Source organism: Xanthomonas hortorum (assembly GCF_011305375.1).
Classification (GTDB): Bacteria; Pseudomonadota; Gammaproteobacteria; order Xanthomonadales; family Xanthomonadaceae; genus Xanthomonas; species Xanthomonas hortorum_E.
Genome location: NZ_VCME01000024.1, coordinates 1 through 57,671 on the forward strand (window position 1 = coordinate 1; position 57,671 = coordinate 57,671).

Genomic DNA, 57,671 nt, shown 5'->3' on the forward strand with positions numbered 1-57,671 from the left:
CACCGCATTGGTGGCCACCGCCGCAATCTGCGTGTTGGCGCCCACCGCCGTGCTGCCATCAGCATTGACGCGCGCATTGCTGCCGATGGCAGTGTCGTTGGGGCCATGCGCATATGCGCTGCCGCCGATTGCAGTACCGGTCACATGGTTGGCCACTGCCGCCGTGCCGACGGCGGTGGACGTGGCGGCCGGCGTGATGCTGCCGACCACTGCTGCGGTCGGCGTGCCTTGTACGCCATCGCTTGCGGCAAGCCCGCTTGCCGTTGCAGTCGCTAAAGACAGCGCGCTGTCGGTCGTCCGGTCGGCAGCCATCAGCGTCGACTGCACGCCATCGTCTGTCGCCGCATCTGCAAGACTGCTGGCGGCTGCCGGGGTTTGCGCAACTGGTGCAACCGTCGTCGCCGTTGCTGTCGCCCGTGCGACGCGCGCAGCGGAGGAACGTGCCGCAACGCCCGTTGACGCCGTCGCGTTACGCGCATCCAGCTCGCTGACCTTGCTGTCCAACGCCGTCAATGCCGCACCGACGTTGCTGTAACTGCTGCCCTGGATCACATAGGTCGGCGCAACGAACACGCCTTGCGCACCGATCGCCGCACCGCCACCAAGAAAGCTGGCGGCGTTACTTAAGGCACCGAACAACTGCCCACCGTTGATCGCATCGCTGCTGCCAGTGGCGATTGCACCAGCACCCACATTGACGATGCGACGCGTGGCCGGACCACCGCGGCCATTGCCGTTACCCACCGACACCACGTTGGCCTCGTAGGTGCGCGAGCCGGCGCCCAAGGCCACCGAATCGGCACCGCTGGCACCGGCATTGGCACCGAGTGCGACCGCGTTGCTGCCGCTTTGCCGGGTAAAGGCGTTGTAGCCCATCGCCACACTGTTGTTGCCCAGCGCCGTCGATTGCACGCCCAAGGCCATTGCGGCGCTGCCCGTATCGCCGATGAACACGCCCACGCTGGCATCGCGCCCGATCGCAATCGCGTCGGGCGCCTCGGCCCTGGCATTGGTTCCCAACGCGATATTGTCGCCAGAAAAGATCGACGTCGTGGCACCGCTGCCGATCGCGATACTTCTCCTGGAGACGGCACGCGCGTCGTAGCCGACCGCAATCGCCTCGGCGCCCTCGGAAGACGACAGCGTTCCCAACGACACGGTGCGCGGCGCAAACGAGGCAGCGCTATGGCCGATCGCCACCGCGTCGGTATTGGTGTCGTTGGAAAAGACGTTGGCGTTGTAGCCCAGCGCGATGGCGTAATCGCCGTCGCTGCGCGCACCTGCGCCGATAGCAACGCCACCGACGCCGAGGGCGCCTGCAGGCCGCAAGTTGGAGCTGATCAGCGACATGCCGCCGACAGTCACACTGCGCTCGCCGGCGGCAACCGCCAGGCTGCCCACGGCCACGCTGCTCTCGCCGATGCTGGAGGCATTGAAGCCTACCGCGGTGGTCAGACTCGCATTGGCCAGCGCACCGAAACCGAAGGCCGACGCCGCCGAACCGCGCGCTGTCGAGAACGCGCCCACAGCGGTGGCAACATCGTCCTGCGCCCGTGCGCTGAACCCCGCCGCCATCGACTGCTCGCCACTGGCCACTGCCCCCGTGCCGACCGCGGTGGCGGAAGTGCGCGCGGCAACCGCCCCGCTCCCCAGCGCCACGGCACCGCGCGCCTGTGCCAGGGTGGCCTGTTCCTGCGCGCCCACGATCGAGTCAGAAGCATCGAATACCGGCACAGAGGCAACACCGCCCACCGCCACCGCCGATGCATCGGCCGCGCTGGCGTTGTGCCCGACAGCGACCGTATCGCGCCCCAGCGCCAGACTGCCCGAGCCCAGCGCATTGGAGCCATCGCCGATCGCGTTGCTTGCGCTCCCCAACGCGATCGCATTCAGGCCGTCCACGTAGGCAGCGGTTTCATCCCCATCGGTTTTGCCAATCGCCAGCGTGCTGTCGAGACGGTCGGCCACGGCACGCACGCTGTCGAGCTGGGCGAGATTGACCGCATCGTTGGCCTCGGTGCCTGCCGCAACGCTGGTAATCTGACGCGTCAGCCCCGCCTGCACATCGCCAACCGAGACCGTGTTGCTGCGGTATGCGTAGGAACGCGCACCCAACGCCACGGCGCTGGATGCCGAACGATTCCACGCATCGTCGACCCAGTCACCCACACGTGCGCCATAACCAATCGCCACCGCATCGGTGCCATTGGTCTGCGCGTCCGCACCGATCGCGGTGTTGTTGCCGTTGAACCACGAGGTGCTGGCACGCGCGCCCAGCGCGATGCTGTTCTCGGCATAGGCCACGCTATCGTGCCCCACGGCCACCGAACCATCGCCGCTCGCCAACGAAAACCCACCCAGAGATACCGTGCCCGGCGCAAACGAACCAGCGCTGTGCCCGATGGCCACCGAATCGGTGTTGCCTGGCTGATTGGGGAAGATGTTGGAATCGTAGCCAATGGCAATCGCATAATCGGACTGGCTCTGCGCCCCTGCACCCAGCGCGATGCCGCCTGTTCCGGTGGCGGCGGTGATCGAACCGAAGTTACTGATGCCACCGATCACCACGCTCTGCACGCCGCTGGCCAATGCGGTATCGCCGACCGCGATACTGCTGCTACCTTCGCTGCGCGCTCTATAACCGAAAGCGGTGGATGCATCTCCACTGGCACGCGACAAATAGCCGCCTGCGCTGGAGAGGAATCCACTGGCCGTGGACAAACCGCCGATCGCAGTGGCCCCATCGTCGAACGTCTGGGCGCGGTACCCCAGTGCCGTGCTCTGCACACCGTCAGCACCAGCACCACTGCCCAACGCCGTGGAAAACGGATCGCTGGCCAGTGCACCACCACCGATGGCGGTAGAGCCCACACCGGATGCCTGCGCGGCTTGTTCGCGTTGCCCGATGACAAAACCGGACGCGTCATAATCGTAGACCGTTGCAACGCCGCCAATGGCGGTAGCCGATTCTCCTGCAGCCGAGGCGTTATGCCCGATCGCCGTCGCATCGCGCTCCAGTGCCAGGCTTCCGCCGCCGAGTGCGCTGGTTCCATCGCCCAGGGCATTGCTTGCGTTGCCCAGCGCCAGGGCGTCCTGACCATCTGCGAACGCCGGCACATCCGTGTCGGCGTTCGGTATGGCCGAGGTCTGCGTGGTCGCGGCTGCGGGATCTGCGTTACCGGCCGCTTTTGCAGTCCCGGTGTCGCAATGTTGCTGACCGTTGGCCACCGTGCAGCGCGTGATCGCGGTCGCTTGCGGGGATGCGGCCTCGGCAACTCCGGCCATGCCGACGAGTACCAGCATCATCGCCGCCGCCAGCCCGCTCGCTTGCAGATGCACTCGACTGAAGGGTGGGTTTATCAAATCGCAGACACGTCGCGCCGTTCGGCGATGAGCACACTGCTCACCACCGGCATTCAATTGAATTCGCTTCATTAACGCCTTACTCCCCATTGGCCTGGTATGTAGAAACCGACCACCGCACGACTGCGTCGCACGGTCCCCCTGAGGTTTATCGAAAACGCACTCGCTTACCTCCTGCATCGGGAAAATCCCGGGCAAAAGAATCAGCGATAGAGACGTGAATTTGCAGCGGAAACCGTGCGAATCAGAGATTCATAACGTTGGATGAATTTATTGAAAAACCAAAAATTCAGATGAGATTAACGTCACACAAGCGACATCATCGAACGCACCGACTAAATACCTAGTATTTTTTATAGTTACTTAAAGTAAACCACGTATCGACATTCAAAAAATGTAGTAGCAACGTACCCGACCGCGACGGAATCACGCGCAACTGCAGCTGCACTGCGCAGGAGTTATCAATAGCGAAAGGTCATGCCTCGGCTGCAACGCCCACCGGACATGCGCAGTCCCGATGCACAGGCGCTCGATAGAATGAGGAAACCTTGCATGCGCCTGCCGCAGACAAGCCGGCTTGCATCGCTTGAAAGCGGGTCTGACCATGCGCGGCTCGATCGGCGTTCGATGCGCTCTTCTGGACAACGCGCATCGCGGGCAGGATCAAGCAACCCGCGAAAACCGCGTGCAGATGCATGCACGCAGCAGCAGAAACGACGACGGCCGTGTGCATCGCTGCACACGGCCGTCGAATGAAGCGGTTGCTTCGGGCGCTCTAACTCACACCGCAGAGCTGCACAGCATCAACCACACCACACGCGCGCATTGCGGAACATCCGCAGCCACGGCGAGTCCTCGCCCCAGTCGGCCGGGTGCCAACTCAGGTTTGCCGTGCGCGGGGTGCGCTCGGGGTGCGGCATCAGGATGGTGGCACGGCCGTCGGTGCTGGTCAGGCCGGTGATGCCGTCCGGCGAGCCGTTCGGATTGAGCGGGTACTGCGATGCCACCGCGCCGTCGCCATCGATGAAACGCAGGGCCACACGTACGGCTGCCTGATCCACCACGGTGTCGAACTCGGCGCGGCCTTCGCCATGCGCCACCGCCACCGGAATCCGCGAGCCGGCCATGCCGCGCAGGAACAGCGACGGCGACTCCACCACTTCCAGCAATGCCGTGCGCGCTTCGAACTGCTCACTACGATTGCGCAGAAAGCGCGGCCAATGCTCGGCACCGGGAATGATGTCCTTGAGCTGGCTGAGCATCTGGCAGCCGTTGCACACGCCCAGCGCGAAGGTATCGCTGCGCGCGAAGAAGTCGGCAAACGCATCGCGCAAGGCCGAACGCTCCAGGATCGAGGTGGCCCAACCGCGCCCGGCACCCAGCACGTCGCCGTAACTGAAACCGCCGCAGGCCGCGAAACCGGAGAACTGCGCCAAGTCCACGCGGCCTTCGATCAGATCGCTCATATGCACGTCGAACGCACGGAAACCGGCGCGCTCGAAGTTGTAGGCCATCTCGATCTGCCCGTTGACGCCCTGCTCGCGCAGGATCGCCACCTTGGGCCGCGCACCGGTCGCCACGAATGGCGCGGCCACGTCTTCAGACGGATCGAACACCAGCTTCGGACGCAATCCCGGTGCCTTGAAGTCGCGTGCCAGCGCGCGCTCTTCGTCGGCACTGTCCGGGTTGTCGCGCAGTTTCTGCATGGCGTGCGTCACCGACCACCAGGCATCGAACAATTCTTCCCAACGCCACTCGGCCAGCACCCGGCCCTGCCCGCTCACGCGGATACGCGGCGCACCGGTGGGGCGTGCAATGCGCTGCGCGCATTCGGTCAAGGCATGCCGCTCGACCAGATCGGCGAACGCGGCGCGATCCTCGCTGGCGATCTGCACCACCGCACCCAGTTCTTCGTTGAACAGACTGCGGAACGCATCGTCACCCCACGCATCGAGCGTGATATCTAGACCCTGCCGAGAGGCGAACGCCATTTCGCACAGCGCCGCAAACGCACCGCCATCGCTGCGGTCGTGGTACGCCAGCAGCAAGCCGCTCTCGCGCGCCGCACGGATCAGTTCGAAGAAACTGCGCAGCCGCTGCGCATCGTCCAGATCCGGCACCTCGCCACCGAAGGCCGGCAGCGCCGCATCGTCGGCATACACCTGCGCCAACACCGACCCGCCCAGGCGCTGCTTGCCGCCACCCAGCCCGATCAACCACAGCTCGCTCTCTTCGTCGCTGCGCAACAACGGCGTCAGTTGCGTGCGCACATCACCCACCGGTGCGAACGCACTGATGATCAGCGAGACAGGTGAAACGCTTTTCAGCGTTTCACCGGGAATGGGGAGTCGGGAATCGGGAATGGCAAGAGCGGAGGGCTGTGGCGTTTCACCATTCCCGATTCCCGATTCCCGATTCCCGGCAGGCCACTGCGCCTGCATCGACAGCGAGTCCTTGCCCACCGGCACGCTCAATTCGAGTGCCGGGCACAGTTCCATGCCGATCGCACGCACCGCGTCGTACAACAAGGCGTCTTCGCCGGAGTGACCGGCGGCGGCCATCCAGTTGGCCGAGAGCTTGATGCTGTCCAGCGTCTGCACTGGTGCGGCGCACAGGTTGGTGATCGCCTCGCCCACCGCCATGCGCGCCGACGCCGCAGCGTTCAACAACGCCAGCGGGGTGCGCTCGCCGATCGACATCGCTTCGCCAGCAAACGTCTCGAATCCAGCCATCGTGATCGCGCAATCGGCCAGCGGCAGCTGCCACGGCCCGATCATCTGCTCGCGCGCGGTCAGCCCGCCCACGCTGCGGTCGCCGATGGTGACCAAAAAGCTCTTGGACGCCACCGTGGGATGCGCCAAGACGCGCAAGCCGGCCTGCTGCAGATCCAGGCTGGCGGTCTGCAGCACCGGCCACTGCGGCGCGGCCGGATGCACCGCATCGCGATGCATCTTCGGCGCTTTGCCGAACAGCACGTCCATCGGCAAATCAATCGGGAGCCGGGATTGGGGATTCGGGATTGGGGATTGGTTGAAAGCAACGGCGGACCCGGCAACTGACGAATCGCTTTTGCGAATCTCCAATCCCGAATCCCCAATCCCGTCCCCAAACACGCCATACCCAACGACCAGCCGCTCCTCGGCCGTGGCGACGCCGACGGCGGCGAACGGGCAGCGCTCGCGGGCGCAGATGTCGGCAAATTCCTGCAGACGCGCCTGCGGCACGCCCAGCACGTAGCGTTCCTGCGATTCGTTGCACCACAGTTCCAGCGGCGACAACGAGGGGTCGTCGCTGAGCACGCGGCCCAGGTCGATGACGCCGCCCACGCCGGAGTCGTGCAGCAACTCGGGGATGGCGTTGGACAGGCCGCCCGCGCCCACGTCGTGGAACCAGCGGATCGGGTTGTCCGTGCCCAGCGCCACGCAGCGATCGATGACCTCCTGGCAGCGGCGTTCCATCTCCGGGTTTTCGCGCTGCACGCTGGCGAAATCCAGCGCCTCGGCGCTGTCGCCGGCCGCCACCGAACTGGCGGCGCCGCCGCCCAGGCCGATCAGCATCGCCGGCCCGCCGAGCACGATCACCGCATCGCCCGGCTGCAGGCGCAGCTTCTCGACCTGAGTGCGATCGATCGCCCCCAGGCCGCCGGCCAGCATGATCGGCTTGTCGTAGGCGCGGGTCAGACCCTCACCTTCGGCCAGCTCGAAACTGCGGAAATAGCCGAGCAGATTCGGTCGACCGAATTCGTTGTTGAACGCGGCGCCGCCGAGCGGGCCCTCGAGCATGATGTCCAGCGCCGGGGCCATGCGCGGGTTCAGCGCGCGCGGCGCCTCCCACGGCTGCGGCAGGGTCGGGATGCGCAGATGCGACACCGTAAAGCCGGTCAGACCGGCCTTGGGCTTGCCGCCGCGGCCGGTGGCGCCTTCGTCGCGGATCTCGCCGCCCGCACCGGTCGCCGCACCAGGAAACGGCGCGATCGCGGTCGGGTGGTTATGCGTTTCCACCTTGATCGCAAATGCCGACGGCACTACCGCCTCGCTACGGTATTCGCCGCTGGCCGGATCCGGGCGATAACGCGCGGCCGGCACGCCTTCCACCACCGCGGCGTTGTCGCTATAGGCCGACAAGGTGTGCTGCGGGGTCTGCTGGTGGGTGTGCTTGATCATGCGGAACAGCGAGCGTTCCTGCGGCTTGCCGTCGATGCTCCAGCTGGCGTTGAAGATCTTGTGCCGGCAATGCTCGGAGTTGGCCTGGGCGAACATCATCAGCTCGACGTCGGTCGGGTCGCGGCCCAGCGCGGCGAAGCGTTCGCGCAGGTAGTCGATCTCGTCCTGCGCCAGGGCCAGGCCCAGCGCGCGGTTGGCCTGTTCGAGCGCATCCAGCGCCACGTGCTGCAACTGGCCACGATCGGGCTCGTTGAACAGCGCCTCGGCGGCGGCCGCCGAACCGAGCAGCGATTGGGTCATCGGGTCGTGCAGCAGCTTGGCCACGGCGGCCTGGTCGGCATCGTTGTCCGGCCAGCCGGCCAGATCGATGCGGGTACCGCGCTCCACACGCTGGATCGGCTGCCCGGCCCCGCGCACCAGTTCGGTGGCCTTGCTCGACCACGGCGATAGCGTGCCCAGACGCGGCACCACATAGCGCGAAGACGCATCCTCGGCGCGCGGCGCGGGCGCCGCTTCGGCCTGCAGGATCCGCTGCAAGGTGGCCTGGTCGGGCGCTTGCCCGGCCTCGACGCGGATGAAATACACGTGCCAGGCGCCAGTGATGCGCAGCGCGGGAACGAGAGTTTGCAGGCGGGTTTCGAGCCGAGCGCGGCGGAACGGCGAAAGGGCGGAAGCGCCCTCGAGGACCATCATGTCCGGGGAACCGTGTCAGAAACGGGGCTGCAGATTGTAACGGAGGTTGAGGGGCTCAGCGCCCGGCCGAGCGTGGGCCGGCTGGCGATCGGCTGGGTAACACCCGCCCTGCAACGCAAAAGGCCGGAATGCGTGCGCATCCCGGCCTTTCTGGCAATCACGCTGGCGGTCGAAGCCACCAGCGCCGAAGCGGCATCACAACGCCGCTTGCAGAGACATCAGCGGCTTCCGCCCGCCGTGGTGACGGCGCGCTTTTCCAGCGCCTCACGCAGCTGCGCCGGCGGCAGGTAGCCACCGAGCTGGGTGCCGTCCGGCGCAAAGATCGCCGGAGTGCCGTTGACGCCCAGGCGCTGGCCCAGCGTGTACTCCATCGACACCGGGTTCTTGCAGTCCTTGGAACTCACCGACTGACCGGACTTGGCATTGGTCAGCGCCTGCTTGCGGTCGGCCGAGCACCACACCGCCACCATGTCCTTGTAGTCCTGGCTGCCCAGGCCCATGCGCGGGAAAGCGACGTATTCCACCGCGATGCCCTGCTTGTTCAGCTCGGCGATCTCGCTGTGCAGCTTGCGGCAGTAGCCGCACTCCACATCGGTGAACACGGTGACCGCGTACTTCGGATTCGCCGGCGCAAACACAATGCGGTCGGCCTTGGGGATGGTTTCCAGCTGCTTGCGGCGATAGGCCAGCAGACCGGCGCTGGCGGCAAACTGTTTGTTCTGGATGTCGAACGGCTGCGCCTGCATCAGATAGCGGCCGTCGTCGCTGACGTACAGCACCTGCCCGCCCACCACCACTTCGCGGAAACCGGGAAACGGCGCGGCGCCGATGTAATCGGGCTTGAAGTCCGGGTCCAGCGCCTTGAGCGCCGTGCTCACACGCTGATCCACATTGCCGGTGGCGGCAGGCGCGGCGGCTGGCTTGGCGCCGGCATTGCTCGCCGCAGGCTGCGACGATTGTGCGCAGGCGGTAAGACTGATCGCGCCCAGCAGCGCGGCGATGGCAAGACGATACATTCACGCATCCAGTGGAATGGGGTACCTGGATTCTCGCACAGCGCAGATGAAGCAAGGCAACGCCCGGCTCAGTTTTATTGGCGCCCCGGAGCGCCGGTTCGTTGCAGGGATCGGCGCGCGCGTCGTGGCGATTGCGCATTGACCGGCTCGCTGGCAGCCCCTTACCTGGCGAGATGCATCACCACCGGCCTGCCGTGGTACCCGTTTATCCGCGCGGATGATGCTTGGCGTGCAGCTTTTGCAGGTGCTGGCGCGCCACCAGCGTGTAGATCTGGGTGGTCGACAACGAGCTATGGCCGAGCAGCATCTGCAGCGCGCGCAGGTCTGCGCCGTGGTTGAGCAGATGGGTGGCGAAGCTGTGGCGCAAACCGTGCGGGCTGACCGTGTCTGGGTCGATCCCGGCCACCGCCGCATAGCGTTTGACCAGCGCCCAGAACTGCTGGCGGCTGGGCGGCTGACGTGCGGCGTCGATGAACAGCGGCACCTGCCCATCGACCGGCGCCACCGGCTTGTGGCTGGCCAGCAGCGGGCGCGCCTCGTGCAGATAGCGCTCCAGCCAATGCTGGGATTCCTCGCCCAGCGGCACCAGCCGATCCTTGCTGCCCTTGCCGGTCACCCGCAGCACGCCTTGTCGCAGATTGACCCCCACCGCCGGCAGGTTGACCAGCTCGCTGACGCGCAGGCCGGCGGCATACATCAGCTCCAGCATGGCGCGATCGCGCAGGCCCAGCGGGCTGTCGATGTCGGGAGCGGCCAGCAGTGCTTCGATCTGACTTTCGGTCAGCGCCTTGGGCAAGCTGCGCGGCAAGTGGGGCGGATCGATCAGCGCGGTCGGGTCGTCGCTGCGCAGGCCCTCGCGCAGACACAGGCCGTAGAACGCCCGCAGCGTCGACAACAGCCGCGCCATGCTGCGTGGCGAATAGCGCGCCTCGGAGCGCCAGCGTAGATAGTCGAACACCGCAGCCCGATCGACGCCCAGCAGCCCGCCGCCGGCCCCGTCGCGCCAACGCGCCAGCCCTTCCAGATCGCGCCGATAGCTGTCCAGGGTCTGCCGCGCCACCCCGTTCTCGGCCCAGAAACGATCCAGGAAGCGCTCGATGGCGGCAGCATCGGCTGCCTGCAAGGGTGGCAGCTGTTGGGCGAGTTGGCGACGTTCGGCAGGACTGCTGGCAGACATCGCAACAGCATAGAGCCTGTCGCGCAGGATCCGATGCAATGCGTTGGCGATGATTGAAGTGTTGGCAGCGCGCTCCTTGGCGTAACGGGCCGTCGTTGCTGCACGCCCTCACTTTTTGCGCAGTCGCTTTGCCGGTTGCCGGCAGCACCTAGCGACTTGGCCGCTCTTATCTTCAGCACGGCGCTGCCGCAACGCGGCGTTGCTCGATCGCCCGTGCCGGCTATGCTCGGGGCATGACCTCGATTCCCTCGCCTCGCACTGCACGCGCCCCTGCCTTGGTCGGTTGGCGGCTGCTGGCCATGTGTTACGACGCCTGGCCGGTGCTGGCGCTATGGATGCTGATTTCCGCCGCTTTCACCCTGGGCTTCACGCTTGCCGGGCATCCCGCACGCGAAAACATCGCCCCTTTCAGCGGCTGGCAATGGCTGTTGTGGCTGTGCTGCTGGATCGCCGCCGGCATCTACGCCACGGTGAGCTGGCGGCGCGGCGGCCAGACCCTGGGCATGCGGCCGTGGCGGCTGTCGCTGATCGGCCCGCAGGCCTCCTGGCGCGCGCTATGGATCCGCTATGCGGTGGGCACGTTGTCGCTGGCCCTGGGCGGACTCGGATTCTGGTGGGCGTGGGTGGATCGTGATGGACTGGCGTGGCACGACCGTGCCAGTGGCACGCGACTGCAACGCACACCAAAACGTTGAAATGATCAGGCACGCGGCCTGCTTAGCTGCATGGCAGGGCGGCATTGGCGTGCGGCCGTCATGCTCAGCGCATACCAGGTTCTCGCCCGCATAGCGCGCAATTCAACTGCTGTGAATCGATGCAGCCTTCGGCTTACTTACCGCCTGCCGAAGGGCGCTCGATCAGCCACTGCACGGCATAGCCAAACAGATACAACACCGCCAGAAATGGCGGCACCAGCAATGAATAACCGGTCACCCACGGCATATTGGTCAACCAGGCATCAGCACCCAGCGCGTCCAGTACCGCCAACTGCGCTGTCAGCGGCAGCTGCAGCAGAACGAAATGGCCTTTGGGATCGCCACCCGCATCGCTGGCAGCCAACACGCAAAACGCCGTCACGGCCACATACAGCAAGCAAAGCACGGTACCGAAGACGCTGAATCGACGCATCCGCGTCAGCTACTGCGCCGCCGGAACAACCATGCCGACACCCCCAGCATCACCATCGGCGGCAGTGCATAGGCGATGCGGTAATCCAGCTTGAGTGCACCGGCCATGCGGCCGAAGAACAGTTGCAGCAGCCAGAAGCCCAGCGCGAACAGGATGCCCAGGAACAGCCGCTTGCCCAGACCGCCGCTACGCAGCGAACCGAACGAGAACGGAATCGCCGCCAGGCACAGCGCCAATACATTGAGCGGATAGAACCAGCGGCTCCAGTACTGATCTTCGTAGTCGCGCGCGTCCAGGCCATTGCGGCGGCGGTACTCGATGCTCTGTTCCAGATCGCGCGCGGACAGGTTGCGCGGCTTGGCCAGCCCCGCCGCCAGCGCCGCCGGGCTGAGCTGCGATTGCCACGGCAGCTCGGGGAAGGTTTCGCGCTGCACCGAACGCTCCTGGAAGGTATCGCGGCGCACCTGGCGCAGCGTCCAGACGCCATTGCGATTTTCTGCCAATGCCGCATAGGTCAGCTGCTGCAGGCGGCCGCTGGCATCGAGGTGATACAGCCGCACATCGTGCAGATCCAGCGCGGTACCGCCGCCGTCGAGCAACTTCTCTTCGCCGCTCAGCGCATTGAGGAAGGTGTCGCCTTCGCGCGCCCACAGGCCCGAATAGCGCGCCATTGCCATATCGCTGTTGTAGCGGGCGCTGGTCTTGAGGGTATCGGCCTGATTCTGCGCCCACGGTCCCACCGTCTCGCCGCTGATCACCATGCCGGCGGTCAGCAACGCCATCGCCGCCACCACCGAGGCCGACATCCGCTTGCGCGACACGCCCAGCGCACGCAAGGCGGTCAGCTCGGAGGTGGCCGCCAACTGGCCCAGTCCCATCAAGGCACCGATCACTGCCGCAGTGGGGAACAAGGTGTAGGCCCGCCGCGGCACCGTGTACGCCACATAAGCGAACGCATGGCCAAAGGTATAGCTCCCTTGGCCAATGTTTTTGGCCTCGCTGGCAAACGCGTTGACCAGATCCAGCCCCAGCAGCACGGCCCAGGTCAGCAGCACGGTGAACAACACCGCGCGCCCGACGTACCAATCGTGTACCCGTGGCATCAGCCTCATGCGCGCACCCTCGGCCGACGCACGCGGCCATCGCGTGCATACGCCCAGATCGCCACTGCCAGCAGCGGCAGCGTCAGCCACCACAGACCGAGCGCGGCCGGTGTCTTGCCGTTGGCGATCCACTGGGTGCCGACGATCATCAGGTTGGTGCCCACCATGTATGCCAGGAACGCCAGCATGATCCGGCCGTAACGCTGCTGCCGCGGCGCACTGCGCGATAGCGGCAGGGTCAGCAGCGCGAACGCCAGCGCTAGCAGCGGCGGCGCCAGACGCTCATGCAGCTGCGCGCGCGCGGCCGGGCGTTCGTCCGACAGCAGCTGCGTGGTCCACATCACTTCCGGGTCGTTAGCATCGTGCACCTGGCTGCGGTCGGGCAGGGCCACGTCGTTGCTGGCGAACTTCATCAAGCGGTAGTCCAGGGTGTTGCCGGCGGCCGGGCCTTCGATGCGGTAACCGTCCTCCAGGCGCAGGTAGCGGTTGGCCTTGCCTTCGAAGAACATCGCGCCACGCTCGGCGGTGACCACATCGATGCGGTCGTCCTTCTGGCGCTGCATGAACACCTTGCCCAGGCCCTTGCCGTCGGCCGAGATCGTGGTGAGATAGACCACCCCACCGCCGGACAGCGGCGTGAACTTGCCCGACTCCAGGCCGGCCATCAGCACGCTGCGGTTGGCGTCTTCCAGCATGGTCTCGGCGGTGCGGCTGGCCCACGGGCCCAACCACAGCGAGCACAGCCCGATCAGCACCACCACCGGCACCACCAGCATCAGGATCGGGCGCAACATGCGCCGCGGGCCGACGCCAATGGCAGTGATCACGGCCATTTCTGAATCGCGGTACAGCCTCGCCAGTGCCAACAGCAGGCCGAGCATGAGCGCCAGCGGCAGGATGATCGGCAGGTAGGCCACAAATTGCAGGCCCACCTGAGACAGCAACAAGCGAGCGGGGATGCGGCCGTCGGCGATATTGCCGAGGATATCCACCAGTACACCGCCCACGCTGACGACCAGCAGCACGATCAAGGTGGCCAGGAAGCTCTGGGTGAAATCGCTAAGCAGGTATCGATCGAGCTTCGGCATGGGGTGGGCTTGTTTTAAACTCTCGGATTCGTTCGCGGCATCGCCAGCCTAGTCAGGTTGGCGTAAACAGTCCGCGATTGTACGGATTTGCCTACGGAATCTGATCAATGGCCCTGCAATTCACCCTGAACCAAGACGCGCCGGCAAGCGCCCACGTCGACTGCATCGTGGTTGGCGTGTTCGCCGACAAGACCCTTTCGCCCGCCGCCCAGGCGCTGGACAGCGCCAGCCAGGGCCGTTTGACGGCACTGGTCGCACGCGGCGATGTGGCCTCCAAAACCGGCAGCACCAGCCTGCTGCACGACCTGCCCGGCGTGGCCGCCCCGCGTGTACTGGTGGTCGGGCTGGGCGATGCCGGCAAGTTCGGCGTGGCGCCTTACCTCAAGGCGATCGGCGATGCGACCCGCGCGCTGAAGACCGGCCCGGTCGGCACCGCCCTGCTCACCCTGACCGAATTGCCGATCAAGGCGCGCGATAGCGCCTGGAACATCCGCCAGGCGATCGTCGTCAGCGACCACGCCGCTTACCGCTACACCGCCACGCTGGGCAAGAAGAAGGTCGACGAGACCGGCCTGACCACGCTTGCGATCGCCGGCGACGACGCCCGCGCACTGGCGGTTGGCGTGGCCACCGCCGAGGGCGTGGAGTTCGCCCGCGAGCTGGGCAACCTGCCGCCGAACTACTGCACCCCGGCCTACCTGGCCGAGACCGCCGCCGCGTTCGCCGGCAAGTTTCCCGGCGCCGAAGCCGAGATTTTGGACGAAACACAGATGGAAGCGCTCGGCATGGGCTCGCTGCTGTCGGTGGCGCGCGGCTCGGCCAACCGCCCGCACCTGATCGTGCTGAAGTGGAACGGCGGCGGCGACGCGCGTCCCTACGTACTGGTCGGCAAGGGCATCACCTTCGACACCGGCGGCGTCAATCTCAAGACGCAGGGCGGCATCGAGGAAATGAAGTACGACATGTGCGGCGGCGCCAACGTCATCGGCACGTTCGTCGCCACGGTCAAGGCCGAGCTGCCGATCAATCTGGTGGTGGTGGTGCCGGCGGTGGAAAACGCCATCGACGGCAATGCGTATCGCCCCTCCGATGTGATCACCAGCATGTCCGGCAAGACCATCGAGGTCGGCAATACCGACGCCGAAGGCCGCCTGATCCTGTGCGATGCGCTGACCTACGCCGAGCGCTTCAACCCTGAAGCACTGGTGGACGTGGCTACGCTGACCGGCGCCTGCATGGTGGCGCTCGGCCACCAGACCGCCGGCCTGATGAGCAAGCACGACGACCTGGCCAACGAACTGCTGGCCGCTGGCGAGCACGTGTTCGACCGCGCCTGGCGCCTGCCGCTGTGGGACGAATACCAGGGCCTGCTGGATTCCAGCTTCGCCGACGTCTACAACATCGGCGGCCGCTGGGGCGGCGCGATCACTGCCGGCTGCTTCCTGTCGCGCTTCACCGAAAACCAGCGCTGGGCGCATCTGGATATCGCCGGCGTGGCCAGCGACGAAGGCAAGCGCGGCATGGCCACCGGTCGCCCGGTGGGACTGTTGACGCAGTGGTTGCTCGACCGCGCAGCCTGATGTCGCCACGCGCTGCACTGGCCCTGATCGCTGGCTTCGTGCTGGTGGACGGGGCCGCCAGCGCGTTACCCGGCTGGTGGAACGGCGATGCCGCCGACCTGGTGCGGTTTGCGCTGCTGCTGGTGCTGATCTTCGTCTGGCTGGCGGCCGACAGCCGCCAGCACGGCTATCGCCGCCCGATGTGGCTCAACATCGGGATGGTGCTGGCCTGGCTGGTGTTCATCCTCATCTATCTGTATCGCTCGCGGCCTGCCGGCCGACGCCTGCGCGCCACAGGCGGGTTTCTGCTGGCGATACTGGCGTCCGGCCTGCTGTTCACGCTCGGCTGCGTCGTTGCCGAATCTGTTTTCCCTTCCGTTTCGTGACCTGACCATGCCCCGTGCCGACTTTTATCTGATCGCCAAACCGCGCTTCCTCAACGAACCGCTGCGGCTGGTCTGCGAGCTGGCGCGCAAGGCCTACGACGCCAATCTCTCCACACTGATCCTGGCGCGCGATGCCGAACAGGCCGAGGCGCTGGACGACCTGCTTTGGGCGTTCGACGACGAGGCCTATATCCCGCATCAGATCGCCGGCACCGACGAAGAGGACGAACTCGCCCCGGTGCTGATTGCCGCCCCCGAGTTCACCGCGCCCTCGCGCCCGCTGGTGATCAACCTGCGCGACGATCCTTACCTGGGCGCCTGCGACCGGGTGCTGGAAGTGGTGCCCGCCGATCCCGCCGCCCGCGAACCGCTGCGTGAACGCTGGAAGCAGTACAAGGCCCTGGGCCTGGAACTGACCAAGTACGACATGTGAATCGGGAATCGGGAATCGAAAATCGGCTCCCTCCCATTAGACCATCACCGATCAGCGCACCCGCTTTACCCATTCCCTATTCCCGACTCTCCATTCCCCGCCTTATGACCACCCTAGCCTCCAGCTACGACCCCTCTTCCTTCGAATCGCGCCTGTACGCGCAGTGGGAGGCCGCCGGTTATTTCGTGCCGTCCGGTAAGGGAGAGCCGTATACGGTGTTGCTGCCGCCGCCGAACGTGACCGGCACGCTGCACATGGGCCATGCGTTTCAGCAGACGCTGATGGATGCGCTGGTGCGCTATCACCGCATGCGCGGCTTCGATACGTTGTGGCAGGTGGGCACCGACCACGCCGGCATCGCGACCGAGATGGTGGTGTCGCGCAATCTGGCGCTGGAAGGCAACGGCGAAACCCGCGACTCGCTCGGGCGCGAGGGCTTCATCGCCAAGGTGTGGGAGTGGAAGGCCGAATCCGGCGACACCATCGAGCGCCAGATGCGTCGCCTGGGCACCTCCAGCGACTGGTCGCGCAGCACCTTCACGATGGACCCGCAACCCTCGGCCGCGGTCAACGAAGCATTCGTGCGCTGGTACGAACAGGGCCTGATCTATCGCGGCCAGCGCCTGGTCAACTGGGACCCAGTACTGAAAACCGCCATCTCCGATCTGGAAGTGGAAAACATCGAAGAAGACGGCTTTTTGTGGTCGATCCGCTATCCGCTAGCGGACGGCGTGACCTATGAGCACGTCGAGCACGATGCCGACGGCGTCGAGACGCTGCGCGAAATCCGCGATTATCTGGTGGTGGCCACCACGCGCCCGGAAACCATGCTCGGCGACACCGCCGTGATGGTGCACCCGGACGATGCGCGCTACGCCACGCTGCACAACGCCCGCATCGTGCTGCCGCTGACCGGCCGGCAAGTGCCGGTGATCACCGACGATTACGTCGACCGTGCCTTCGGCACCGGCGTGGTCAAGGTCACGCCTGCGCATGATTTCAACGATTACGCGGTGGGCGTGCGGCATGACTTGCCGTTGATCAATCTGTTCACCGTCACTGCAACGATCAACGACAACGCACCGGAGCGTTACCGCGGCCTGGATCGCTATGACGCACGCAAGCTGGTGCTGTCCGAACTGGAAGACCTGGGCGTATTGGTCGAAACCAAGCCGCACAAACTGCAGGTGCCGCGCGGCGACCGTACCGGCCAGGTGATCGAGCCCTATCTCACCGACCAGTGGTTCGTGAAAATGGACGCACTGGCCAAACGTGGCCTGGAGCTGGTCGAAAGCGGCCAGATCAAATTCGTGCCGCCGAACTGGATCAACACCTATCGCCACTGGATGGAGAATATCCAGGATTGGTGCATCAGCCGTCAGCTGTGGTGGGGGCATCGCATCCCGGCGTGGTTCGACGATGCGGGCCGTTGCTACGTCGGGCATGACGAAGCCGAGGTGCGTGCGAAACACGGCCTGGGTGCCGACGTCGCGCTGCATCAGGACAGCGACGTGCTGGAAACCTGGTTTTCCTCGCAGCTGTGGCCGTTCTCCACACTGGGCTGGCCGGATGCGAACGCGATGGCCGAGCGCGGCTTCGAGCGCTATCTGCCGTCGTCGGTGCTGGTCACCGGTTTCGACATCATCTTCTTCTGGGTGGCGCGCATGATCATGGCCACCGACAGCTTCACCGGCCAGGTGCCATTCCGCGATGTCTACATCACCGGCCTGATTCGCGATGCGCAGGGCCAGAAGATGTCCAAGTCCAAGGGCAACGTGCTCGATCCGCTCGACATCATCGACGGCATCAGCATCGAGGCCTTGGTCGCCAAGCGCACCACCGGCCTGATGAAGCCCAAGGATGCGCCCAAGATCGAAAAAGCCACGCGCAAGGAATTCCCGGACGGCATCATCGCGCACGGCGCCGACGCGCTGCGCTTCACCATCGCCGCGCTCGCCACGCATGGCCGCGACATCAAGTTCGACCTGGGTCGCGCCGAAGGCTACAAGAACTTCTGCAACAAGCTGTGGAATGCCACGCGCTTTGTGCTGATGAATACCGAAGGCGCACGTTTCAGCGGCGTGCCGCAGCCGCGCACCGAAGCGGAGCAGTGGATCCTGGCGCGTCTGGACAAGGTCACCGCAGAAACCCACGCGCACTACGCCAACTACCGGTTCGATCTGCTCACCCAATCGCTGTACGAATTTGCCTGGAATGCGTTCTGCGATTGGTTCGTGGAACTGGCCAAGCCCGCACTCAACGGCGCGGTGCAGGACAGCACGCTGGCCGCTGCAGGCAGCACGCCGGAAGCGATTGAGCACGCAGAAGATGCCGCCAGCACGCGTCACACCCTGCTCTATGTGCTCGAAGCCTTGCTGCGTCTGCTGCACCCGCTCACACCGTTCGTCACCGAAGAACTGTGGCAGCAAGTCGCACCGCGCCTGGGCACCACCGCCGCGACGATCTCGTTGCAGGCGTTCCCGCAGGCCGGCGATATCGACACCCATGGCTATACCAGTGCGGAGGCCGATGTCGAATGGCTGAAGTCGATGGTGTCGGCGCTGCGCCGCGTGCGCAGCGAGTTGAACGTGCCGCCCTCCAAGCAGGTACGCCTGCTGTTGCAGGCCGGCACGCAGGACGATCGCAGCCGCGTGGCCCGCTTCGCCTCGCAGCTGTCGTTCCTGCTCAAGCTCGAAACGATTGACTGGCTGGACGCCGGCCAGGAGGCACCGCCATCGGCCGCCGCCATCGTCGGCGAGCTCACACTGCTGGTGCCGCTGGAAGGCCTGGTCGACATGGATGCCGAACGCACGCGTCTGGACAAGGAAATCAAGCGCGTGGAAGGCGAAATCGGCAAGTGCAACGGCAAGCTCGGCAACGCCACGTTCGTGGAAAACGCGCCGGCCGTGGTGGTCGAACAGGAACGCGCGCGCTTGAACGATTGGACCACGCAGTTGACCGGTTTGCGCGAGCAACGCGCCAAGATCTAACGCAGTCGACGTCGATCAGCCGACTGCATCGCCACCAGGCGACCGCAGTCGGTATTCGAAGAAACGACCAATCAGATGGTCGAGCGCGCGGTGCCCTCGCCGCTCGCAGGACACGCCGCAAGTACGTCCATGTAGGCTCGGTGGCAGCATCTATGCCGCCACACGGTCCCGCAATCGACGAGGGCACCGTACCAGAGAGTTTGTCGGTAGCTGGATGAAAGCCGGTCATCTCGCGACTTGCGTTGGCTTGCGGGCATGGTTCGCAGAACACGATAGCTGGCGAATTAGAAGCACGTCATGCACTGCTTGCAACCGTGCACATCGACCATCTTGATTGGTCCTTGCCCGCCCACCGTCGCGGGACCTTACGCGGCATGGATGCCGCACTTGCGGCGTGTCCCGCGACGGTGGGCGGGCAAGGGCCCTGCAGCCAAGCCGCAGATCAGCCGCTTTACAAGTGATCTATCCACACTGCTCAATCAGTCCGATACAACCGGGATTCCGGTCGTGACGGCGTTATAAATGCAGTTGGAGCTCAGGTCGAAAGCTTGGTTAGTCGAGGGTACGGTGACCTCACCGCTCGCGGGACACGCCGTGAATCCATCCCTGGAGGCTCGGTGGCGGCATCCATGCCGCCACACGGTCCCGCAACCGGTAAGGCCACCGCACCAGAGAGTTAGTCGGTTGGTTTCTTAAAAGCTTGTTGATTGCTCGGCTTTTCGTTGAAAAGCAAACCGAAACAACGGTGATCGAACAACATGCATCGTGCATTGCTTGCACCATGCACACCAACCATCTCGATTGGTCCTTGCCCGCCCACCGGCGCGGGACCTTATGCGGCGTGGATGCCGCATAAGAGCCTACACGGACGTACTTGCGGCGTGTCCTGCGATGGTGGGCGGGCAAGGGCCCTGCTACGAAGTCACAGCCTTTTCGCTCTGCAATCGATGCACCCACATCTCACAATCGACAGCCAAGCCATCGAACTCCGAATTCCAGTTACCAAGCTTGCCATCGGTCGAATCCCAAAAAGGTTCCGGGATCCCAGGGATTTTCGATATTGAGGTTACAGATGATGACATCGCTGCCCTTCAACAGCAGATAACCTTCGATGATCCGGGCGTCCGCGCCCACACCGATGTAGCTAGGCAATGCCCCGCACACTCATTGCGTTGCAGACACAGCCGATGTCGCGGAACATCGAGAATCAATGAGGACATCGCGCAAACGCACAACGCCCGCATCGCTGCGAGCGTTGTAGGAGCTCATGCAATGCTGCAGTCATCGCAGCATTGCCTAGCGCAGACGCCTTACAGCTTGCCTGCGCCGGCCTTTGCCTTCACGTCTGCAGCCACCTTGTTGGCAGCCAGCAGGTTGTAGGTATACGGCGGCTTCCAGCCGATGTTGCTGTTCCACGAACAGGTCAACGCCTTGCCATTGATCAACGACCCCTGGTCGCGATACACGCTGCCCTTGTAATCGCCGGCAATCTTGTCGCAACTGCTCACGCCGCTGATATCGAACGCATTGTTCTCCGAGAAGATCTTCGACTCCTTGCCCACGCCATGCGCGTGCGAGAACGGGTACACCTTATTGCCGGTGCTACCGACGTGGTAGTTGTTGTACAGATGCACCTGGCCGAAACGCACCCGCGGCGCGCGTGCCGAGATGTTCTCGAACAAGGTGTTGTGGATGGTCACCTTGAGCTTGCCGCTGTCGGTGCTGGAGGCGCTGTCGCTGGAGCCGATCAGGCTATTCTTCTCGTGCGACTTGAACGCCGAGTACGAGATGGTGACGAAGTTGGCGCCCTTCTTGACGTCCATCGCACCATCGTGATGCTGCTTCGGGCGCCCGTTGGCGGTGCCGTTCTGATCGTCGGTGCGGCGACCATCGGTAAAGGTGACATGGTCCACCCACACGTTGGTGGCCGCTTCCACGGTCAGGCCGTCGTATTCGGAATTCCAGTTGCCGTTGTCGCCGTCGTCGGCATCCCACTTCGGCTCCGGATCCCACGGATTTTCGATGGTGAGATTGCGCACGATGACGTCGTTGGCCTTGACGTAGAAATAGCCCTCGCGGATTTCCGCGTTGGTGCCAACGCCGATCAGCGTGGTCTTGGTCGGGATGTCCAGGCGCGCACGGGTCTTCATGTCCGCAGTCTTGGTGTAGGCCTTGCCTTCGCTGATGTCGATGACACCCTTGACCTTGATGATGCGGCCATTGCTGCCGGCCTTGGCTTTCAACGCAGCCTTCAACTGCGCTGCCGTGCTGACGGTGTAGATGTCTGCAGCTGCAGCCTTGGAGCCGCCTTTGGTGCCGCCGTTCTGGGTCGCCCAGCCGGTGGTGGCCACTTCCAAGGAGGGATCTGCAGCATGCGCTGCGGGGGACAACAACGCGGCGCCCAGAACGACGCCCACAACGGTACGACCAACGACTGTCGATGCTTTCGACATGGTGATGAATTCTCTTGAATGAGTGACGCATAGCGCGCCGCATGAGACGACGCGCTCCCCGATGCGATCGCCCAGGCCATCAAGGCCAGTCCCCTAGCGATCGCAACTCGATCCTAATGCTTATGAAAACTATTGAATAGTCTATTTTTGAAAATTATTTTTTATTCTTGCGTGTACTTCGCATACATCGCACACACGCAAATGCAGCACCCGTTTTGCAGGCGCTGCATTCAATGTTGCGTTGGTACCGCTTACAGCTTTCCGGCGCCAGCCTTTGCCTTGACGTCTGCAGCGACCTTGTCAGCCGACAGCAGGTTGTAGGTGTACGGCGGCGTCCAACCGATGTTGGTATTCCACGTGCAGGTCAGCGCCTTGCCATTGAGCAGCGAGCCCTGATCGCGATACACGCTACCGCCGTAATCGGCTGCGATCTTGTCGCAACCGCTGACACCGCTGATGTCGAACGCATTGCGCTCGGAGAAGATCTTCGATTCCTTGCCCACACCATGCGCGTGCGAGAACTTGTAGACCGGATGAGTGGTGCTGCCAACGTGGTAGTTGTTGTACAGATGCACCTGGCCGAAGCGCACCCGCGGCGCACGTGCGGAGATGTTTTCGAACAAGGTGTTATGGATGGTCACCTTGAGCTTGCCGCTGTCGGTACTGGAGGCGCTATCGCTGGAACCGATCAGATCGTTCTTCTCGTGCGACTTGAAGGCCGAGTAGGAAATCGTCACGAAGTTGGCGCCCTTCTTGACGTCCATCGCGCCATCGTGATGCTGCTTGGGGCGGCCATTGGCGGTGCCGTTCTGATCGTCGGTGCGGCGACCATCGGTGAAGGTGACATGGTCCACCCACACGTTGGTGGCACCTTCCACCGTCAAGCCGTCGTACTCGGCATTCCAGTTGCCGGCGCTGCCATCGTCCGGATCCCAGACCGGTTCCGGATCCCACGGATTTTCGATGGTGAGATTGCGAATGATGACGTCGTTGGCCTTGACGTAGAAATAGCCTTCGCGAATTTCCGCGTTGCTGGTGACGCCGATCAGCGTGGTCTTGGTCGGCACGTCCAGACGCGCGCGTGCCTTCATATCCGAGGTCTTGGTGTAGGGCTTGCCTTCACTGACATCGATGATGCCGCTGATCTTGATGATGCGTCCGTTACTGCCCACGCTGGCCTTCAGCGCGTTCTTCAGCTCGGCGGCATTCTTGACCGTGTAGATGTTGGCAGCGGCCGCTTTGGAGCCGCCTTTGGTCCCACCGTTCTGTGTTGCCCAACCAGTGGTTGCAACTTCCAGTGCAGGATCGGCGCAGGCAACGCCAACGACCAGCAACGACCCGACAAACAGCGACGCGGCGGCCGCCGTTGAAAATTTCGGCTTCATCTTGATGTCTCCCTCGGATAGGTTCGATGCGCCGCGCGGCGGCACACCCCTCGTCTAACAGGCGCGGAACATACTTTTCATCTATGTAATGTTCAGTTCCGCGAAACCGATACTAGGAGCATCGCAATCGCTTGTATCTAGCCGATGTATCGATGTGGATGCGCAGTCACGCAAACGGTTGCGAGACACCCAAGAGAAGACAAAACGCTGCACTCAAGACACGCAGAGACAGCGACAAGGACACTGCAGCGCAGCATGATTCGAGTCGCAATACAGATGGACGCAGGTTCAGTACGGTGTACCGCTGCGATCACGTGCCGCGTGTTTTCTTCGACGTCCATGCGTGTTGCGATGCGACGTATCGACAACGCAACGCACGCACTGTGATCGGGCTTATGCGATCAGCGCAACCAAAAAAGAATTGGAATACGGCGAAAATATCGCCATCGATCAGCGCGGCGCGCCACGCTGCATAGGGGACGATGCGCACGACGGGCAATCAATCGGATGCAACAATTGCACACATCGCAATGCCATCGATTGCAACCACGCGACAGCCTGAGTCAGAGCGACGGCAAGCGATTGAGTGCGGACGGCGACATCGTCGGTGGTGGCATGCGGTTAACGGCATCCGATCGCAGGCGCAGCCTGTTGCTGCGATGGACATTGCGCACGCGAGCTGCAGCGCAACAGCAATGGATGCACGCAGGCATCAGCACGCATCACATCAACCGTCACCAACGCAGCCCATCGACGAACGCGGTCAGCAACTGCCAATGGCGCTCAGGAGAACCCTTCGAAGAACAACTCGATCGCCATCACCAACGCATCCTCGCGCCCGGTGTTGGAGGGGTAGTAGCGTGGGCGCCGTCCGATTTCGTTGAAGCCTTCGGAGTGATACAGCGCGATCGCCGAGGGATTGGACGGGCGTACTTCCAGAAACGCACGCCGCGCGCCGCGATCGCAGGCGCCCTTGATCAACGCGCGCAACAGCACGCGGCCATGGCCTTGCGATTGGGCTTCTGGTGCGATGCAGACGTTGAGCACGTGCGCCTCGTCGGCGGCAATGCTGATCACGCCGTAGCCGATGACCTGGCCACCCTGCTCCATCACCCAGCCGGGGTAGCCGGCCTGCAGGCAGTCGCGAAAGATGTTGCGCGTCCACGGAAACGGATAGGCGCGATGCTCGATCTCCATCACCACGTCCAGATCGCTCTCGCGCATCGCGCGCAGCGCTGTGGGCAGGGGTGCGTTCAATGCGCTCACGCCGGGTCCTGGCGCCGCCGTAGCGCACGCAGCTGCGGCCACAGCGCGCGCTTGGCGGCCGGGTTGCCACGCAACTCGGCCAGCGGCCAGGTGGCCATCAAGGCCTGGGTATTCGGATCGCCAGGGTTGCAGCCGGAAGCGCGCAGCAACGCGATCTGCAAACGATCCGGCAGGCCGACACGACTACGCCACGGCGGCGCGGCCGACGGCGCGGTGTTGGGCGCACGTGGCGCCTCGGCGGGTGCAGCCGGTGCGGTGCGACGTGCGACAGGCGCCGCAGCGTGCGCCACCGACGGCGCCTGCACCGCACGCTCGACGCGCATCGGCGCGGCTGCCGGCGCGCTCTCGACCACCTCGGCAGGCGCAGGCAATGCATCCACCGTGTCACGGTCCAGATACACGGTGTGCCCCAACGCCTGCAGATACGAGACCTGCAGATCGGACCACATCGGCTCGGACGCCATCTCACTCATGACAGCACGCTCATGACAGGTTGCTCATCACAGCCGGGCTCATGGCAGCTCGGGGACGCGCCGCCAGCGCCGCCACAGCCACATCACCGGGCCGGACAGCGCATACAGCACACCAATCACCAGCAGCGAACGGGCCAGGTCGATCACCAGCAGCGCGATCACCACCGTGGCGATCGCCAGCGCCAGGAACGGCACGCGGTCGGCACGCGGCCCACGCGCACCGCCCTTAAAGCTCCAGAAGCGGATCCGGCTGACCATCAACAAGGCAGAGACCACCGTGATCGCCAATGCCAGATAGCGCAGCTGCTCGCCATCGAAGCCCAGGCTGTCGTCGGCAAACGCCCACACGAACGCCATCATCAAGCCGGCCGCCGCCGGACTGGCCAGGCCGATGAACCAGCGTTTGTCGACCACGCCTACTTGCGTGTTGAAGCGAGCCAGCCGCAATGCCGCGCAGGCCGCATATAGAAAGGCAGCCGACCAGCCGACCCGGCCCATCACGTTGCTGTCGTACTTCAGTGCCGACAGCGACCAGTGGTACATCACCAATGCCGGGGCCATGCCGAAGCTGACCAGATCGGCCAGCGAGTCGTACTGCACGCCGAATTCGCTGCTGGTATTGGTCAGGCGCGCGACCCGACCGTCCAGCCCATCCATCACCGCAGCCACGAACACCGCCATGGCCGCCTGGACGAATTGCCCATTGGCGGCGGCGATGATGGCGTAAAAACCGGAAAACAGCCCGGCGGTGGTGAACAGGTTCGGCAGCAGGTAAATCGTGCGCGAGCGCGGGGGCGGTCTCATTTCATCCATCCGGCAAGTGTAGGGCCTGAGGTCCGTTCGGCGGTAGCGCGCCCTGCCCTTGACGCGTACGCCGGGCGGCATCACTTGCCAGCGCAGGCCGCGGATGCTGCAATCGCCGCGGGAATCATCCAGGGGAAGCCACATGCAGCTGTCGTCCGGGCTTTGCGCCCTGTTGATGCTGGTCAGCGCCGGCGCCGGCGCGACCGATCTCTATAAGTGGAAGGACGCCAAGGGCGTGACCCACTACACCGAAACCCCGCCGCCGTCCGGCCAGCGCTACGAATCGCGCCGGATCGACGCGCGCAGCGGCACTGCGGCCATCGCCGCGCCGGAAACCGCCGCACCCGAATCGGCCGATTGCCTCACCGCACGCCGCAACCTGGAGCTGCTCAGCGGCAAGGGCGAGGTGACCATGGGCGCTGGCGCCGACGGCAAGCCTGGCACCCCGCTGGACCCGGATGCCCGCACCGCACAGCGCAACCTCGCCGAAGCGGCCGCCAAGGCCTATTGCAAGCCGGCACCGACCAGCAACGGCCCGGCCACCTGAGTCCAAAACACCTGGCCGCCCTCTATTGGGTGGACGCTGCGCACCAACTGCCGTCTACGCAAGGCACCGCCGATTTCAGCACCGGCCGCGCCAGAACGCCGGCCACACGTCTTTGGGCCAAGAACACTTGGCCAGACCGGTCACGCACCGGTCTTTCCCGCCCTGCCGAGACGGGGCAGCGACCTCGCCGATGACCGCCAGGGCGCGACACTGGCAAACTATGGGCTTTCCGCCCAAGCGAAGCCCGATGCGTCTTTCCCAGTTCCACCTGCACACCACCAAGGAAACCCCGGCCGACGCCGAGCTGGTCAGCCACCGTCTGATGCTGCGCGCGGGCATGATCCGCAAGCTGGCCTCCGGGCTGTACACCTGGTCGCCGCTGGGCCTGCGCGTGTTGCGCAAGGTCGAGGCCATCGTGCGCGAAGAGATGAACCGCGCCGGGGCGGTGGAAGTGCTGTTCCCCACCATCCAGCCGCGCGAGTTGTGGGACGCCACCGGGCGTTGGGAAAAGTTCGGCGGGCAGTTGCTCAAGATCAAGGACCGCAAGGAACAGGAGTTTTGCTACAGCCCCACTGCCGAGGAAGCCGCGGCCGAGTTCGCGCGCCAGGAGATCAACAGCTACAAGCAGCTGCCGCTGAATTTCTATCAGATCCAGACCAAGTTCCGCGATGAAATCCGCCCGCGCTTCGGGGTGATGCGTGCGCGCGAATTCCTGATGAAGGACGCTTACTCGTTTCATCTCACCGACGAGGACATGGCGCGCGAATACGACAACATGCGCGCGGCCTACACCCGCATCTTTACCCGCCTGGGGCTGGAATTCCGCGCCGTGCAGGCCGATTCCGGCGCCATCGGCGGTGACGCCTCGCAGGAATTCCATGTCATCGCCGCCTCCGGCGAAGACTCGCTGGCGTTCTCCACGGCTTCCGATTACGCCGCCAACGTGGAAACTGCCAGCGCTGCCCTGCCCGCCCCGCGCGCCGAGGCTGGCGAGGCGATGCGCCAGGTCGCAACGCCCACCCAGAAGACCTGCGAAGACGTCGCCCAGCTGCTGGGCATCGCGCTGCAGCGCACGGTCAAGTCGGTGGCGGTGATGACCGAGGCCGGCTTTGTGCTGGTATTGGTCCGTGGCGACCACGCGGTCAACGAGATCAAGCTGGGCAAGGTCGCCGGGCTGGCCGGCTACCGGATGGCCAATGAGGCCGAAATCCGCGACCACCTCGGCTGCGAGCCGGGTTTTCTGGGCCCGGTGAACACCGCGCGCCCGGTGCGCGTGGTGGCCGACCGCGATGTCGCAGCCCTGGCCGATTTCGTGGTCGGCGCCAATGTGTCCGGCGCGCATCTGGCAGGCGTCAACTGGGGCCGCGACCTGCCCGAGCCGGACACCGTGGCCGATGTGCGCAACGTCATCGAAGGCGAACGTGCGGCCGATGGCGGCGAGCTGCGGTTGGCCCGTGGCATCGAAGTGGGCCATGTGTTCCAGCTTGGCAGCCAGTACGCACAGGCATTGCAGGCCACCGTGATCGACGAGAACGGCAAGGTCGCGGTGATGAAGATGGGCTGCTACGGCATCGGTATTTCGCGCATCGTGGCTGCGGCGATCGAACAGAACCACGACGAGGCCGGCATCATCTGGCCCGCACCGATGGCGCCATGGCAGGTGGTGGTGTGCGTGATCAACCCGAAACAGGACCCACAGGTGATTGCCGCAGCCGGCGCGCTGTTGGACGAATTGATTGCCGCAGGGATCGAAGCCGCACTGGACGATCGCGGTTTGCGTCCGGGCGCCATGTTTGCCGATATGGAACTATTGGGCATTCCGCATCGGGTGGTGGTCTCAGAACGCGGATTGGCGGCCGGCACATTTGAATATCGCGCGCGCACCGCCGAGGCAGCAGAAAACCTGGATAAGGCCGGGTTATTCTCCCGCCTGGAACGTTGATCAAACACCCCGAACCCGCTTCAAACAGATGAACACAAGGCGCCGAATTATTTCGGCGCATTTGTCACGCGGGTTTTCTGACATTATGATGGCCAGCGCTGCCACGGACCGGCATTCTTTTCTCTCTCATTTTCCGGAGTAGTGATGTCGATCGATCTTAGCGGCCTGTCGGCCAAGCAGTTGGGTGCACTGATCAAGAATGCGAAGAAGCAGCAGACGGTGGTTGCCAAGCGCACCCCGATCGCAAAGGTCCGCACCCAGCTGACCCGCGCCGCAAAAGCGCATGGTTATTCCATTGAAGAATTGTTTGGCGCTTCTGCCACTGCCAGCGCTGGTCCGGGTCGTCCGGCTGCCGCTGCCAAGCCGGGTCCGCGCGCCGGCCGCAAGTTGGGCAAGGTGCCGCCGAAGTATCGCAACCCGGCCAATCCCCAGGAAGCCTGGACCGGCCGTGGCAAGCAGCCGCGCTGGCTGGCCGAATTGACCGCCGCCGGCAAGAAAGTCGAAGACTTTCTGATCAGCAAGGTCGGCGCCAAGAAGACCCCTGCCAAGAAGACCTCGGCACGTAAAGTTGTCACCAAGCGCGCCACCAAGAAGTCCAAGGCCGCTTGATTCAAACCAATAAAAACGCCGGCATTGCCGGCGTTTTTATTGCGCGCGTTTCCTGCACCTCATAAATTCTTGCGGGCCGGAATCAACAGATTGCCGAATAGCAATCCGGCCATCAATGCCATCACGATATTGGTCACTGCCAATAGTGCCGCTTGCCCGACACTGACATCCTGTTGCTGCACCAGGGTGAGAAATCCGCGCAGGCTGGTACTACCCGGAACCAGCATGATGATGCCCGGCAAACGAATCAATGCACCGGGTCTTTGCACCACCCGCCCGAATAGATTACCGGCGGCAGTCAATGCCATGGCCGAGGCGAATACGCCGGCCGGGCCGCCCCAGGCATGCCCCGCATAACGCGCAATGACATAACCGGACATGGCTGCAGCCATGATCCAGGGATAATCGCGTCGACTGGCCTTGAACAACACTGCAAACGCATAAGCGGCCACCAGCAGTGAAGCCCATTCCACCCAACTGGCCTGCGGACGCACCGCGGCGAGCTGTGGCTGCAAGCCGACCAGCTGCGTCAGCGTCACGGCGATCACCGCACCGACGGTGAGCTTTAGCACCGTGGTCACCGCACCGGCCAGGCGCGCGGTTCCTGAGACCCAGTGCTGGCTGGCCAGCTCGTTGAAGGCATTGGTCAGCGACATGCCGGGCAGCAGCACCACCAGCGAGGCGATGATCACCGTATTGAGATTCAACGGGCCGAGCAGCGAGCCGACTACCGTGGCCACCACCCCGGCCAGCAAGCCGGCCAATGCTTCTCCGGCCTCTTTGGTGGCCGGGCGTTTATCGGTGTATTGGGTCAGCAGCCCGATCGACATACCGATCGCGCCAGCGGTGGCGATATCCAGCCAGGGCAATTTCCACAGCCCGGCAACGCCGGCTGCAGCCAGCCCGAAGGCCAGCACCTGCATGGTCTTGCCACGCCGGTCGACCTCGCGGTCCAGCCGGCGCAGCGCCGTGTGCCCCTGCGCGATGCTCATGCGTCCATTGGCCACGCTGTCGGCGATGTAATCGGCCACGCTGAGTTTGTACAGATCGTTCTCGCCCGGGGCCAGCCGGATCACCCGGGTGATGTCGCTGGAGCCGATCGACTTGGTCGGGTCGCTGAAGCTCAAAATAATCCCGGTGGGATTGGACCAGGGCTCGCAGTCCAGCCCCAGCTTCTGCGACAGCCCGACCACCGCGGCCTCCAGCCGCTGCGCGGTGGTGCCGTAGGTATGCAGGCGCCCGGCGATTTCCGAAACGAAGGCGACGCGCTGCGCGTAGGTGGCGCTGGCGGACGGTTGGACGAGGGTGGCGGCGGACATGCGTAGCGGGTCGGATCGGAGAAACGCCGTCTGGCGAGGCCGCCAGTGTATGCCGCAGTGCGCGTGGCCGGCGCCCCGATCGCCCATGCCGGAGCCGCAGGTGCGAAGCGTCCCCAACATTCGCTCACGCCGGTCGCGGTATGCTGGCGCCACGGACAGGCCACCCATGATCAAACCGCAACCTCCACGCATCGAACAAGACTCGCAGGATCACGCACAGGTCCGCCTTGCCGGCAGTTGGGTCCTGGCGACCGCATTGCCGCAGGCAGAACTGCTGCAGGCCGTGCCCGATGGCATTCGTCGCATCGACGCGCGCGGCATCGCGCAACTGGATTCGGCCGGCGTGCTGCAGTTGCTGCGCTTCGCCAGCCGTATGGGCTTGAAGGAAGACGCGATCGATTTCCGCGATGAGCACCAGGCCCTGGTGTGCACCATCGAAGAACTCAACGACGAGCGCCCCAAACCCAAACGCGATTACGGTTTTGTCGCCGCGCTGGACCGCCTGGGCCGCACCACCCATGGCGTTGGCCAGGGCATCCTCGAACTGAACAGCTTTCTGGGCGAGAACCTGGTCAAGATCGCGCGGCTGATCCACGAGCCACGCCGCTTCCGCCTCACCTCCACCGTGCACCACATGGAGCAGGTCGGCCTGGATGCGGTGCCGTTGGTGGTGCTGCTGTCGTACCTGGTGGGCGCGGTGATCGCGTTCCTCGGCTCGACCATCCTGCGCGACTTCGGCGCGGAAATTTACGTGGTGGAGCTGGTGTCGATTGCCTTCCTGCGCGAATTCGCCGTGCTGCTCACCGCCATTGTCCTGGCCGGACGCACCGCCAGCGCCTTCACCGCGCAGATCGGTGCGATGAAATCGCGCGAGGAAGTGGATGCCATCCGCACCCTGGGCCTGGACCCGATCGACCTGCTGGTGATTCCGCGCCTGCTGGCGCTGATCTTCACCCTGCCGCTGCTGACCTTCATCGCGATGATCGCCGGCCTGGCCGGTGGTGTGACGGTGGGTGCGTTCGATCTGGATATTCCGCCGCAGATGTACCTGGCACGCATGCACGACACCATCCAGTTGCGGCATTTTCTGGTCGGGCTGTCCAAAGCGCCGCTGTTTGCGCTGGTGATCGGTCTGATCGGCTGCCTGGAAGGCTTGAAGGTCAGCGGCACCGCGCAGTCGGTTGGCGAGCGCACCACCTCCTCGGTGGTGCAGACGATTTCCTTGGTCATCATCCTCGACGCGATTGCCGCGCTGTGGTTCATGAAGATGGGGTGGTGAGATGAGGCAGGGATTGGATAGTCGAGATTCGGGATTGGGGATTCGCCAAAGCGGGCGCGTGCAGCGTGCCCGGACTCATAGGGAAGACGCACTGTGACGAATCCCGAATCCCCAATCACCGGTCCCGAGATCGATACCGACGACGACCAGCTGGCGATTTCGGTGCGCGGGCTGACCAACCGCTTCGGTAGCCAGGTCGTGCACGAGGAACTGGATCTGGATGTGCGCCGCGGCGAGATCCTGGGCGTGGTCGGCGGCTCGGGTACCGGCAAGTCGGTGCTGATGCGCAGCATCCTGGGCCTGCGCGAGCCGGACGCCGGCAGCATCCAGGTGCTGGGCGCAGATGCGCGCTCGGGCCGCTTCGCCGACCGCCAGCACATCACCCGCAACACCGGCGTGCTGTTCCAGGACGGCGCGCTGTTCTCGTCGATGACCGTTGGCGAGAACGTGCAGGTGCCGCTGAAGGAGCATCACGGCGAGTTTCCGGAGCGCTGGTATTTCGAACTGGCGCTGCTGAAGATCAAGCTGGCCGGTTTGCCGGCCGATGCGCTGGACAAGCTGCCCTCGCAATTGTCCGGCGGCATGCGCAAGCGCGCCGGCCTGGCGCGTGCACTGGCGCTGGACCCGCCGCTGCTGTTTCTGGACGAGCCCACCGCTGGCCTGGACCCGATCGGCGCGGCCGCCTTCGACCGTTTGATCCGGACCCTGCAGCAGGCGCTGGGCCTGACCGTGTTCCTGATCACCCACGACCTGGATACGCTGTACGCCATCTGCGACCGCATCGCGGTGCTGGCCGATCGCAAGGTGATCGCCAATGCACCGCTGGCCGAAGTCGAACAGCTCGACCACCCCTGGATCCAGGAATACTTCCACGGTCCGCGCGCCCGCGCCGCGCGCGCGGCCAAGACCGACTCCACCGAGACCGCCTGAGCATGGAAACCAAAGCCAATTACGTCCTGATCGGCGCCTTCACCATCGTGGCAGGCCTGGCCTTGCTGCTGTTCGGGCTGTGGGCGGCCAAATACTCCTCCGACCGCACCTGGCAGCAGTACCGCGTGGTGTTTCGCGAGGCGGTGACCGGCCTGACGGTCGGCAGCCCGGTGCAATACAACGGCATCGCAGTCGGCTCGATCACCGAGCTGACGCTGGCGCCGAACGACCCGCGCCAGGTCGTGGCGCACGTGCGGGTGAACTCCACCACGCCGATCAAGAGCGATACGCGCGCCAAGCTGGCCATCACCAGCCTGACCGGCCCGTCGATCATCCAGCTCTCCGGCGGCACGCCCGAAGCACCGTCGCTGACCACCATCGACAAGAGCGATGCGCCGATCATCCAGACCACGCCCTCGGCGCTGCAGAACATCACCGACACCGCCAACCGCATCGTCGAGCGCATGGACCAGATGCTCTCGGACAAGAATGTGGCCAGCATCACCGCCACCTTGCAGAACCTGGAAAAGATCAGCGGCGGCATCGCCGATCGCGACGAAGGCATGCAGGCGCTGATCGTCAGCGCGCGCGATGCCGCACGCAATCTGGACACGACCCTGACCACCACCAACGGCACCATCAAGCGGCTGGACCAGAACCTGGTGCAGCAGTTGCCGGGCATCCTGGCCAAGCTCGACGCCACGCTGGTCAAGCTGGATTCGGCCGCTGGCAACGCCGACAACATCCTTGGCGAGAACCGCGCGGCCATCAATAGTTTCGCCAACGATGGCCTCGGCCAACTTGGGCCCACGCTGACCGAATTGCGCGGTCTGATCCGCGATCTGCGCCGGGTCAGCGACAAACTGGACAACAACCCTGCGCGCTACCTGCTCGGCCGCGACGCACCCAAGGAGTTCGAACCGAAATGACTGCCATGCGCCTGTTGCGTCCCCTGTTGTGCGTCTCGCTGCTGGCGCTGGGCGGCTGCTCGCTGCTGACCGGCGGCGACCAGAAACCGGCCACGATCTACGCACCCACCGTGCGGATCACGCCGAATCCGTCCTGGCCGCAGGTGAGCTGGCAACTCTCGGTTGCCAAGCCCAGCGCCGCGCGTGTGATCGACAGCCCGCGCATCAACGTGCGCCCGACACCGGGCGAGCTGCAGGTCTATCACGGCGCCGGTTGGGCACAACCGGCCACCGACATGCTGGAAGACAGCGTGGTGCGCGCGTTCGAGGACTCCGGCAAGATCGCGGCGGTCGCCCGCATCGGCACCGGCATCCGCTCCGACTACAAGCTGGTAATCGACCTGCGCCGCTTCGAGTCCGACTACGCCGGCCAATCGCTGCCCTCGGCCACGATCGAACTCAACGCCAAACTGCTGCACGCCGCCGATCAGCGCGTGGTGGCCTCGCGCACCTTCCTGGTTGCACGCCCTTCTACGGGTACCGACACCGCAACGGTTGCCGCAGCTTTCGAGCAGGCGATGACGCAGGTCACCACCGAGCTGGTGGGCTGGACCTTGATCACCGGTCAACAGGACAGCCAGAACCTGCCGCGTTCGTTGTAAGCGCAAGCGACAGACCTGGAGCGCCTAACAAAACGCAGCGAGCTGTCATCAGGTGGGCACGGACGGCGCGCAGGAACCGGGAGTGTACGAGTGGTACATGCCGATTCCGAGCACCGGCCGCCTGGTGGCTGCCGCAGAGCGGTTGATCTGTGGCCTGGCTGCAGGGCCCTTGCCCGCCCACCGTCGCGGGACACGCTGCAAGTACGTCCTTGTAAGCTCTTACGCGGCATCCATGCCGCGTAAGGTCCCGCGACGGTGGGCGGGCAAGGACCAACAGAGATGGTCGGTGCGCATGGTTTTCAATAACCCAGCCGGCAAACTTTCTGGTGCGGTGTCCTTGCCGCTTGCGGGACCGTGTGGCGGCATGAATGCCGCCACCGAGCCTACATGGACGTACTTGCGGCGTGTCCCGTAAGCGGTGAGGCACCGCGCCCTCGACCGACCCAGCGTTTGACCTGGCTTCTGACTGCACCCAACAAGATGCAGCCAACGAAACCACTGCGCTCCCCGCCAGCCGAGCGCTCGCTACGTTTGTTAGCCGCTCTTATCGCTGGGACACGCGCATCGCAATCTGCCGAAAGGTCAGATTGATGCGCTCGCCGACTGGCTTTACGGTGCGCGGCAAGGCGTGCTTGTAATGGCGCTGGGTATCGCCGCCCATCAGCAGCAGATCGCCGTGGCCCAGCTCCAGCGTCTGCTTCAACGCCGCATCGTCGCGATGCTTGAACGCAAACCGCCGCGTGCCGCCCAGGCTCACTGAGGCGATCAGCGGCTGCGCGCCCAGCTCCGGTTCGTCATCGCTGTGCCAGCCCATCGCATCGTTGCCGCTACGGTAGCGGTTGACCAACACGCTGTTGAACGGATGCCCGGTTTCATCCTGCAGGCGCGTGCGTACTGGCTGCAACGCCTCCAGCCACGGCTGCGGCGCAAACCGGGTGCCCGAATAGCGATAACTCGCCTCCGCATCGCCGATCCAGCTACTCAAGCGCGGCGAATCCACCATCCGCCCGAACATCCGGATGCGGTGCACTTCCCAGCGCACATCCTGCAAGAGCGCCTGCATCAGCACATCGGCCTGCGCCGCCTGTAACCAGCCGCGACACCAGGCGATCTCCGCTTGCGGCAGTGCAACCCGAATCTTCATGCGGCAAACGCTAGCACGCGTCCGCTGAGCGGTGCCGCGCGGTACGGATGAATCGATCCGATTTGCCGCCGTCACATCGAATCCCGGAAAATGCGCGTCAGCCATCGAGCCAACGGGAGCGGAGCAATGTCGGAAGCGGGAGTCGGCGCACATGCGTCAGAGACGGTCGAGCGCGACGTGATGGAGTACGACGTCGTCACCGTCGGCGCCGGTCCGGCGGGGCTGGCATTTGCGATCCGGCTCAAGCAGCTCGATCCGAACATCAGCGTGTGCGTGATCGAAAAATCCAGCACCATCGGCGCGCATATCCTCTCCGGTGCGGTCATCGAACCGGGTCCGCTGGATGCTCTGCTGCCCGGCTGGCGCGACAACCCGCCGCCGATCTGCGTGGCCGCCACCGACGACGAATTCTGGTTTCTCGGCAAGGACAGCGCACGCAAGTTCCCGGTGGTGCCGCCGGGCATGCGCAACCACGGCAACTTCATCGTCAGCTTAGGGGCGATGTGCGCCTGGCTGGCACCGCAGGCCGAAGCGCTGGGCGTGGAAATTTACCCCGGCTTCGCGGCCGCCGAAACGCTGCACGACGCCGACGACCAGGTCATCGGCGTGCGCATTGGCGACATGGGCGTGGCCAAGGATGGATCGCACAAGCCCGGTTACACCGCCGGCATCGACATCCGCGCCAAGGTCACCGTACTGGCCGAAGGCGCCCGCGGCCATCTGACCAAGCGCCTGCTCAAACGCTTCGACCTCACCGCCGGCTCCGACCCACAGGGCTATTCGATCGGCATCAAGGAGCTCTGGCAGGTGCCGGAAGGCCGCGTCAGCCCCGGCAAAATCGTGCATACGCTCGGCTGGCCGGCAGACAACCGTACCTACGGCGGCAGCTTCCTGTATCACCTGGACAACAACCAGATCGCGCTCGGCTACGTCAGCGGTCTGGACTACAGCGACCCCAAATACCAGCCGTGGGAAGCCTTCCAGCAATGGAAGAACCACGCGCTGATCAAGTCGGTGCTGGAAGGCGGCAGCATTCTTTCGGCCGGCGCGCGCGCGATCGTCACCGGTGGCTGGCAGTCGCTGCCGAAAGTGGACATGCCCGGCGCCTTGTTGATCGGCGACACCGCCGGCCTGCTCAACGTGCCCAAGATCAAGGGCACCCATCAGGCGATCCGCAGCGGCATGCTGGCCGCCGAACACCTGGTGCAATCGCAACTGGCACCGCAAGGCTTCGACGCAAAACTGCGCGCCTCCGATGCGATGGCCGAGTTGAAAGAAGTGCGCAATATCAAGCCCGGTTTCAAGAAAGGCCTATGGTTCGGCCTGCTCAACGCCGCCTGGGAAACCGCGCTCAAGGGCGCCTCGCCGTGGACGCTGAAGAACAAACCGGACTGGTCTGCGTTGCACAAGATTGGCGAGTACGAACAACCCAAGCGCGACTACGCACAACGCGAACTCGCACCGCGCGACCGCCTGCAGGCGGTCTACTTCGCTGCCACCGAGCACGACGAAGACCAGCCCGTGCATCTGCAGGTGCTCGACACCGATATCTGCGCCACCCGCTGCGTGCAGGAGTACGACAACCCCTGCACGCGCTTCTGCCCGGCCAACGTCTACGAGATGGTCGCAGATACCAATAGCCCCTCCGGCAAACGCCTGCAGATCAACGCCGCCAACTGCGTGCACTGCAAGACCTGCGACATCAAGGACCCCTACGAGATCATCACCTGGGTCACACCGGAGGGTGGTTCCGGGCCGAACTATCAGAATCTATGAGCAACGACTGGCATGCCGCGTGACTAGCAGTCTCTCCAAACTCGTGGTTGCGGCACGTCGCTCGGTAGAGCTCCATGGCGGCGGTTTCTCCGGCGCAACTGCAGTTGCGATGCGGGCGTTCAAAGTGATCCGCGCCCTCGGAATACGCGGATTTCTTGGGCGAGTGCGATTGGCCGGACGCAAGCAGCCAACGGCTTCACGCCTGTCGGACCAAGCGCCGTTCGTCGCGCCTGTGCCCTTGTCGCAGCTGCAGTTAAAAGTCGGCGTGATGGTGCACGTCTTCTATCCTGATCTGATCGACGAATTCGCACAGTCACTCCAGCACATGCCGGTTGGCTATGACCTGCTGGTCTCTGTGATGGACGAAGCCGCCGCAGATCACGCACGCGCCCGCTTTTCCAAGCTATCGCATGTTGAGAAACTGGATGTGCGCATCGTGTCCAACCGTGGCCGTGATATCGCGCCACTGGTGGTGACGTTCCGTGAGCAGATCCTGGCATTGGATGTCGTGGGCCACCTGCACACGAAAAAGTCCCTGTATACCGGCAGCGAGCAAGGCCAGTGGCGCCGCTACCTGGTCTCGTCCCTGATGGGGAGCCCGGAGCGCATCGCCTGGCAACTGGGAATGTTTCAGGCCGAGCCGCGCCTTGGCATGCTTTACCCCGAAAGTTACGAACGGGTGCCGCTATGGGCACATACCTGGCTGAGTAATTTTGAGGTTTGCCGCGCGCTGGCCCAACGTCTCGGATTCGATATCAGCGCCTCGGAGTACATCGACTTTCCTGCAGGATCGATGTTTTGGGCAAAGGTGGATGCACTACGGCCGTTGTACGCGCTGGACCTTGAGCTGAAGGACTTTCCCGAAGAGCGCGGCCAGATCGATGGCACCTTGCACCACGCAATGGAGCGTATGTTCGTCGCCATCGTGCGGCATCAGCAGTATCGCATCGGCATATTGCCGCAAGACGGCACGCTGGCGCTCAGCGGCGAAGGTGGGCGCAACTGGCAGGCTGCGTTCGAAACGCCGATCGCCACGCGATTCACACTGTCCTCTCTTCAAGCTCGACTGGTGTCATTGGACATCTTCGACACCTTGGTGGTGAGACCGTTCCTGTTTCCGGCGGGTGCTCGCGCCTATCTTGCCCACTTAGTAGCATGCAAATTCGGGGTCGAGAACTTTCTTGAACTACGCGACCTTGCTGAGTCCAAGGCACGCCATCAATGTGGCGCCGATGTCGATCTATCGAGCATCTACAACACCCTGTCTGGCCTACCTGATGCGGAAGGACTCCCAATCGGCGCCCTCCAGGCATTGGAAGTGGCGCTGGAAGCCAGACTGCTACAACCACGTCGGGCTGTGATCGCAGCAGCTACACAGTTGCAGCAACGTGGCACCCGCCTGGTTGCGCTGTCGGACATGTATCTGGATAGCACATTGCTGCAGCAGATCCTGCCGCCCGAGGTCAGCACGCTGCCAGCGGCCTGGTATGTCTCCTGCGAAACGGGTTGGCGCAAAGATGCTGACAGTGCCTGGCAGAAGCTGCCAGACATTGAAAAAATCGACACCTCGCAGTGGCTGCATGTCGGCGATAACGAACACGGCGATATCCAACGTCCACAGATGCACAAATTACTGACTCCAGTGCATGTGCTTCGCCCATCTGCGTTACTGGATGTGGTTCCTGCATTGCGCCCGCTTCGGCCACCGTTGGGTGCGGCAACGCGGTGGCAGGACCAGTTATGGCTTGGCTTGCTGGCTAATCGGTTCGCCGATCTTGCCGACCGACAGCCGGAAACATTGATGCCGTTGCCGACACTCTCCCCGGCAAGTCTTGGCTACGTGGTCATCGGCCCGTTGATCTTCGATTATCTCGCTTGGCTGGTCCGCATGGCGAAGCAAACCAACATCGAAACGATTTTATTTTTGAGCCGAGAAGGCTACCTGCTGGAGCAGGGTTTTCAGCTCGTGAAACAAACGTCCCCGGCGCTTGACCAGCTTCATGGCAAGTATCTGCTCGCATCGCGGCGGGGAACCGGAACACCCTCGCTACACACGCCGGACGATCTTGCATTGCTGCTGGACAGTACCTACACCGGGACGCTGGGCAACATGGTGCAGGCCCGCCTGGGAGATGCCGCGGCACATATTCTGGAGCGCCGGTTAGGCCAGTCGGTCATGCAACGCGATGTCTACCTGCCGGAGATGCACGCCGAACTTCTAGAGCTGATAGCTCCAGCAATAGATGAACTGCTGGCGCTTGCCGAAACTGAAAGGACGGCCTACCTGCATTACTGGAGAGCGACCGCAGGTAACGGTGCAGCCATGGTGGCCGATATAGGTTACTCAGGCACCATCCAGGCCAACCTTGCAAGATTGACTGGGCATCCGCTGGGTGGCGCCTATTTTGCATTGAACGGGCGCGCCACAAAGATCACTGCCCAGAGTTGGGCCGCCGCCCGCTATTTTGATGGCCGTACCGAGGGTGATCCGGAGCAATCCACGATCCTGCGCCACGATCTGCTTCTGGAAACACTTCTCACCGCTCCTTCGCCGCAGTTTTCCTACTTCACAGGCACCACCGAGGTTCCGACTGCGGTCTACGCCAGTCCGGAGCTATCGCCAGCGCAATGGGCGACGATCGCGCAGGTGCATGAAGGTGCGTTAGCGTTCATTGCAGACGTTTGTCAGGTTGCGCAGGACGAAAGCTACCTGCTGGACTTCGATCGAGCCTCGGTCCAGATCCCGCTGCAGTGCGTCGGCTCCGGACGCTGGCAGGCACCGTGGCTGGCAGAGCTGCAACTGGACGATCGCTTCACTGGACGCGGATCGGTCCGGGCCGGATGACCTGACGACCATCCGGCCTTGCCTCACGGTTGAGGCGTCAGGATTGCCACACCGGTCTTATGGCGCAACTCCTCCAGATCCACCCCATCTGCCGCCTCCACCAGCACCAGCCCGCCGTCGGTCACATCGAAGACTGCCAGGTCGGTGATGATGCGATCGACCACGCCCACGCCGGTCAACGGCAAGTCGCACTCGGGCAGGATCTTGTGGCTGCCGTCCTTGGCCACGTGTTCCATCAGCACCACCACGCGCTTGACCCCGGCCACCAGGTCCATTGCGCCGCCCATGCCCTTGACCATCTTGCCAGGCACCATCCAGTTGGCCAGATCGCCGCGCTCGGTGACCTGCATCGCACCGAGAATCGCCAGATCGATGTGCCCGCCGCGGATCATCGCGAACGAGTCGTGGCTACCGAAATAACTGGCGCCGGCGCGCGCGGTGACGGTCTGCTTGCCGGCATTGATCAGGTCCGCATCCACGTCGTCTTCGGTGGGAAACGGGCCGATGCCGAGCAGGCCGTTCTCCGATTGCAGCCACACATCCACGCCATCGGGAATGTGATTGGCCACCAGTGTCGGCAGGCCGATCCCCAGGTTGACGTAGGCGCCGTCCGTCAATTCGCGCGCCGCGCGTGCGGCCATCTGATCTCGGGTCCAGGCCATCACTGCTGTCCTTCGCGCACGGTGCGCTGTTCGATGCGTTTTTCCGGCGTGGCGTTGAGTACCAGGCGGTCGACATAGATGCCGGGCAGATGCACCTGGTCCGGATCGATCGCGCCCAACGCCACGATTTCCTCGACCTCGGCGATGCAGACGCGACCGGCCATGGCGCAGGCGGGATTGAAATTGCGCGCAGTCTTGCGAAACACCAGATTGCCGGCCGTATCCGCACGCCATGCCTTGACCAACGCCACATCGGCCTGCAGCGCGGTCTCCAGCACGTAATGCTTGCCGTCGAATTCGCGGGTTTCCTTGCCCTCGGCGACGATGGTGCCGTAGCCGGTCGCTGTGTAGAACGCCGGGATTCCCGCACCACCTGCACGCAAACGCTCGGCCAGCGTACCTTGCGGGTTGAACTCCAGCTCCAGTTCACCGGCCAGATACTGGCGTTCGAATTCCTTGTTCTCGCCCACGTAGGATGAAATCATCTTGCGGATTTGCCGGGTGGCTAATAATTGGCCAAGCCCAAATCCATCGACTCCGGCGTTGTTGGAAATCACGGTCAACCCGCCGACTCCGCTTTCGCGCACTGCCGCGATCAGCGCTTCGGGGATTCCGCACAAGCCAAAGCCGCCCACCGCCAGGGTCTGGCCGTCGGCCAGCACCCCGTCCAGCGCCGCCTTGGCATCGGCATAGCTTTTGCCGCTTGCCTTACCACGTCCACTATTGCGCATCACCGCCCTCGCCTCGCTGATGTGAAGCGGCCATTCTAGCCGCTGACTGTTCCCTGTCCCCGTTCGCAATTCCGCCACACCCAAGACACGGCGCAGCCGCTAAACTCGGGCGTCCCCCACCCCAGGAATTGCCCATGACGCTACCCGCCTTCAAGGCCTACGATATTCGCGGCCGCGTGCCGGATGAACTCAACGAGGACTTGGCTCGCCGCATCGGCGTGGCGCTGGCGGCACAGCTGGATCAAGGGCCGGTGGTCCTGGGCCATGACGTGCGCCTGGCAAGCCCCGGCTTGCAGGAAGCGCTCTCGGCCGGCCTGCGCGCCAGCGGCCGCGAGGTGATCGATATCGGCTTGTGCGGCACCGAAGAGGTCTATTTCCAGACCGATTACCTGAAGGCGGCCGGCGGCGTGATGGTCACTGCCAGCCATAACCCGATGGACTACAACGGCATGAAGCTGGTGCGCGAGCAGGCGCGACCGATCAGCTCCGACACCGGCCTGTTCGCGATTCGCGATACTGTCGCCGCCGATACCGCCGCACCGGGTGAGCCCACTGCGAGCGAGCAGAGCCGCACCGACAAGACTGCCTACCTTGAGCATTTGCTCAGCTACGTGGACCGCAGCACGCTCAAGCCGCTCAAGCTGGTGGTCAACGCCGGCAACGGTGGCGCCGGTCTGATCGTCGATCTGCTCGCACCGCATCTTCCCTTCGAATTCGTGCGCGTCTTCCACGAACCCGATGGCAACTTCCCCAACGGCATTCCCAACCCGTTGCTGCCAGAAAACCGCGCTGCCACCGCCAAGGCGGTGCAGGTACACGGCGCCGATTTCGGTATTGCATGGGATGGCGACTTCGATCGTTGCTTCTTCTTCGACCACAGCGGCCGCTTCATCGAAGGCTATTACCTGGTCGGGCTGCTGGCGCAGGCAATCCTGGCCAAGCAGCCGGGCGGCAAGGTCGTGCACGACCCGCGCCTGACCTGGAACACCGTGGAGATGGTCGAAGACAGCGGCGGCATTCCGGTGTTGTGCAAGAGCGGGCATGCCTTCATCAAGGAAAAGATGCGCAGCGAAAACGCCGTTTACGGCGGCGAAATGAGCGCGCACCATTATTTCCGCGAGTTCGCCTACGCCGACTCCGGCATGATTCCGTGGCTGTTGATTGCCGAGCTGGTGTCGCAGTCCGGTCGTTCGCTGGCAGATCTGGTGGAAGCACGCATGCAGAAGTTCCCTTGCAGCGGCGAGATCAACTTCAAGGTGGACGATGCCAAGGCCGCGGTTGCGCGCGTGATGGAGCATTACGCGTCGCTGTCACCCGAGCTGGATTACACCGATGGCATCAGCGCGGACTTCGGCCAGTGGCGTTTCAACCTGCGTAGTTCCAACACCGAACCACTGCTGCGTCTGAACGTGGAAACGCGCGGCGACGCCGCCCTGCTGGAAACGCGTACGCAGGAGATTTCCGATCTGCTACGCGGCTGATTTACCATCATCCCCCACTTTGACGCACTGGAGTTTCCCCCGCTCATGAGCGACGTCCTTCCGATTATCCTGTCCGGCGGTTCCGGCACGCGCCTGTGGCCGTTGTCGCGCGAATCGTACCCGAAGCAGTTCCTGCCGCTGGTCGGCGAGCACAGCATGCTGCAGGCCACCTGGCTGCGTTCCGCTCCGGTAGCGGCGCATGCACCCATCGTGGTGGCCAATGAAGAACATCGCTTCATGGCCGCCGAGCAGTTGCAGCAATTAGGCGTGAAGCCGTCTGCCATCCTGCTTGAGCCCAAGGGCCGCAACACTGCGCCGGCAATTGCCGTCGCTGCATTGGAAGCCACCCGCAACGGCGGCGATCCGCTGCTGCTGGTGCTTCCTTCCGATCATGTCATTCGTGACGAGGCCGCCTTCCAGGCTGCCGTGACCGTCGCGGCAGCTGCCGCAGAACAGGGCAAGCTGGTCACCTTCGGCATCAAGCCGACTGCGCCTGAAACCGGCTATGGCTACATCAAGGCCGGTGCCGGTACCGGCGCCACCGCGGTCGAACGCTTCGTCGAAAAGCCCGACCTGGCTACCGCGCAAGGCTATCTGGCCAGCGGCGAGTACTACTGGAACAGCGGCATGTTCCTGTTCCGCGCATCGCGCTATCTGGAAGAACTGCGCAAATTCCATCCCGCCATCGCCGATGCGTGTCAGAAGGCGTGGGAAGGCGGCAAGCGCGATGCCGACTTCACCCGTCTGGACAAGGATGCGTTCGCCTCCAGCCCGTCGGATTCGATCGACTATGCGGTGATGGAAAAGACTGCCGATGCGGTCGTCGTGCCGCTGGATGCCGGCTGGAATGACGTTGGCTCATGGTCATCGCTGCTGGACGTCTCCGAGCAGGATAGCCAGGGCAACGCGCATCATGGCGATGTCATCCAGCTCGATTGCAAGAACACCTATGCGTATGGCTCGCGCCTGATTGCCATGGTCGGTCTGGAGGACGTGGTTGTGGTGGAGACGCCAGACGCCGTTCTGGTTGGTCACCGCGATCGCATCCAGGAAGTGAAGGATGTGGTCGGCCGGATCAAGGCCGACGGTCGCTCCGAGGCGACCTGGCATCGCAAGGTCTATCGTCCGTGGGGTGCTTACGATTCGATCGACATGGGCCACCGTCACCAGGTCAAGCGCATCACCGTCAAGCCCGGTGCCGTGCTCAGTCTGCAGATGCATCACCACCGCGCCGAGCACTGGATCGTCGTCAGCGGCACCGCAGAAGTCACGCGTGGCGAAGAGGTGCTGCTGCTCACCGAGAACCAGAGTACCTATATTCCGCTTGGCGTGACCCATCGCCTGCGCAATCCAGGCAAATTGCCGCTGGAACTGATCGAAGTGCAGTCCGGCAGCTATCTGGGCGAAGACGACATCGTGCGTTTCGAAGACACCTACGGGCGCACCTGATCGGTCGCTTGCAGGTTTCTGCAACACATAAGCAAACAGCCGGGGATTCCCGGCTGTTTGTCTTTGCGGATTGTGTTGGTCGGCGCGGATGTTGCCACCGACCAGCATCGCGACTTTACTGTTTGGCAGCGGCGATTTCGGCAATCACGCGCTGCAGGCCGACTCGCCAGTCCGGCAACACAACGTCGAAATCGCGCTGCAGTTTGTCGATCGACAGCCGCGAATAGGCCGGCCGCCTTGCGGGCGTCGGGTAGTCGGCGGTCGTGATCGGCACCACGCGCGGTGCGCGCGACAGCAAGCCTGAGCTGACCGCTTCCTGGAAAATCGCCTCGGCAAAGCCATGCCAGCTGGTCTGCCCGGCAGCCGTGAGGTGCCATGTGCCCGAGGTGTCGGGTGTGCGTTGGCGCAGCAACTGCGCGGTGACATCGGCGATCAATGCCGCCGGCGTCGGCGTTCCGATCTGATCGGCCACCACGCGCAGCTCATCGCGCTCGGCGCCGACACGCAACATCGTGCGCAGGAAATTGGCGCCATGCGAGGCGTACACCCAGGCCGTGCGTAGGATCAGATGCTGCGCACCGGAGGCGCGGATGGCCTCCTCGCCAGCAAGCTTGGTTTCGCCATACACGCCTAGCGGCGAGGTCTGCGCATCCTCCAGATAGGGGGCGCTGCCCTGGCCGTCGAAGACGTAATCAGTCGAGTAGTGCACCAACGGCACGTTACGGGCAGCACACCATGCCGCAATGACGCCAGGCGATAGCGCATTCGCCCGCATGGCGCTATCGCGATCCTGCTCGGCGCGATCTACTGCCGTGTAGGCTGCAGCATTGACCACCCGCGACGGGGCAATCCGGTCCAGCAAGGCTGGCAAAGCTTCCGGTGCGTCGAAGTCCGCCGTCTCGCACGCGCTGCCATCAGGCAACCGGCCGCTGCGTGTCGTTGCCTGCACCGCGCCATTGGCCGCCAGTGCACGCAGCAGTTCCGTCCCGACCTGCCCGTTTGCACCGAAGACCAACGTGGTCACGGCGTATACACCGGCAAGCGATCGACGGGCACTTCGCTAAGGAACGGTGCGTTGGCATCTTTGGCGGACAGCAATGGATCGCTGATCGGCCAATCGATCCCGATCTCCGCGTCATTCCAGCGCACGCCAGCATCAGCCTCCTTGACGTACACGTCGGTGCACAGATAGCTGAACAATGCTTTCTCCGAAAGCACCGCGAAGCCATGCGCAAAGCCTTCAGGTATCCAGACTTGACGTCGGTTTTCTGCACTCAGCAAGACTGCGGTCCAGTGCCCGAAGTGAGGAGATCCACTGCGGATGTCCACTGCAACGTCGTAGACCTCGCCTTCAAGCACGCTCACCAATTTGCCCTGCGGGCGAGGCCACTGATAGTGCAGACCGCGTAGTACGCCCCTGGCAGATGTTGAGACGTTACTCTGCACAAAATTTGTCGGTAGGCCGTGCTGTCCGAAACGCTCCGCATTCCATGTTTCGAAGAAATAACCGCGCTCATCGCCAAAGACTGCAGGCTCGATGACGACGCAGCCGGGCAACGTCGTTTCGATCACTTTCAAGGGACAACCCCGCGCTTGGCTAATGCATTCAAATATTTTCCGTAGTCGTTTTTCAGCAGTGGCGCGGCCAGGCGCTCCAGCTGCGCAGCATCGATCCAGCCCTTCCCAAATGCGATTTCCTCCGGGCAGCACACCTGTAGACCCTGACGCATCTGGATGGTCTCGATGAAATTGGCCGCTTCGTGCAAAGACTGATGCGTGCCCGTATCCAGCCACGCGTATCCGCGCCCCAGCGGCTCAAGATGCAAGTCGCCGGCATCGAGATAGCAACGATTGAGATCGGTGATTTCCAATTCGCCGCGCGGCGACGGCTTCAAGGCAGCCGCATAGTCGCTGGCCTTGCCATCATAGAAATACAAGCCGGTGACCGCATAGTTGGAACGCGGCTTTTCCGGCTTTTCGGCAATGTCGATGACCTTGCCCTGCTGATCGAATTCGGCAACACCGTAGCGCTCCGGATCGTTGACCCAATAACCGAACACCGTTGCACCCTGCTCGCGCACATCGGCGCGGCGCAAGGTCTCGGTCAGACCATGCCCATGGAAAATATTGTCGCCCAGCACCAGGCAACTCGGCTTGCCGTCTACGAAGTCGCGTCCGATCAGATAGGCCTGTGCCAACCCGTCCGGGCTGGGTTGCACGGCGTACTGGATATTGACGCCCCACTGCGAGCCATCGCCCAACAGCGACTGAAACAGCGCCTGCTCATGCGGCGTGTTGATGATCAGAATGTCCCGGATGCCCGCAAGCATCAGCACGCTCAGCGGGTAGTAAATCATCGGCTTGTCGTACACCGGCAACAGCTGCTTGCTGACGCCCTTGGTGATCGGATACAGGCGCGTGCCTGACCCGCCCGCCAAAATGATGCCTTTACGTTGTGTCATGAGGTACTCCTGTTGAGGCCCGCGCGCATGCGCAGGCTCTTGCAAGGGACGCGCGTTATGCCGCGGCGCCGATCCGTTCCAGACGATAACTGCCATCCAGCACGCCCTGCACCCACGCCTGGTTGGTCAGGTACCACTCCACCGTCTGCGCGATGCCCTGCTCGAAGGTGTACGCCGGCTCCCAGCCCAGCTCGTCCTTCAACTTGGACGCATCGATTGCATACCGCCGGTCGTGCCCGGGGCGGTCGGTGACATGGGTGATCTGGCTTGCACGCGGCTTGCCGTCTTCGCGCGGACGATGCTGATCCAGCAGTGCGCAGATCGCCTGCACGACTTCGATGTTCTGGCGCTCGGAATTGCCGCCCACGTTGTAGGTCTCGCCGACCCGGCCCTTGGTCAGCACGGTGCGGATCGCTTCGCAATGATCGCTGACGAACAGCCAGTCGCGCACCTGCTTGCCGTCTCCGTACACCGGTAGCGGCTCGCCGGCCAGCGCCTTGGCAATGACCAATGGAATGAGTTTTTCGGGGAAGTGGTACGGACCGTAGTTGTTCGAGCAGTTGGTGGTCAGCACCGGCAGCCCGTAGGTGTGGTGGAACGCGCGCACCAAGTGATCCGATGCTGCCTTGGAGGCCGAGTACGGCGAGTTCGGGGCGTAGGGCGTGGTTTCGGTGAACTTGCCGGTCTCACCCAGCGTGCCATAGACCTCGTCGGTGGACACATGCAGGAAGCGGAACGCATCACGGCGCGTATCCGGCAACGCTTTCCAATAGTCGCGCACTGCCTCAAGCAGGGCCAAAGTGCCGACCACGTTGGTCTGGATGAAGGCGCCAGGGCCTTCGATCGAACGATCGACATGGCTTTCGGCCGCGAAGTTCAGCACCGCGTCCGGCTGATGTTCCTGCAGCAAGCGAGTCACAAGCGCGCCATCACCGATGTCGCCCTTGACGAAAACATGGTCGGCGTTGCCTTCCAGCGACGCCAGCGTGTTCAGGTTCCCCGCATAGGTGAGCACGTCGAGGTTGATTACGCGAATCCCGCGCGCGACCGCCTCAAGGACAAAATTTCCGCCGATAAAGCCGGCCCCGCCGGTTACTAGCCAAGTCGCCACTGTCTACCCCTCCTGGTCGCGCGCACCCGCGCTGCATTTTCAAACCACACAGGATATATGGTCCGGGCAAGACCGAGCTTAAGCATCGCCCACATCGCTGTGTCCGACTGCCGCAGCGCAGCATCCATACGCCATCGCATGGTGCGCCCTCCCCGGTTAGAATGGCGGCACTCCCGAGCCTGCCGCCGCGGCCGGGCCTTCCCGCAACAGCTGAAGGATCTCGTACACGATGAAAATCCTCGTCGCCTACAAGCGCGTGGTGGACTACAACGTCCGCATTCAGGTCAAGCCGGATGGCTCCGGCGTGGTCACCGACGGCGTCAAGCTCTCGCCGAACCCGTTCGACGAAATCGCCCTGGAAGAGGCGTTGCGCCTGCGCGATGCCGGCATCGCCACCGAGGTGGTAGTCGCCACCCTGGCGCCGGCCGATGCGGCCGCGCATCTGCGCAACGGCCTGGCCATGGGCGCCAACCGGGCCATCCACGTGGTGACCGACTCCGCCATCCAGCCGCTGACCGCTGCACGTACCCTGCTCAAGCTGGTCGAGAAGGAACAGCCCGACCTGGTCATCCTGGGCAAACAGGCCATCGACGACGACGCCAACCAGACCGGTCAGATGCTCGCCACGCTGTGGGGCCGTCCGCAGGCGACCTTCGCCGGCAAGCTGGTCGTCGCCGATGGCAAGGCCACCGTGACCCGTGAGGTCGATGCCGGCCTGGAAACGCTGGAAGTGGATCTGCCGGCGGTGATCACCACCGATCTGCGCCTGAACGAGCCGCGCTTCATCAAGCTGCCGGACATCATGAAGGCCAAGAGCAAGCCGCTGGAAACGCTGGCCTTTGCCGACCTGGGCGTCGATGCGCACGACAGCCTCAGCACCACCCACTACGCCGCGCCGTCCAAGCGCAGCCGTGGCGTGATGGTCAAGGACGCCGCCGAACTGGTGGCCGCACTCAAGCAAAAGGGGTTGTTGTAATGGCCAAGATCCTCGTTGTCGCCGAACATCTCAACGGTCAGCTCAATGCGGCCACCGCCAAGACCCTCAGTGCCGCGCTGGCGGTGTCGGCCGAGTCCATCGACATCGTCGTGCTGGCGGCCGATCCGGCTGCGGTTGCCGCCCAGGCCGCGCAGTTGGCAGGCGTCGCACGCGTACTGACGGTGACAAACGCCGCCAACGAACACGCCGTCGCCCAGGTGCTTGGCCCGCAGATCGCACAGCTCGCGGGCCAGGGCTACAGCCATGTGTTCGGCCCCTCCACGACCTTCGGCAAGGATCTGATGCCGGTCGTGGCCGCGCTGCTGGGCGTGAACCAGATCTCCGACCTGATGTCGGTCGAAGATGCCTACACCTTCAAGCGCCCGATCTACGCCGGCAACGCGATCATCACAGTGAAAGCGCCGGCTGATCAGATCGTGGTTGCAACCGTGCGCAGCGCCTCATGGCCGGAAGCGGCAGCCGGCGGCGGTGCGACGGTCGAAGCAGTCACCGTAGATGCCGCGCTGCCCACCCACACCCGCTACGTTGGCCTGGCCGCAGGCAGCTCCGATCGCCCGGACCTGCAGAGCGCCAAGCGCGTGGTCTCCGGTGGCCGCGGCGTTGGCTCGGCCGAGAATTTCCAGCACATCTACAGCCTGGCCGACAAACTCGGCGCCGCCGTGGGCGCCTCGCGCGCTGCCGTGGACGCCGGCTACGTGCCCAACGAGCTACAGGTCGGCCAGACCGGCAAGATCATCGCCCCCGAGCTGTACGTGGCGATCGGCATCAGCGGCGCGATCCAGCATCTGACCGGCATCAAGGACGCAGGGACGATCGTGGCGATCAACAAGGACCCGGAGTCGCCGATCTTCGAGATTGCCGATATCGGGTTGGTGGGGGATCTCTTTACGTTGTTGCCGGAGCTGGAACAGGCTTTGGGCTAATGGCTACGCGCAGGGTTACGACGGCCGCCACAGTGGACGGTATACTGCGCCGTCAACGTGGCGGTGGCACTGCTTGCCGCTTTTTATGATGGGGGCACGCTACGGTCGGAGCGAATGCTGGCCCGGGACGATCGTATAGAGCTGGCGGCCTTGTAGTTGTCCGGCGCTGTGTAAGGACAAAGTCGATAAATGGGAAGTGGTAATTAAGTGATCATCGGTAATGGCCTGCTGGCCAGATCCTTCGCAGCAGATAGGCTCGCTGAGCTCAACGCCACGGTATTCGCCTCCGGGGTGTCCAATTCATCTGAGACCGATCCTGCGGCATTCGAAAGGGAAGCACGTCTGCTGGTCAAGGCCCTGGACGACGCGCGGGGCCGGTTCGTCTACTTCAGCACCTGCAGCGTGACAGACCCCGACCGTGCCGAAACCCATTACGTCCGTCACAAGCTGAAAATGGAACAGCTGATCGCAGAACGGGACGAGTCTCTGATTCTGCGCCTGCCTCAAGTCGTGGGACGCACCGACAACCCTCACACCCTGTCCAACTATCTCGCCAGTGGTATCCGCAACGCAGAACCGTTGCGCATCTGGGTCAAGGCAGTACGCTGCCTGATCGACGTGGAAGATGTCGCCCGATTAACCCTTCATCTGGTTGAGAATCGCCTCGAGAGCAATGCCGTGCTGGATCTGGCTCCGCCAGAAAACGTCACCCTGCTCGAGCTGGTCTCGATGCTGGAGGCCACGCTGGGCAAGAAGGCAACCATCGACTTTGTGGACCGAGGAGGCGGTGCCACGCCTGATTCGGCGCCGTTTGTTCGTTATGCAACTGCCACCGGCATTGATTCCTCCCCCGGATACATCGCCAGGCTGATCCGCAAATACTACGGAACGAGCGATGCAACCTGATATTTCCGTCGTCATCCCGGTCTATGGCAGCGCCACCATCCTGCCCACGCTTGCCGAGAAACTCGAGGAGTCGCTGACTGCGCTCACCGAGAAGTTCGAAGTTGTACTGGTGTACGACTGCAGCCCGGATAGTTCCTGGCAGGTCATAACAGCCCTGTGCGCCTCCCGGCCCTGGTTGAAGGGAGTCCGGCTGCGCAAGAACGCGGGGCAGCACAATGCGTTAATGGCTGGATTCGGTGTGGCACGCGGCCGTTACATCGTCACCATGGATGACGATCTGCAGCACTCGCCCTCCGACATCGGGCGCGTAGTGGCAGAGCTGCGCAATGGAGCGGATGTTTGCTACGTGCAGTTCAAAAGCCGGCGACACGCTCTCTGGAAGCGCCTCGGCAGCCAGTTCAACGACCGCATGGCTTCGTGGCTGCTTGCCAAACCTCGCGGGCTCTATCTTTCGCCATTTCGCGGCTTGATCAGCGAAGTACGTGACGAAATATTGCGCTACGGTGGCCCCTTCGTCTATGTCGATGGGCTTATCGTCCAGAGCACCAGCAATATCACCACCATAGAAGCGGAGCACCACGCCCGAAGCGACGGCAAGTCTGGATACAGCCTGCGCAAATCAATCTCGCTGTGGATGCAGATGGCCACGAGCTTCTCGATCACGCCATTACGGGTCGCGTCGCTGACAGGAATCGTCTCTTCCGGCCTCGGCTTCCTGTGCGCCATCGTGCTGATCTTGCAAAAGCTGCTTTGGCCGCACACCGTCATCGGCTGGACCTCATTGATCGTCGCGGTATTGATCATGGGCGGCATCCAGCTACTCGCGCTGGGCGTGGTGGGCGAATATGTGGGGCGCGTTCTGCTGAACGTCAGCAATCGCCCCCAATACATAAAGGGCCAACAGCTCAACGTAGGCCAAGAGCAAGAGAACGTGCAGTGATACCGCAGCGCCACCGCGCCCTGGCCGCACGCTTTTTGCGTTTTTGCATCGTTGGCGGCGCCAGTACCGTGGCCTTCAGTGCGCTCACCTGGTTGGCTGTATCAAAGCTCGGCATGCAGCCGACCATGGCGACGGCGCTCTGCTACCTGGTGTTGGTGCCAATCAATTTCGTCGCGCACCGCAGCTTCACGTTCGTCTCCTCTGGCCATCTGAGCTCGGAAGGCTTGCGCTTCATTTTGCTGCACAGCTTCAACCTTGCCTTGTCCATCATCGGGATGGGCGTGGCTGTGAACAGTCTGCACTTGCATTACGCGTGGGGCATTGCGTTCTCGGCCGTCGTCGTGCCTGTCGTGGTATTTCTCGTGATGAATTTCTGGGTCTTCAACCGGGACCGACGTCGCGATCACGTCTAAATCCAACCTACGCCGCAACTGCAACCAAACAAGCCATCGAATGTCCAACCTCCTTAACCGCAACGACGTTTCCCAACGCACCATGCTGTTCATCGCTTGCTCCATAGCGATCGTCATGCTGCTTTGGCTTCCCTTCGGCTTCAACATGATGGGGCATATCGAGGAATGGGATCTTCTGAGCCTGTTCACTCGCCACGGCGTGTTCTACGTTGTTGGCGAGGGCGGGCCGCTTCCCACTCACCGCATGCGGCCTCTCATGCTGTTGCCGAATGCGATCGCGTACCAACTATCGCCCAATTCCTTTTTCGCCATGCATCTACTGCAGATGCTGGCCTTGGTGTTAAAGGGCGTTTGCGGCGGAATCATGGGGTGGTGGCTACTGCGCTCGCGGCTCTATGCCGTGTTATTGGCGCTGCTGGTAGTCATCTATCCCGCCGATACGATGCAGCTGTCGTTCCGCTCCTTCCATATCAACTGGTCTGTCGGGTTGGCCTTGGCCAGCGTGATCGGGATCGTGCATGCATATGAAAGTGAACGGATGGCCAGCAGGACCAAAGCGATCCTGTTGTCGCTGCTGTCCACCGCCATGCTCGTCGTCGCCACGCTGATCTACGAGTTGGCGTTGGCATACGCAATCTTGCCCCTGCTGTTGCTGTGGTGTCGGTTGGGGTTGGTGGAAACGATACGGGTGCTGTTACGCCGCTGGCACGTTTCGCTGGTCTGGTGCATCGGCGTCCTGGCTTGTGCGGCTTACATCTACTACGTTGCCAAACACGGCTCGACCTACCAGGGTGACGTGTTGAAGGGTCAGGCGGGTGGTATTGCCCTGCTCAAGGAACGCGCCCACGTGATGTTCTACACGGGCATCGGGCGCAGCGTGGTGGGCGGCTGGATCGACGCGGCGCGGATTCTCTTCGTCGAGTACCGTAGCTTCTGGTATCTCTCAGCCATTGCGTTGATGGCAGTGGCTCTGCTCCGTTACGTGCGCGAGCCTGCGTCAACGCCAACGTCGGGAAAGCACATCGGCGTACTCTGGTCGCTGCGGGTGCTCTTCACTGGCGTGGTGTTTGCTGCCGTCGGTTATCTTCCCTTTCTTGCGTCTCCAGCGCATACCAGCATCAGTCAACGCACCTTCCTTTTCGCTACGCCAGGCGGGGCACTGGCAACGGTGGCTCTGGTCATGCTCCTGTCTGGAGGGCGTCGAACCTTGGCGGTGCTGTTGGGAACCGTGCTGATCGTATTGGGCATGGCGGCGCAGATGTTCCAGTTCCATCACTACGAACAGATCTCCGATACAGAGCGCGAGGTCCTCAAGAACGTGGCGGTAAGCCTGCCGGACATTGCCAACGAGCGCGATCTCCTCATTCTCGATGGCTCCCACCGGATCAATAGCGTTTGGATGCTCCGGGAAAACATGATGAACGCGCTGACGTACTTGTACGGGAAGCCGATCAACCGGGTGCAGATCTGCAATCAGCCTGAGAACGACTGGCAACGCACGGATGAAAGAGGTCGCACCGGCCAATGTGCCGAGTACCCCGACCACTGGGAGTTCAGCTCAGGCGCAACCGTTGATGGGCCCGGCTATACGTCGCCGCCGCAAAGCGTTCTGTATCGCGCAGACAAGAGCACGACGCAGGTCGTACGCATTCCCGAAAACGGCATCGTGCCTCTGGCCAGTGCGCGTAAAGACGAGCTTTCGTTGCGCAACGACACCGTTTCGCGACGTTATCGCGCCATGCTCGCTCCGTCCCCCTGGCTTCTGGCTTTCGATCAGTTCCGCCACAGGGACCAAGAGACCAGCTTCAGGTGGGATTTCGGCCGCTGGTGGAACTTGGATGTGCCTGCACCCGGTCGAGGGTGGCAGGATGCCCAGTGGCAACCCGAAGGTTCCGCAGAACGGGCTTCGTTCTCGTGGAACGTTGTGGAGAATCCGTGGCTTCAATTCCGCCTCAAACCTGCTGGCGGGACATATCGGGTTCGCGGAAAGGTCAGGGCCATTGCGCCCGGGATACACCCCGAGCAGCTCGCCGTTTCAATAAACGACCATGTGATCCCACTACGTTGGATCAATGCCAATGAATTTTATGGGGAATTGCCCTCGTCCTTCCTGAAGAATGGCGACAATCGGGCTACCTTCCTGCTCGCCGTCGATAATCACTCCTACGGAATCGGTATGGCTTTCGATTGGATCAAGGTCGCGCCAATAGAGTCGGCCAACTAAAAGACATGCGCACTCCTTCCCACACCATTAGCCGCCAGGATTCAAAATGATTACCGCAAACCACGGTATTAGGGTTGTCGTGATGGCTGCCGTCTTATGCGTGTTACTTCCTGGCTGTACGGCGAGGGAGACCGAGTCTTCCCTGGATGCCGCTTCGATGAAACCCGCCATGCTTTCGGCAGGTAAGACAGTAGGTCCTGCTGATTTGCGGCCCTTTTTGACAAATGGCTGGTCCAGCGATGAACCATTCGGAGTATGGTCCATCGGCGAAGATTCGGGGCTTTTGGTGCGAATCGAGAAATCGGCGGCAGCGGGCACCCAGCTTGTCTTGCAGGTTGGCGGCCTATGGGCTCCGCAACGCCAATCCATGGAGGTCAGCATTCGGGTCAATGGCGGAAACTGGCAGCATCAAACACTGACAGCATCCGCGCCAGAGCCGCAGCAGATCAGCGTTGCCTTGCCAACGTTGGCGGCTGGCGATGAGGTCAGGGTAGAACTGCACTACGATCGCCCCGCCTCCCCAGTTGAACTTGGACTGTCTTCGGACACGCGTACTCTGGGCATCTCACTCAGGTCTTTGCAGCTGGCAGCCCGCACGCCCTAGTAGCCGCTGGCCATGGTTGGGCAAGCCACCAAGTGCACTTGCACCTGACTCACTAGATGTAGTTGTTGGGCGCCTCTTAACGTGGCTAACAGCGCGCGCGGTGGAGTCATTCAATTTCCAGGTCAACCACTTGGTCGTATGCCTGCCGACCAATCAACAAGCCTGCGTCACGTCAGACTCAACGTGACGCAGGCCATCTGGCCGCATCAATCATCGTACTTCAAGCTTCTCTGCGTCGGCACCGTACATACGCGCAGATAGATCACCAAGCCCAGCAAGCTGTCCACATTCCGCTCGGCCGAGCTTCGCTCAGCTCTCTTCCAGCATCCATTCCAAGGTTTTGCGCAGCGGCGGAGACGTCCAACTTCCTGCAAGTTCCTGCAGCAACCGGTTATCGCCGCATAGCATCTTGACTTCATTGCTACGGACGAACTTCGGATTCACCGAGACTTCCAACGAATGGCCAGTGATCTGTGTGCACAGGTCGATCACGTCCCGAAGGGAATAGGCCGTTCCGGAGCACACATTGACCGTACGACCGATGGCGTCGGATGACTGCAACAGCTTGCCGTAGGCGGATGCCACCGCCCTGACGTCGCCGAAATCACGCGACACATCCAGATTTCCCAACTCGATCCGCGGCTCCCGTCTGACGAAGTGCGAGACGATCTTGGGGATCAGGAAGTTTTCCGCCTGCCCCCTGCCGGTGTAGTTGAACGGCCGGACCACGATGATGGGAAACCGACTCTGCCAAAGCCGAATCACGTACTCCATGCTCAGTTTGCTGATGGCGTAATCGTTTGCCGGCGCCGGGACCACCGACTCGTCCAAGCGTCCCTCCGAGGAGTTGCCATAAACGTTGGCGCTGCTGGCGATAAGCAGGCGCCCAGGCGAGATTGCAGCCTCATCCACTGCCTGCAGCAAGTGGCGCGTACCCACCAGATTTACATTGTAGAAATCATCCGCACTGCCGTGCCCCACAAACGCAAGCGCGGCTAGGTGAATGATGATGTCGGGAGAAGTCTCTTTCAGCACCTCACGCAAAGCATCCTGATCACGCAGGTCGGCCTGGTAATGACGGTCGACCGGCGCCAAGGCGCTGGCCCAGCGCGGTGCGGGCTGATCAGACCCGCCAAGCCCCAGCACTTCGCAGCCCAGGTTTTTTAGTTCATCGGCCACATAGCGGCCGGTAAAACCGGACGCGCCAGTGACCAATACCCGCTTTCCAGCAATATCAGAAGGAAGCACCACGTTCGTTCCTTTTCAGATCTGCTTCCACCATCATTTGGCAAAGCGACTCCAGGCTCGTCTCAGGACGCCAGCCCAGTACGCGTTCGGCCTTTTCTGGATTGCCGATGAGTAATTCCACCTCGGCAGGACGATGGAACTTCGGATTGATTTTCATCACCGTCTTACCCGTCTGCACATCCACAGCAATCTCGTCCACATCACTGTTGCGGAACTCGACATCGATCCCGGCGCCCTTGAACGCCATGCTGACAAAATCACGCACGGTCTCGGTGCGATTCGTCGCAAGCACAAAGGTGTCCGGCTCGTCTGCCTGAAGCATCCGCCACATTCCTTCGACATACTCGCGTGCAAAACCCCAATCCCGCTTCGCGTCGAGATTACCCAGCTCCATGCAGTCCAGCAGGCCGAGTTTGATCTTCGCGACGGAGTCGGTGATCTTGCGCGTCACGAACTCGCGTCCACGCAGTGGGCTTTCGTGATTGAACAAGATGCCGCTCGAACCGAAGATGTCGTAGCTTTCGCGGTAATTAACGGTCATCCAGTGCGCATAAAGCTTGGCCACGCCATAAGGACTACGCGGATAGAACGGCGTGGTCTCGATCTGCGGAACCGCCTGCACCTTGCCGAACATTTCCGAAGTCGACGCCTGGTAAAAACGAATATCCCGATTAACCTGGCGGATCGCTTCGAGCAGGTGAACCGGACCGATACCGGTAATCTGCGCGGTAGTCGTCGGCTGGTCGAACGAAACACCGACGAAACTCTGAGCAGCCAGATTGTAGACCTCTGTGGCGCCAGCGCTTTCAAGCATGCGGATGCTTGAACCCAGATCGGTCAAATCGTATTCGATCAGATGAAGGTTCGGGTGGGCTGCGATTCCCAGCTCCTCGATCCGCCAGAAATTGACGGAACTCGTTCGGCGATAGGTGCCGAACACACGATACCCCTTGTCCAGGAGCAATTGGGCCAGGTAAGCCCCGTCCTGACCAGAGATTCCAGTAATCAACGCAGTCTTCATTAACACAGTCTCTTATTTACGAAATAGTTCCAGTTCCAAGCCTGGCGCAGCAGGCTCGCGTCGATGGCGTTACCGTCACTGCATAGTGAGCGGCTTTCCATCTTTGCCGCAAAGGGTCGGCTTGCCTTGATCTTCGCAGCTATTAAACGGGCCGTAGTCCAACGGCTGGATCTTGTAGTCGCTGTACCATGCGACCGCCTCCTGTACGAGACCGAAGCGCAGCGTGTTGCCTGCCACGGCCTGGGCCGGAACCTCGGCGACGACGTCAGCAGATCCGCCAGCAGGGATACCTTGCGGCGGCAGCGTAGCGCGCACGAACTCCTGTTTTACCATCGCGCCGGCACCATCAACCAGCGAGATAGCGAGGTTGACCGGCATCTTGCCTTTCGAGTTGACCGCGACCTTTCCGGTGTTGGTGACATTGACCACAACTTTCAGGATCTCACCGTTTCTAACCAGCACAGGCTCGGCCGAAACGGCATATTGGGCGCCTACTTGATCCTGCGGGATCGGGGCCGAGATGCCTTCAACTTCCGGAGCCGCCGCCGCAGCAGGCTGCTGTGCGTCAGCTACCGGCTGGGCGGTGTCGTTCGGGGATTTGGAGCAGCCAGTAACAGCGATCGCCGCAGCCAGCGCGATAGCTGCGCCAACGACACGACGGGATTTGTTCATTTTTTTCATGATTGGGGACTTTTTGTGGATAGATAAGATTTTCATGGCGAGGCCGCCTCTACTTGCACGCTGGCCCGCGCAGGCGTGAAGCCCTTGTACTTGAACCAGCAGACAGATTCTTGAACGAGATCAATTTCCAGCTGATACTCCCCGGGAACGTCAGGCGCACGGATAATGATCTCATGGATACCGGATGACGACGGGCGTACTACATCCTCTAGAAAATGACGGGCCTGCTCGACCTGCTCCAGCGAAGGGTCGGACGAATGCCAGAAGTAGCCCAGATATATTCCAAAGGGCTTGATAGTGTGGTCGGACGGGCTGAGCCAGGGGAAGTCCCCCTCATTGGTAAGCTGAACGCGCAAGGGAATCACGTTCGAGGCCTC

The 57,671-nt window shown here is 63.1% G+C and carries 47 protein-coding genes, 1 other RNA gene and 1 pseudogene (1 of these 49 running past the window's edge); 23 read left to right on the forward strand and 26 right to left on the reverse strand.

What is annotated here, in order from left to right:
- The 4 genes from FFY45_RS18700 to xerD form a co-directional block, all read right to left on the reverse strand.
- Nucleotides 1-3,306, reverse strand: a 3,306-nt coding sequence (locus FFY45_RS18700; protein ID WP_255172069.1) for a hypothetical protein, incomplete at its 3' end; no start/stop codon positions are given.
- A gap of 860 nt (nucleotides 3,307-4,166) precedes the next feature.
- Nucleotides 4,167-8,219, reverse strand: a complete 4,053-nt coding sequence (gene purL, locus FFY45_RS18705) for a phosphoribosylformylglycinamidine synthase (protein WP_176341584.1) — start codon at nucleotides 8,217-8,219, stop codon at nucleotides 4,167-4,169.
- 218 nt (nucleotides 8,220-8,437) lie between these two features.
- Nucleotides 8,438-9,235 carry a DsbC family protein gene (locus FFY45_RS18710; protein ID WP_006448516.1) on the reverse strand — a complete coding sequence of 266 codons (798 nt, stop codon included), beginning with the start codon at nucleotides 9,233-9,235 and terminating at the stop codon, nucleotides 8,438-8,440.
- A 205-nt stretch (nucleotides 9,236-9,440) separates the two neighbouring features.
- Entirely contained in the window at nucleotides 9,441-10,412 is a 972-nt protein-coding gene (xerD, locus tag FFY45_RS18715; protein ID WP_176341585.1) for a site-specific tyrosine recombinase XerD, read from the reverse strand.
- Between the two features lie 233 nt (nucleotides 10,413-10,645).
- On the opposite strand from xerD, the gene FFY45_RS18720 reads away from it, so the two are divergent.
- Nucleotides 10,646-11,107, forward strand: a complete 462-nt coding sequence (locus tag FFY45_RS18720) for an RDD family protein (RefSeq protein ID WP_176341586.1) — start codon at nucleotides 10,646-10,648, stop codon at nucleotides 11,105-11,107.
- Nucleotides 11,108-11,240: 133 nt separating this feature from the next.
- Here the strand turns inward: FFY45_RS18720 and FFY45_RS18725 are convergent, their stop codons facing one another.
- Genes FFY45_RS18725 through lptF form a run of 3 tightly spaced genes read right to left on the reverse strand, consistent with a single transcriptional unit; the run spans nucleotide 11,241 to nucleotide 13,731 of the window.
- Nucleotides 11,241-11,540, reverse strand: coding sequence for a hypothetical protein (locus FFY45_RS18725; RefSeq protein ID WP_176341587.1), 300 nt, complete (start codon nucleotides 11,538-11,540; stop codon nucleotides 11,241-11,243).
- Nucleotides 11,541-11,545: 5 nt separating this feature from the next.
- The gene (gene lptG / locus FFY45_RS18730; RefSeq protein WP_176341588.1) at nucleotides 11,546-12,652 is read right to left on the reverse strand and encodes an LPS export ABC transporter permease LptG; all 1,107 of its coding nucleotides are present in this window, start codon (nucleotides 12,650-12,652) and stop codon (nucleotides 11,546-11,548) included.
- Entirely contained in the window at nucleotides 12,649-13,731 is a 1,083-nt protein-coding gene (gene lptF, locus FFY45_RS18735; protein WP_006448521.1) for an LPS export ABC transporter permease LptF, read from the reverse strand. Before lptF ends, lptG begins: the two co-directional genes overlap by 4 nt.
- A gap of 107 nt (nucleotides 13,732-13,838) precedes the next feature.
- On the opposite strand from lptF, the gene FFY45_RS18740 reads away from it, so the two are divergent.
- The 4 genes from FFY45_RS18740 (at nucleotide 13,839) to FFY45_RS18755 (ending at nucleotide 19,099) form a co-directional block, all read left to right on the forward strand.
- Nucleotides 13,839-15,311, forward strand: coding sequence for a leucyl aminopeptidase (locus FFY45_RS18740; protein WP_176341589.1), 1,473 nt, complete (start codon nucleotides 13,839-13,841; stop codon nucleotides 15,309-15,311).
- Entirely contained in the window at nucleotides 15,311-15,676 is a 366-nt protein-coding gene (locus FFY45_RS18745; RefSeq protein WP_176341590.1) for a hypothetical protein, read from the forward strand. The genes FFY45_RS18740 and FFY45_RS18745 overlap by 1 nt, the downstream gene beginning before the upstream one ends.
- Before the next feature lie 7 nt (nucleotides 15,677-15,683).
- Complete coding sequence (locus tag FFY45_RS18750) at nucleotides 15,684-16,109, forward strand: DNA polymerase III subunit chi (protein WP_023902615.1); 426 nt, start codon at nucleotides 15,684-15,686, stop codon at nucleotides 16,107-16,109.
- 104 nt (nucleotides 16,110-16,213) lie between these two features.
- Nucleotides 16,214-19,099, forward strand: coding sequence for a valine--tRNA ligase (locus FFY45_RS18755; protein WP_176341591.1), 2,886 nt, complete (start codon nucleotides 16,214-16,216; stop codon nucleotides 19,097-19,099).
- 950 nt (nucleotides 19,100-20,049) lie between these two features.
- Here the strand turns inward: FFY45_RS18755 and FFY45_RS22225 are convergent.
- From FFY45_RS22225 to pssA, 6 genes and pseudogenes are all read right to left on the reverse strand, one after another.
- Nucleotides 20,050-20,239, reverse strand: a pseudogene (locus FFY45_RS22225) (pectate lyase family protein); the annotation flags it as partial.
- A 170-nt stretch (nucleotides 20,240-20,409) separates the two neighbouring features.
- Entirely contained in the window at nucleotides 20,410-21,552 is a 1,143-nt protein-coding gene (locus FFY45_RS18760) for a pectate lyase family protein (RefSeq protein ID WP_176341592.1), read from the reverse strand.
- A 251-nt stretch (nucleotides 21,553-21,803) separates the two neighbouring features.
- Nucleotides 21,804-22,937, reverse strand: a complete 1,134-nt coding sequence (locus FFY45_RS18765; RefSeq protein WP_176341593.1) for a pectate lyase family protein — start codon at nucleotides 22,935-22,937, stop codon at nucleotides 21,804-21,806.
- 783 nt (nucleotides 22,938-23,720) lie between these two features.
- The gene (rimI, locus tag FFY45_RS18770) at nucleotides 23,721-24,203 is read right to left on the reverse strand and encodes a ribosomal protein S18-alanine N-acetyltransferase (RefSeq protein WP_023902533.1); all 483 of its coding nucleotides are present in this window, start codon (nucleotides 24,201-24,203) and stop codon (nucleotides 23,721-23,723) included.
- Nucleotides 24,200-24,676 (reverse strand): alanine acetyltransferase, encoded by a 477-nt coding sequence (locus tag FFY45_RS18775; RefSeq protein ID WP_176341594.1) that lies wholly within the window; start codon nucleotides 24,674-24,676, stop codon nucleotides 24,200-24,202. Before FFY45_RS18775 ends, rimI begins: the two co-directional genes overlap by 4 nt.
- Nucleotides 24,677-24,715: 39 nt before the next feature.
- Complete coding sequence (pssA, locus tag FFY45_RS18780; RefSeq protein WP_023902531.1) at nucleotides 24,716-25,489, reverse strand: CDP-diacylglycerol--serine O-phosphatidyltransferase; 774 nt, start codon at nucleotides 25,487-25,489, stop codon at nucleotides 24,716-24,718.
- A gap of 133 nt (nucleotides 25,490-25,622) precedes the next feature.
- Between pssA and FFY45_RS18785 the strand changes: the two genes are divergently transcribed.
- The 3 genes from FFY45_RS18785 (at nucleotide 25,623) to FFY45_RS18795 (ending at nucleotide 28,578) form a co-directional block, all read left to right on the forward strand.
- On the forward strand, nucleotides 25,623-26,027 hold the full coding sequence (locus tag FFY45_RS18785) for a DUF4124 domain-containing protein (RefSeq protein WP_176341595.1): 405 nt from the start codon (nucleotides 25,623-25,625) through the stop codon (nucleotides 26,025-26,027).
- 247 nt (nucleotides 26,028-26,274) lie between these two features.
- Entirely contained in the window at nucleotides 26,275-27,969 is a 1,695-nt protein-coding gene (locus FFY45_RS18790; protein ID WP_168957139.1) for a proline--tRNA ligase, read from the forward strand.
- 144 nt (nucleotides 27,970-28,113) lie between these two features.
- Nucleotides 28,114-28,578 (forward strand): H-NS histone family protein, encoded by a 465-nt coding sequence (locus tag FFY45_RS18795; RefSeq protein WP_023902528.1) that lies wholly within the window; start codon nucleotides 28,114-28,116, stop codon nucleotides 28,576-28,578.
- A gap of 59 nt (nucleotides 28,579-28,637) precedes the next feature.
- Here the strand turns inward: FFY45_RS18795 and FFY45_RS18800 are convergent, their stop codons facing one another.
- Nucleotides 28,638-29,897: a threonine/serine exporter family protein gene (locus FFY45_RS18800; protein ID WP_043888908.1), complete on the reverse strand. Its 1,260-nt coding sequence runs from the start codon at nucleotides 29,895-29,897 to the stop codon at nucleotides 28,638-28,640.
- 49 nt (nucleotides 29,898-29,946) lie between these two features.
- Here FFY45_RS18800 and FFY45_RS18805 point away from each other — a divergent pair, with 49 nt between their 5' ends.
- The 4 genes from FFY45_RS18805 to FFY45_RS18820 all read left to right on the forward strand — a co-directional run bounded on the left by FFY45_RS18805 (nucleotide 29,947) and on the right by FFY45_RS18820 (nucleotide 33,676).
- Nucleotides 29,947-31,176: an MlaE family ABC transporter permease gene (locus FFY45_RS18805; RefSeq protein WP_176341596.1), complete on the forward strand. Its 1,230-nt coding sequence runs from the start codon at nucleotides 29,947-29,949 to the stop codon at nucleotides 31,174-31,176.
- Between the two features lie 93 nt (nucleotides 31,177-31,269).
- Nucleotides 31,270-32,106: an ABC transporter ATP-binding protein gene (locus FFY45_RS18810; RefSeq protein ID WP_023902525.1), complete on the forward strand. Its 837-nt coding sequence runs from the start codon at nucleotides 31,270-31,272 to the stop codon at nucleotides 32,104-32,106.
- 2 nt (nucleotides 32,107-32,108) lie between these two features.
- The gene (locus FFY45_RS18815) at nucleotides 32,109-33,035 is read left to right on the forward strand and encodes an MlaD family protein (RefSeq protein WP_023902524.1); all 927 of its coding nucleotides are present in this window, start codon (nucleotides 32,109-32,111) and stop codon (nucleotides 33,033-33,035) included.
- Nucleotides 33,032-33,676 carry an ABC-type transport auxiliary lipoprotein family protein gene (locus tag FFY45_RS18820; RefSeq protein ID WP_023902523.1) on the forward strand — a complete coding sequence of 215 codons (645 nt, stop codon included), beginning with the start codon at nucleotides 33,032-33,034 and terminating at the stop codon, nucleotides 33,674-33,676. The genes FFY45_RS18815 and FFY45_RS18820 overlap by 4 nt, the downstream gene beginning before the upstream one ends.
- Nucleotides 33,677-33,698: 22 nt before the next feature.
- Here the strand turns inward: FFY45_RS18820 and FFY45_RS18825 are convergent.
- A non-coding RNA gene (locus FFY45_RS18825) (sX9 sRNA) lies at nucleotides 33,699-33,775 on the reverse strand.
- Between the two features lie 445 nt (nucleotides 33,776-34,220).
- Entirely contained in the window at nucleotides 34,221-34,820 is a 600-nt protein-coding gene (locus FFY45_RS18830) for an alpha-ketoglutarate-dependent dioxygenase AlkB family protein (protein ID WP_176341597.1), read from the reverse strand.
- A 126-nt stretch (nucleotides 34,821-34,946) separates the two neighbouring features.
- On the opposite strand from FFY45_RS18830, the gene FFY45_RS18835 reads away from it, so the two are divergent.
- Nucleotides 34,947-36,596, forward strand: coding sequence for an electron transfer flavoprotein-ubiquinone oxidoreductase (locus FFY45_RS18835; RefSeq protein WP_176341598.1), 1,650 nt, complete (start codon nucleotides 34,947-34,949; stop codon nucleotides 36,594-36,596).
- Between the two features lie 109 nt (nucleotides 36,597-36,705).
- On the forward strand, nucleotides 36,706-39,441 hold the full coding sequence (locus tag FFY45_RS18840) for a rhamnan synthesis F family protein (RefSeq protein ID WP_176341664.1): 2,736 nt from the start codon (nucleotides 36,706-36,708) through the stop codon (nucleotides 39,439-39,441).
- A gap of 23 nt (nucleotides 39,442-39,464) precedes the next feature.
- Here the strand turns inward: FFY45_RS18840 and FFY45_RS18845 are convergent, their stop codons facing one another.
- Nucleotides 39,465-40,103: a CoA transferase subunit B gene (locus tag FFY45_RS18845; RefSeq protein ID WP_176341599.1), complete on the reverse strand. Its 639-nt coding sequence runs from the start codon at nucleotides 40,101-40,103 to the stop codon at nucleotides 39,465-39,467.
- Entirely contained in the window at nucleotides 40,103-40,834 is a 732-nt protein-coding gene (locus FFY45_RS18850) for a CoA transferase subunit A (protein WP_176341600.1), read from the reverse strand. The genes FFY45_RS18845 and FFY45_RS18850 overlap by 1 nt, the downstream gene beginning before the upstream one ends.
- Nucleotides 40,835-40,968: 134 nt before the next feature.
- Between FFY45_RS18850 and FFY45_RS18855 the strand changes: the two genes are divergently transcribed.
- Together FFY45_RS18855 and FFY45_RS18860 are read left to right on the forward strand one after the other, a co-directional pair.
- Nucleotides 40,969-42,315 (forward strand): phosphohexomutase domain-containing protein, encoded by a 1,347-nt coding sequence (locus FFY45_RS18855; protein ID WP_176341601.1) that lies wholly within the window; start codon nucleotides 40,969-40,971, stop codon nucleotides 42,313-42,315.
- A gap of 45 nt (nucleotides 42,316-42,360) precedes the next feature.
- On the forward strand, nucleotides 42,361-43,764 hold the full coding sequence (locus tag FFY45_RS18860; protein WP_176341602.1) for a mannose-1-phosphate guanylyltransferase/mannose-6-phosphate isomerase: 1,404 nt from the start codon (nucleotides 42,361-42,363) through the stop codon (nucleotides 43,762-43,764).
- A 115-nt stretch (nucleotides 43,765-43,879) separates the two neighbouring features.
- Here FFY45_RS18860 and rfbD read toward each other — a convergent pair whose 3' ends face one another.
- From rfbD to rfbB, 4 genes are read right to left on the reverse strand one after another with little or no spacing between them, the layout of a single operon-like run.
- Nucleotides 43,880-44,788, reverse strand: a complete 909-nt coding sequence (rfbD, locus tag FFY45_RS18865) for a dTDP-4-dehydrorhamnose reductase (RefSeq protein WP_176341603.1) — start codon at nucleotides 44,786-44,788, stop codon at nucleotides 43,880-43,882.
- A complete protein-coding gene (gene rfbC / locus FFY45_RS18870) occupies nucleotides 44,785-45,342 on the reverse strand; it encodes a dTDP-4-dehydrorhamnose 3,5-epimerase (protein ID WP_176341604.1) in 558 nt (185 codons plus the stop codon). The genes rfbD and rfbC overlap by 4 nt, the downstream gene beginning before the upstream one ends.
- A complete protein-coding gene (rfbA, locus tag FFY45_RS18875; protein ID WP_168957150.1) occupies nucleotides 45,339-46,226 on the reverse strand; it encodes a glucose-1-phosphate thymidylyltransferase RfbA in 888 nt (295 codons plus the stop codon). The genes rfbC and rfbA overlap by 4 nt, the downstream gene beginning before the upstream one ends.
- A gap of 55 nt (nucleotides 46,227-46,281) precedes the next feature.
- Nucleotides 46,282-47,337, reverse strand: coding sequence for a dTDP-glucose 4,6-dehydratase (rfbB, locus tag FFY45_RS18880; protein WP_176341605.1), 1,056 nt, complete (start codon nucleotides 47,335-47,337; stop codon nucleotides 46,282-46,284).
- Nucleotides 47,338-47,566: 229 nt separating this feature from the next.
- Here rfbB and FFY45_RS18885 point away from each other — a divergent pair, with 229 nt between their 5' ends.
- From FFY45_RS18885 to FFY45_RS18915, 7 genes are all read left to right on the forward strand, one after another.
- On the forward strand, nucleotides 47,567-48,313 hold the full coding sequence (locus FFY45_RS18885) for an electron transfer flavoprotein subunit beta/FixA family protein (protein ID WP_104549286.1): 747 nt from the start codon (nucleotides 47,567-47,569) through the stop codon (nucleotides 48,311-48,313).
- On the forward strand, nucleotides 48,313-49,257 hold the full coding sequence (locus tag FFY45_RS18890) for an electron transfer flavoprotein subunit alpha/FixB family protein (protein WP_176341606.1): 945 nt from the start codon (nucleotides 48,313-48,315) through the stop codon (nucleotides 49,255-49,257). Before FFY45_RS18885 ends, FFY45_RS18890 begins: the two co-directional genes overlap by 1 nt.
- 207 nt (nucleotides 49,258-49,464) lie before the next feature.
- Complete coding sequence (locus FFY45_RS18895; protein WP_023902511.1) at nucleotides 49,465-50,163, forward strand: NAD-dependent epimerase/dehydratase family protein; 699 nt, start codon at nucleotides 49,465-49,467, stop codon at nucleotides 50,161-50,163.
- The gene (locus FFY45_RS18900) at nucleotides 50,153-51,103 is read left to right on the forward strand and encodes a glycosyltransferase family 2 protein (RefSeq protein ID WP_023902510.1); all 951 of its coding nucleotides are present in this window, start codon (nucleotides 50,153-50,155) and stop codon (nucleotides 51,101-51,103) included. Before FFY45_RS18895 ends, FFY45_RS18900 begins: the two co-directional genes overlap by 11 nt.
- Nucleotides 51,100-51,516, forward strand: a complete 417-nt coding sequence (locus tag FFY45_RS18905) for a GtrA family protein (protein ID WP_023902509.1) — start codon at nucleotides 51,100-51,102, stop codon at nucleotides 51,514-51,516. Before FFY45_RS18900 ends, FFY45_RS18905 begins: the two co-directional genes overlap by 4 nt.
- 40 nt (nucleotides 51,517-51,556) lie before the next feature.
- Nucleotides 51,557-53,740, forward strand: coding sequence for a hypothetical protein (locus tag FFY45_RS18910; RefSeq protein ID WP_176341607.1), 2,184 nt, complete (start codon nucleotides 51,557-51,559; stop codon nucleotides 53,738-53,740).
- Between the two features lie 46 nt (nucleotides 53,741-53,786).
- Nucleotides 53,787-54,344 carry a hypothetical protein gene (locus tag FFY45_RS18915; RefSeq protein ID WP_176341608.1) on the forward strand — a complete coding sequence of 186 codons (558 nt, stop codon included), beginning with the start codon at nucleotides 53,787-53,789 and terminating at the stop codon, nucleotides 54,342-54,344.
- Nucleotides 54,345-54,653: 309 nt separating this feature from the next.
- Here FFY45_RS18915 and FFY45_RS18920 read toward each other — a convergent pair whose 3' ends face one another.
- From FFY45_RS18920 to FFY45_RS18935, 4 genes are all read right to left on the reverse strand, one after another.
- Nucleotides 54,654-55,595 (reverse strand): NAD-dependent epimerase/dehydratase family protein, encoded by a 942-nt coding sequence (locus tag FFY45_RS18920; protein ID WP_176341609.1) that lies wholly within the window; start codon nucleotides 55,593-55,595, stop codon nucleotides 54,654-54,656.
- A complete protein-coding gene (gene gmd / locus FFY45_RS18925; protein ID WP_002814017.1) occupies nucleotides 55,579-56,613 on the reverse strand; it encodes a GDP-mannose 4,6-dehydratase in 1,035 nt (344 codons plus the stop codon). The genes FFY45_RS18920 and gmd overlap by 17 nt, the downstream gene beginning before the upstream one ends.
- Nucleotides 56,614-56,688: 75 nt before the next feature.
- On the reverse strand, nucleotides 56,689-57,330 hold the full coding sequence (locus FFY45_RS18930) for a glycosyltransferase (protein WP_255172072.1): 642 nt from the start codon (nucleotides 57,328-57,330) through the stop codon (nucleotides 56,689-56,691).
- A protein-coding gene (locus tag FFY45_RS18935) for a glycosyltransferase (RefSeq protein ID WP_176341610.1) crosses the window boundary here: on the reverse strand, nucleotides 57,327-57,671 show its 3' portion. 1,407 nt of this gene lie beyond the right edge of the window; only the last 345 of its 1,752 coding nucleotides appear in the window; its start codon lies beyond the right edge, outside the window; the stop codon is at nucleotides 57,327-57,329. The genes FFY45_RS18930 and FFY45_RS18935 overlap by 4 nt, the downstream gene beginning before the upstream one ends.

What these genes read in the sequence shown, in the direction of transcription:
- lptG (WP_176341588.1), bottom strand. Translation starts at nt 12,652, where the DNA reads ATGAGGCTGATGCCACGGGTACACGATTGGTACGTCGGGCGCGCGGTG.
- FFY45_RS18755 (WP_176341591.1), top strand. Translation starts at nt 16,214, where the DNA reads ATGACCACCCTAGCCTCCAGCTACGACCCCTCTTCCTTCGAATCGCGC.
- FFY45_RS18745 (WP_176341590.1), top strand. Translation starts at nt 15,311, where the DNA reads ATGTCGCCACGCGCTGCACTGGCCCTGATCGCTGGCTTCGTGCTGGTG.
- lptF (WP_006448521.1), bottom strand. Translation starts at nt 13,731, where the DNA reads ATGCCGAAGCTCGATCGATACCTGCTTAGCGATTTCACCCAGAGCTTC.
- FFY45_RS18910 (WP_176341607.1), top strand. Translation starts at nt 51,557, where the DNA reads ATGTCCAACCTCCTTAACCGCAACGACGTTTCCCAACGCACCATGCTG.
- FFY45_RS18740 (WP_176341589.1), top strand. Translation starts at nt 13,839, where the DNA reads ATGGCCCTGCAATTCACCCTGAACCAAGACGCGCCGGCAAGCGCCCAC.
- FFY45_RS18930 (WP_255172072.1), bottom strand. Translation starts at nt 57,330, where the DNA reads ATGAAAATCTTATCTATCCACAAAAAGTCCCCAATCATGAAAAAAATG.
- purL (WP_176341584.1), bottom strand. Translation starts at nt 8,219, where the DNA reads ATGATGGTCCTCGAGGGCGCTTCCGCCCTTTCGCCGTTCCGCCGCGCT.
- FFY45_RS18845 (WP_176341599.1), bottom strand. Translation starts at nt 40,103, where the DNA reads ATGGCCTGGACCCGAGATCAGATGGCCGCACGCGCGGCGCGCGAATTG.
- FFY45_RS18900 (WP_023902510.1), top strand. Translation starts at nt 50,153, where the DNA reads ATGCAACCTGATATTTCCGTCGTCATCCCGGTCTATGGCAGCGCCACC.
- FFY45_RS18885 (WP_104549286.1), top strand. Translation starts at nt 47,567, where the DNA reads ATGAAAATCCTCGTCGCCTACAAGCGCGTGGTGGACTACAACGTCCGC.
- FFY45_RS18790 (WP_168957139.1), top strand. Translation starts at nt 26,275, where the DNA reads ATGCGTCTTTCCCAGTTCCACCTGCACACCACCAAGGAAACCCCGGCC.
- FFY45_RS18775 (WP_176341594.1), bottom strand. Translation starts at nt 24,676, where the DNA reads ATGAGTGAGATGGCGTCCGAGCCGATGTGGTCCGATCTGCAGGTCTCG.
- FFY45_RS18860 (WP_176341602.1), top strand. Translation starts at nt 42,361, where the DNA reads ATGAGCGACGTCCTTCCGATTATCCTGTCCGGCGGTTCCGGCACGCGC.
- FFY45_RS18795 (WP_023902528.1), top strand. Translation starts at nt 28,114, where the DNA reads ATGTCGATCGATCTTAGCGGCCTGTCGGCCAAGCAGTTGGGTGCACTG.
- FFY45_RS18855 (WP_176341601.1), top strand. Translation starts at nt 40,969, where the DNA reads ATGACGCTACCCGCCTTCAAGGCCTACGATATTCGCGGCCGCGTGCCG.
- FFY45_RS18840 (WP_176341664.1), top strand. Translation starts at nt 36,706, where the DNA reads ATGCGGGCGTTCAAAGTGATCCGCGCCCTCGGAATACGCGGATTTCTT.
- FFY45_RS18710 (WP_006448516.1), bottom strand. Translation starts at nt 9,235, where the DNA reads ATGTATCGTCTTGCCATCGCCGCGCTGCTGGGCGCGATCAGTCTTACC.
- rfbA (WP_168957150.1), bottom strand. Translation starts at nt 46,226, where the DNA reads ATGACACAACGTAAAGGCATCATTTTGGCGGGCGGGTCAGGCACGCGC.
- FFY45_RS18915 (WP_176341608.1), top strand. Translation starts at nt 53,787, where the DNA reads ATGATTACCGCAAACCACGGTATTAGGGTTGTCGTGATGGCTGCCGTC.
- FFY45_RS18830 (WP_176341597.1), bottom strand. Translation starts at nt 34,820, where the DNA reads ATGAAGATTCGGGTTGCACTGCCGCAAGCGGAGATCGCCTGGTGTCGC.
- FFY45_RS18820 (WP_023902523.1), top strand. Translation starts at nt 33,032, where the DNA reads ATGACTGCCATGCGCCTGTTGCGTCCCCTGTTGTGCGTCTCGCTGCTG.
- FFY45_RS18890 (WP_176341606.1), top strand. Translation starts at nt 48,313, where the DNA reads ATGGCCAAGATCCTCGTTGTCGCCGAACATCTCAACGGTCAGCTCAAT.
- FFY45_RS18760 (WP_176341592.1), bottom strand. Translation starts at nt 21,552, where the DNA reads ATGTCGAAAGCATCGACAGTCGTTGGTCGTACCGTTGTGGGCGTCGTT.
- FFY45_RS18815 (WP_023902524.1), top strand. Translation starts at nt 32,109, where the DNA reads ATGGAAACCAAAGCCAATTACGTCCTGATCGGCGCCTTCACCATCGTG.
- FFY45_RS18750 (WP_023902615.1), top strand. Translation starts at nt 15,684, where the DNA reads ATGCCCCGTGCCGACTTTTATCTGATCGCCAAACCGCGCTTCCTCAAC.
- FFY45_RS18800 (WP_043888908.1), bottom strand. Translation starts at nt 29,897, where the DNA reads ATGTCCGCCGCCACCCTCGTCCAACCGTCCGCCAGCGCCACCTACGCG.
- FFY45_RS18850 (WP_176341600.1), bottom strand. Translation starts at nt 40,834, where the DNA reads ATGCGCAATAGTGGACGTGGTAAGGCAAGCGGCAAAAGCTATGCCGAT.
- xerD (WP_176341585.1), bottom strand. Translation starts at nt 10,412, where the DNA reads ATGTCTGCCAGCAGTCCTGCCGAACGTCGCCAACTCGCCCAACAGCTG.
- FFY45_RS18785 (WP_176341595.1), top strand. Translation starts at nt 25,623, where the DNA reads ATGCAGCTGTCGTCCGGGCTTTGCGCCCTGTTGATGCTGGTCAGCGCC.
- FFY45_RS18765 (WP_176341593.1), bottom strand. Translation starts at nt 22,937, where the DNA reads ATGAAGCCGAAATTTTCAACGGCGGCCGCCGCGTCGCTGTTTGTCGGG.
- FFY45_RS18835 (WP_176341598.1), top strand. Translation starts at nt 34,947, where the DNA reads ATGTCGGAAGCGGGAGTCGGCGCACATGCGTCAGAGACGGTCGAGCGC.
- FFY45_RS18805 (WP_176341596.1), top strand. Translation starts at nt 29,947, where the DNA reads ATGCCGCAGTGCGCGTGGCCGGCGCCCCGATCGCCCATGCCGGAGCCG.
- FFY45_RS18725 (WP_176341587.1), bottom strand. Translation starts at nt 11,540, where the DNA reads ATGCGTCGATTCAGCGTCTTCGGTACCGTGCTTTGCTTGCTGTATGTG.
- FFY45_RS18720 (WP_176341586.1), top strand. Translation starts at nt 10,646, where the DNA reads ATGACCTCGATTCCCTCGCCTCGCACTGCACGCGCCCCTGCCTTGGTC.
- gmd (WP_002814017.1), bottom strand. Translation starts at nt 56,613, where the DNA reads ATGAAGACTGCGTTGATTACTGGAATCTCTGGTCAGGACGGGGCTTAC.
- pssA (WP_023902531.1), bottom strand. Translation starts at nt 25,489, where the DNA reads ATGGATGAAATGAGACCGCCCCCGCGCTCGCGCACGATTTACCTGCTG.